Source organism: Streptomyces zhaozhouensis, from assembly GCF_900230195.1.
Taxonomy (GTDB): domain Bacteria; phylum Actinomycetota; class Actinomycetes; order Streptomycetales; family Streptomycetaceae; genus Streptomyces; species Streptomyces zhaozhouensis.
Window position 1 is genome coordinate 56,109 of sequence record NZ_OCNE01000018.1, and the last position, 57,343, is coordinate 113,451.

47 protein-coding genes (2 of these 47 only partly in view) are annotated in these 57,343 nt (G+C 74.0%); 29 read left to right on the forward strand and 18 right to left on the reverse strand.

The annotated features are described in order from the left end of the window. Together CRP51_RS22030 and CRP51_RS22035 are read right to left on the reverse strand one after the other, a co-directional pair. On the reverse strand, window positions 1-915 hold the 5' portion of the coding sequence (locus CRP51_RS22030) for a YifB family Mg chelatase-like AAA ATPase (protein ID WP_097233039.1). 693 nt of this gene lie to the left of the window's left edge; only the first 915 of its 1,608 coding nucleotides appear in the window; it begins with the start codon at window positions 913-915; its stop codon lies off the left edge, out of view. Next, complete coding sequence (locus tag CRP51_RS22035; protein ID WP_097233040.1) at window positions 915-1,295, reverse strand: YraN family protein; 381 nt, start codon at window positions 1,293-1,295, stop codon at window positions 915-917. The genes CRP51_RS22030 and CRP51_RS22035 overlap by 1 nt, the downstream gene beginning before the upstream one ends. A 495-nt stretch (window positions 1,296-1,790) precedes the next feature. On the opposite strand from CRP51_RS22035, the gene rpsB reads away from it, so the two are divergent. From rpsB to CRP51_RS22060, 5 genes are all read left to right on the forward strand, one after another. Further along, on the forward strand, window positions 1,791-2,693 hold the full coding sequence (rpsB, locus tag CRP51_RS22040) for a 30S ribosomal protein S2 (protein ID WP_097233041.1): 903 nt from the start codon (window positions 1,791-1,793) through the stop codon (window positions 2,691-2,693). Window positions 2,694-2,866: 173 nt separating this feature from the next. Continuing rightward, window positions 2,867-3,703 (forward strand): translation elongation factor Ts, encoded by an 837-nt coding sequence (tsf, locus tag CRP51_RS22045; protein WP_097233042.1) that lies wholly within the window; start codon window positions 2,867-2,869, stop codon window positions 3,701-3,703. 207 nt (window positions 3,704-3,910) lie between these two features. Beyond that, window positions 3,911-4,648, forward strand: coding sequence for a UMP kinase (gene pyrH, locus CRP51_RS22050; protein WP_097233043.1), 738 nt, complete (start codon window positions 3,911-3,913; stop codon window positions 4,646-4,648). Between the two features lie 37 nt (window positions 4,649-4,685). Then, a complete protein-coding gene (gene frr / locus CRP51_RS22055) occupies window positions 4,686-5,243 on the forward strand; it encodes a ribosome recycling factor (protein ID WP_097233102.1) in 558 nt (185 codons plus the stop codon). After that, complete coding sequence (locus CRP51_RS22060) at window positions 5,240-6,208, forward strand: phosphatidate cytidylyltransferase (RefSeq protein ID WP_097233044.1); 969 nt, start codon at window positions 5,240-5,242, stop codon at window positions 6,206-6,208. Before frr ends, CRP51_RS22060 begins: the two co-directional genes overlap by 4 nt. A 21-nt stretch (window positions 6,209-6,229) precedes the next feature. On the opposite strand, the gene CRP51_RS22065 is transcribed toward CRP51_RS22060, so the two are convergent. Continuing rightward, the gene (locus CRP51_RS22065; protein ID WP_097233103.1) at window positions 6,230-6,937 is read right to left on the reverse strand and encodes a response regulator; all 708 of its coding nucleotides are present in this window, start codon (window positions 6,935-6,937) and stop codon (window positions 6,230-6,232) included. Continuing rightward, on the reverse strand, window positions 6,934-8,142 hold the full coding sequence (locus CRP51_RS22070) for a sensor histidine kinase (RefSeq protein ID WP_212615970.1): 1,209 nt from the start codon (window positions 8,140-8,142) through the stop codon (window positions 6,934-6,936). The genes CRP51_RS22065 and CRP51_RS22070 overlap by 4 nt, the downstream gene beginning before the upstream one ends. A 156-nt stretch (window positions 8,143-8,298) precedes the next feature. Here CRP51_RS22070 and CRP51_RS22075 point away from each other — a divergent pair, with 156 nt between their 5' ends. The 6 genes from CRP51_RS22075 to CRP51_RS30035 all read left to right on the forward strand — a co-directional run bounded on the left by CRP51_RS22075 (window position 8,299) and on the right by CRP51_RS30035 (window position 16,782). Next, complete coding sequence (locus tag CRP51_RS22075; protein WP_245880740.1) at window positions 8,299-9,870, forward strand: alpha/beta hydrolase; 1,572 nt, start codon at window positions 8,299-8,301, stop codon at window positions 9,868-9,870. Window positions 9,871-9,954: 84 nt separating this feature from the next. Next, window positions 9,955-11,076 (forward strand): dual-specificity RNA methyltransferase RlmN, encoded by a 1,122-nt coding sequence (gene rlmN, locus CRP51_RS22080; RefSeq protein ID WP_097233045.1) that lies wholly within the window; start codon window positions 9,955-9,957, stop codon window positions 11,074-11,076. Between the two features lie 249 nt (window positions 11,077-11,325). Further along, window positions 11,326-12,408: a thiamine ABC transporter substrate-binding protein gene (locus tag CRP51_RS22085; protein WP_097233046.1), complete on the forward strand. Its 1,083-nt coding sequence runs from the start codon at window positions 11,326-11,328 to the stop codon at window positions 12,406-12,408. Then, window positions 12,384-14,045, forward strand: coding sequence for an ABC transporter permease (locus CRP51_RS22090; RefSeq protein ID WP_439333206.1), 1,662 nt, complete (start codon window positions 12,384-12,386; stop codon window positions 14,043-14,045). Before CRP51_RS22085 ends, CRP51_RS22090 begins: the two co-directional genes overlap by 25 nt. A 23-nt stretch (window positions 14,046-14,068) precedes the next feature. Then, window positions 14,069-15,109 carry an ABC transporter ATP-binding protein gene (locus tag CRP51_RS22095; RefSeq protein WP_097233047.1) on the forward strand — a complete coding sequence of 347 codons (1,041 nt, stop codon included), beginning with the start codon at window positions 14,069-14,071 and terminating at the stop codon, window positions 15,107-15,109. Window positions 15,110-15,195: 86 nt separating this feature from the next. Continuing rightward, a complete protein-coding gene (locus CRP51_RS30035; RefSeq protein WP_097233048.1) occupies window positions 15,196-16,782 on the forward strand; it encodes a family 10 glycosylhydrolase in 1,587 nt (528 codons plus the stop codon). A 76-nt stretch (window positions 16,783-16,858) separates the two neighbouring features. Here CRP51_RS30035 and CRP51_RS22105 read toward each other — a convergent pair whose 3' ends face one another. Together CRP51_RS22105 and CRP51_RS22110 are read right to left on the reverse strand one after the other, a co-directional pair. After that, window positions 16,859-17,986 carry a hypothetical protein gene (locus CRP51_RS22105; RefSeq protein ID WP_097233049.1) on the reverse strand — a complete coding sequence of 376 codons (1,128 nt, stop codon included), beginning with the start codon at window positions 17,984-17,986 and terminating at the stop codon, window positions 16,859-16,861. After that, the gene (locus CRP51_RS22110) at window positions 17,968-18,690 is read right to left on the reverse strand and encodes an ABC transporter ATP-binding protein (protein WP_097233050.1); all 723 of its coding nucleotides are present in this window, start codon (window positions 18,688-18,690) and stop codon (window positions 17,968-17,970) included. The genes CRP51_RS22105 and CRP51_RS22110 overlap by 19 nt, the downstream gene beginning before the upstream one ends. Window positions 18,691-19,058: 368 nt before the next feature. Between CRP51_RS22110 and CRP51_RS22115 the strand changes: the two genes are divergently transcribed. Further along, window positions 19,059-20,492, forward strand: a complete 1,434-nt coding sequence (locus CRP51_RS22115) for a gamma-aminobutyraldehyde dehydrogenase (RefSeq protein ID WP_097233051.1) — start codon at window positions 19,059-19,061, stop codon at window positions 20,490-20,492. 70 nt (window positions 20,493-20,562) lie between these two features. Here the strand turns inward: CRP51_RS22115 and CRP51_RS22120 are convergent, their stop codons facing one another. Next, window positions 20,563-21,264: a glycerophosphodiester phosphodiesterase gene (locus tag CRP51_RS22120; protein WP_097233052.1), complete on the reverse strand. Its 702-nt coding sequence runs from the start codon at window positions 21,262-21,264 to the stop codon at window positions 20,563-20,565. Beyond that, window positions 21,252-22,304: an adenosine deaminase gene (locus tag CRP51_RS22125; protein WP_097233053.1), complete on the reverse strand. Its 1,053-nt coding sequence runs from the start codon at window positions 22,302-22,304 to the stop codon at window positions 21,252-21,254. The genes CRP51_RS22120 and CRP51_RS22125 overlap by 13 nt, the downstream gene beginning before the upstream one ends. 118 nt (window positions 22,305-22,422) lie before the next feature. On the opposite strand from CRP51_RS22125, the gene CRP51_RS22130 reads away from it, so the two are divergent. Beyond that, window positions 22,423-23,454, forward strand: a complete 1,032-nt coding sequence (locus CRP51_RS22130) for a hypothetical protein (protein WP_097233054.1) — start codon at window positions 22,423-22,425, stop codon at window positions 23,452-23,454. Window positions 23,455-23,604: 150 nt separating this feature from the next. Beyond that, the gene (locus CRP51_RS22135; RefSeq protein ID WP_245880742.1) at window positions 23,605-24,144 is read left to right on the forward strand and encodes a hypothetical protein; all 540 of its coding nucleotides are present in this window, start codon (window positions 23,605-23,607) and stop codon (window positions 24,142-24,144) included. A 19-nt stretch (window positions 24,145-24,163) separates the two neighbouring features. Here CRP51_RS22135 and CRP51_RS22145 read toward each other — a convergent pair whose 3' ends face one another. The 4 genes from CRP51_RS22145 to CRP51_RS22160 all read right to left on the reverse strand — a co-directional run bounded on the left by CRP51_RS22145 (window position 24,164) and on the right by CRP51_RS22160 (window position 29,051). Beyond that, window positions 24,164-24,670 (reverse strand): hypothetical protein, encoded by a 507-nt coding sequence (locus CRP51_RS22145; RefSeq protein WP_097233055.1) that lies wholly within the window; start codon window positions 24,668-24,670, stop codon window positions 24,164-24,166. Between the two features lie 4 nt (window positions 24,671-24,674). Then, window positions 24,675-26,015 carry an AAA family ATPase gene (locus CRP51_RS22150; RefSeq protein WP_097233056.1) on the reverse strand — a complete coding sequence of 447 codons (1,341 nt, stop codon included), beginning with the start codon at window positions 26,013-26,015 and terminating at the stop codon, window positions 24,675-24,677. 182 nt (window positions 26,016-26,197) lie between these two features. After that, window positions 26,198-27,556, reverse strand: a complete 1,359-nt coding sequence (gene gabT, locus CRP51_RS22155; protein ID WP_097233057.1) for a 4-aminobutyrate--2-oxoglutarate transaminase — start codon at window positions 27,554-27,556, stop codon at window positions 26,198-26,200. 148 nt (window positions 27,557-27,704) lie between these two features. Then, window positions 27,705-29,051, reverse strand: a complete 1,347-nt coding sequence (locus CRP51_RS22160) for an ABC transporter ATP-binding protein (protein WP_097233058.1) — start codon at window positions 29,049-29,051, stop codon at window positions 27,705-27,707. A gap of 258 nt (window positions 29,052-29,309) precedes the next feature. On the opposite strand from CRP51_RS22160, the gene CRP51_RS22165 reads away from it, so the two are divergent. From CRP51_RS22165 to CRP51_RS22175, 3 genes are all read left to right on the forward strand, one after another. Continuing rightward, window positions 29,310-31,673, forward strand: a complete 2,364-nt coding sequence (locus tag CRP51_RS22165; RefSeq protein WP_245880743.1) for an ATP-binding protein — start codon at window positions 29,310-29,312, stop codon at window positions 31,671-31,673. An 85-nt stretch (window positions 31,674-31,758) separates the two neighbouring features. After that, window positions 31,759-33,333, forward strand: coding sequence for a PucR family transcriptional regulator (locus CRP51_RS22170; protein ID WP_097233060.1), 1,575 nt, complete (start codon window positions 31,759-31,761; stop codon window positions 33,331-33,333). Window positions 33,334-33,528: 195 nt separating this feature from the next. Next, window positions 33,529-34,983 carry an aldehyde dehydrogenase family protein gene (locus CRP51_RS22175; protein WP_097233061.1) on the forward strand — a complete coding sequence of 485 codons (1,455 nt, stop codon included), beginning with the start codon at window positions 33,529-33,531 and terminating at the stop codon, window positions 34,981-34,983. 206 nt (window positions 34,984-35,189) lie between these two features. Here CRP51_RS22175 and CRP51_RS22180 read toward each other — a convergent pair whose 3' ends face one another. Together CRP51_RS22180 and CRP51_RS22185 are read right to left on the reverse strand one after the other, a co-directional pair. Then, entirely contained in the window at window positions 35,190-36,239 is a 1,050-nt protein-coding gene (locus tag CRP51_RS22180; protein ID WP_097233062.1) for a TRM11 family SAM-dependent methyltransferase, read from the reverse strand. A gap of 29 nt (window positions 36,240-36,268) precedes the next feature. Further along, a complete protein-coding gene (locus CRP51_RS22185) occupies window positions 36,269-39,121 on the reverse strand; it encodes a glycoside hydrolase family 3 protein (RefSeq protein WP_097233063.1) in 2,853 nt (950 codons plus the stop codon). Between the two features lie 387 nt (window positions 39,122-39,508). On the opposite strand from CRP51_RS22185, the gene CRP51_RS22190 reads away from it, so the two are divergent. Genes CRP51_RS22190 through CRP51_RS22210 form a run of 5 tightly spaced genes read left to right on the forward strand, consistent with a single transcriptional unit; the run spans window position 39,509 to window position 45,984 of the window. After that, entirely contained in the window at window positions 39,509-41,179 is a 1,671-nt protein-coding gene (locus CRP51_RS22190) for an extracellular solute-binding protein (RefSeq protein ID WP_097233064.1), read from the forward strand. Window positions 41,180-41,212: 33 nt separating this feature from the next. Next, a complete protein-coding gene (locus tag CRP51_RS22195) occupies window positions 41,213-42,277 on the forward strand; it encodes an ABC transporter permease (RefSeq protein ID WP_097233065.1) in 1,065 nt (354 codons plus the stop codon). Beyond that, window positions 42,274-43,209, forward strand: a complete 936-nt coding sequence (locus tag CRP51_RS22200; RefSeq protein ID WP_097233066.1) for a carbohydrate ABC transporter permease — start codon at window positions 42,274-42,276, stop codon at window positions 43,207-43,209. The genes CRP51_RS22195 and CRP51_RS22200 overlap by 4 nt, the downstream gene beginning before the upstream one ends. 35 nt (window positions 43,210-43,244) lie before the next feature. Further along, window positions 43,245-45,242: a beta-galactosidase gene (locus CRP51_RS22205; protein WP_097233067.1), complete on the forward strand. Its 1,998-nt coding sequence runs from the start codon at window positions 43,245-43,247 to the stop codon at window positions 45,240-45,242. A 28-nt stretch (window positions 45,243-45,270) separates the two neighbouring features. Then, complete coding sequence (locus CRP51_RS22210) at window positions 45,271-45,984, forward strand: GH12 family glycosyl hydrolase domain-containing protein (protein ID WP_097233068.1); 714 nt, start codon at window positions 45,271-45,273, stop codon at window positions 45,982-45,984. Window positions 45,985-46,018: 34 nt separating this feature from the next. Here CRP51_RS22210 and CRP51_RS22215 read toward each other — a convergent pair whose 3' ends face one another. Further along, window positions 46,019-47,065 carry a LacI family DNA-binding transcriptional regulator gene (locus tag CRP51_RS22215; RefSeq protein WP_097233069.1) on the reverse strand — a complete coding sequence of 349 codons (1,047 nt, stop codon included), beginning with the start codon at window positions 47,063-47,065 and terminating at the stop codon, window positions 46,019-46,021. 442 nt (window positions 47,066-47,507) lie between these two features. Between CRP51_RS22215 and CRP51_RS22220 the strand changes: the two genes are divergently transcribed. From CRP51_RS22220 to CRP51_RS22245, 6 genes are all read left to right on the forward strand, one after another. Next, a complete protein-coding gene (locus CRP51_RS22220; RefSeq protein WP_097233107.1) occupies window positions 47,508-49,430 on the forward strand; it encodes an acyl-CoA dehydrogenase family protein in 1,923 nt (640 codons plus the stop codon). A gap of 93 nt (window positions 49,431-49,523) precedes the next feature. Then, window positions 49,524-50,801, forward strand: coding sequence for a 1-deoxy-D-xylulose-5-phosphate reductoisomerase (gene dxr / locus CRP51_RS22225; RefSeq protein ID WP_097233070.1), 1,278 nt, complete (start codon window positions 49,524-49,526; stop codon window positions 50,799-50,801). Then, complete coding sequence (locus CRP51_RS22230; protein ID WP_097233071.1) at window positions 50,798-52,102, forward strand: M50 family metallopeptidase; 1,305 nt, start codon at window positions 50,798-50,800, stop codon at window positions 52,100-52,102. The genes dxr and CRP51_RS22230 overlap by 4 nt, the downstream gene beginning before the upstream one ends. Before the next feature lie 70 nt (window positions 52,103-52,172). Continuing rightward, entirely contained in the window at window positions 52,173-53,327 is a 1,155-nt protein-coding gene (gene ispG / locus CRP51_RS22235; protein ID WP_097233072.1) for a flavodoxin-dependent (E)-4-hydroxy-3-methylbut-2-enyl-diphosphate synthase, read from the forward strand. Between the two features lie 83 nt (window positions 53,328-53,410). Beyond that, window positions 53,411-54,259 (forward strand): GNAT family N-acetyltransferase, encoded by an 849-nt coding sequence (locus tag CRP51_RS22240; protein WP_097233073.1) that lies wholly within the window; start codon window positions 53,411-53,413, stop codon window positions 54,257-54,259. A 68-nt stretch (window positions 54,260-54,327) separates the two neighbouring features. Then, window positions 54,328-54,900 carry a GNAT family N-acetyltransferase gene (locus CRP51_RS22245; protein ID WP_097233074.1) on the forward strand — a complete coding sequence of 191 codons (573 nt, stop codon included), beginning with the start codon at window positions 54,328-54,330 and terminating at the stop codon, window positions 54,898-54,900. 10 nt (window positions 54,901-54,910) lie between these two features. On the opposite strand, the gene CRP51_RS22250 is transcribed toward CRP51_RS22245, so the two are convergent. The 3 genes from CRP51_RS22250 to CRP51_RS22260 are packed head-to-tail and all read right to left on the reverse strand — an operon-like array spanning window position 54,911 to window position 56,785. Then, complete coding sequence (locus tag CRP51_RS22250) at window positions 54,911-55,825, reverse strand: aminoglycoside phosphotransferase family protein (protein ID WP_097233075.1); 915 nt, start codon at window positions 55,823-55,825, stop codon at window positions 54,911-54,913. Window positions 55,826-55,829: 4 nt separating this feature from the next. After that, on the reverse strand, window positions 55,830-56,303 hold the full coding sequence (locus CRP51_RS22255; RefSeq protein WP_097233076.1) for a ferritin-like domain-containing protein: 474 nt from the start codon (window positions 56,301-56,303) through the stop codon (window positions 55,830-55,832). Then, window positions 56,300-56,785, reverse strand: coding sequence for a hypothetical protein (locus CRP51_RS22260; RefSeq protein ID WP_097233077.1), 486 nt, complete (start codon window positions 56,783-56,785; stop codon window positions 56,300-56,302). Before CRP51_RS22260 ends, CRP51_RS22255 begins: the two co-directional genes overlap by 4 nt. A gap of 253 nt (window positions 56,786-57,038) precedes the next feature. Between CRP51_RS22260 and rimP the strand changes: the two genes are divergently transcribed. Further along, a protein-coding gene (gene rimP / locus CRP51_RS22265; RefSeq protein WP_097233078.1) for a ribosome maturation factor RimP crosses the window boundary here: on the forward strand, window positions 57,039-57,343 show its 5' portion. It continues 217 nt past the right edge of the window; the window shows 305 of its 522 coding nt (coding positions 1-305); the start codon lies at window positions 57,039-57,041; the stop codon falls past the right edge of the window.

Here is a 57,343-nt window from a genome sequence, read left to right on the forward strand (position 1 = left end):
GCCGCCCCCGACCAGGGCGGCCATGGAGGCCGAGTGGTGCGGGGCGCAGTACGGCGGGCGGTCGATCAGCGGGCGGCTGGCCGACAGCGCGCCGCTCACCGAGTGCACCGCGCTGACCTCCAACGACTCCTTCCTGCTCAGTGGCGGCAGCAGCCCGGGAAGCCGCTCGGCGAGCATCGTCTTCCCCGCGCCCGGCGCCCCCTTCAGCAGCAGATGGTGCCGCCCCGCGGCGGCGACCTCCAACGCCCTGCGGGCCAGCGACTGCCCCGAGACGTCCCCGAGGTCCGGCGGCGACTCCGCCACCGCCGGCGCGCCCACGCTCCCCGCCGTCAGGACTCCCCAGCCGTCGAAGCCGGGACCCGTGAGCGCCGGCTCCGGCTCCGCCGGCTCCTCCGGCACCGGCTCGTCGGCGAGGAGCGCGATCAACTGCCGCAGGCTGCGCACCCCGAGCACCGCCACGTCCGGTACGAGCGCCGCCTCGGCGACCGCGCCCTCGGGTACCACCACCTGGCGGTACCCGGCCTCGGCGGCCGTCAGCACCGCGGGCAGCACTCCGCGCACCGGCCGCACCCGCCCGTCCAGCGACAGCTCGCCGATCATCATCACGTCCGCGATCACACGCGGGTCGATCCGCTCGGCCGCGGCCAGCACCGCGCAGGCCACGGCGAGATCGAAGCCGCTGCCGAACTTCGGCACCGAGGCGGGGCTCAGCCCCACCGTCAGCTTCTTCTGCGGCCAGGCCGCCCCCGAGTTGACCACCGCGGCCCGCACCCGGTCGCGGCTCTCGGTGAGCGACTTGTCCGCGAGCCCGACCAGCGAGAACGCCGCCACCCCCGGCTCAAGCCCGGCCTGTACCTCCACGGGCACGCCCTCGACCCCGACCAGGGCCACGGCGCAGGTACGCGCGAACGTCATCACGCCACCCCCCGCACATGCTCGACGCGGGCGGAGCCCCGCCGGGGCAGCAGCACCCCGACCAGATCGATCCGCACCCCGCCCGGCGGCGGCTCCGGATGGACCGCCAGCCACCGCTCTCCCAGCCACCGCTCGGCCAACAGCCGCAGCCGCGCCGCCTGCGCGGGCGACAGCCCCGCCAGCGGAAGCTGGAACCCGCCGGCCCTGCGGGTCTTCACCTCGCAGACGACCAGCGCGGCCCCGGCCCTGTCCTCCGCCACGATGTCGATCTCCCCGGCGCGACAGCGCCAGTTCCTCTCCAGGACGGTCATCCCCGACCGTCGCAGCCTCCGCACGGCGACCTCCTCGCCGAAGCGGCCCAGCGCACCTCGCTCGTTCACGACCGCATCACCTCCGTGACTCACTGTGACGGAGAGGGCGAGACGGAGTGGATCTTGGTGGATAACCTGCCGGCTGTGGATAACCTCGCCACTCGTTCGAGTGGAGAAGCTGTTCGCCGCTCGTCACCGTGGGTAATATCCGAGGGGTGTGGGACGGCCTCCTCGGATCCGTCCGGGCCGCCGTCGCCGGGCGAGTGCGAGACCGCGTGGTCCGCGGGACGCGCGGGGCGTGCGGGCCGGGTTGGGGGCTTAGGTGGCTGTCGCCCGGGCCCGTCCGGTTCCCGTACACTTCTGGTGGCGACCCGGCACCCGGGTCGACCTCGCACGCCCCGCCGTCCGGGGCGCACCGGCCATCCGGTGCGTGTCGGCGGCCGCGCGTCTCGGTCCGTGGGCGGTCGTGACCTTCAGGCCCTCCCGGCTCCGCGCGACAGGGGCGTCAGGAGCACCGGCCTTCCGGCCGGCGCTGACAACCGAGTATGCACAAGGAGAACGGCCATGGCCGTCGTCACGATGCGGGAGCTGCTGGAGAGCGGCGTCCACTTCGGGCACCAGACCCGCCGCTGGAACCCGAAGATGAAGCGTTTCATCTTCACCGAGCGCAACGGCATCTACATCATCGACCTGCTCCAGTCGCTGTCGTACATCGACCGCGCCTACGAGTTCGTCAAGGAGACCGTCGCGCACGGCGGGACCGTCATGTTCGTCGGCACCAAGAAGCAGGCCCAGCAGGCGATCGCCGAGCAGGCGACCCGCGTGGGGATGCCCTATGTCAACCAGCGTTGGCTGGGCGGCATGTTGACCAACTTCTCCACCGTGCACAAGAGGCTCCAGCGCCTCAAGGAGCTGGAGCAGATCGACTTCGACGACGTGGCGGCCTCCGGCCTCACCAAGAAGGAGCTGCTGGTCCTCTCCCGCGAGAAGGCCAAGCTGGAGAAGACCCTCGGCGGTATCCGCGAGATGCAGAAGGTGCCCAGCGCCGTCTGGATCGTGGACACCAAGAAGGAGCACATCGCCGTCGGCGAGGCCCGCAAGCTGAACATCCCGGTGGTCGCGATCCTCGACACCAACTGCGACCCCGACGAGGTCGACTACAAGATCCCGGGCAACGACGACGCGATCCGCTCGGTCACCCTGCTGACCCGGGTGATCGCCGACGGCGTCGCCGAGGGTCTGATCGCCCGCTCCGGCGCCTCCCAGGCGAAGGACGGCGAGAAGCCGGCCGGCGAGCCGCTGCCCGAGTGGGAGCGCGAGCTGCTGACCGGTGCCGAGGAGAAGGCCGCCGAGGCCAAGGCCGAGGAGAAGCCGGCCGAGGAGAAGCCGGCCGAGCCCGCCGCCACCCCGGAGCCGGCGGCCGAGCCCGCCGCCGCCGAGGCGCAGCCGGCCGGCGAGAGCGCCTGACGATCGACGACCGGGCCCGCCAGGCGGGCCCGTCGGCAGACAGCTGAGAGAGCACGGGCGGTGCGGGAAGGCCGGAAAAGGCCCCCGCACCGCCGTCTCCGGTCGGTGCGGCCCACGCTCCGAGCGAGCCCAGCGACCCCAACGACGAGACCCGGGAAGAGAATCACGTAACCATGGCGAACTTCACCGCCGCCGACGTCAAGAAGCTCCGTGAGCTGTCCGGCGCCGGCATGATGGACTGCAAGAAGGCGCTGGACGAGGCCGAGGGCGACGTCACCAAGGCCGTGGAGATCCTGCGCGTCAAGGGCCAGAAGGGCGTGGCCAAGCGCGAGAGCCGCACCGCCGAGAACGGCGCCGTCGTGGCCGTCATCGCCGACGACAACGCCACCGGCGTGCTGGTCGAGCTGAAGTGCGAGACCGACTTCGTGGCCAAGGGCGACAAGTTCCAGGCCGTGGCCCAGCAGGTGGCCGACCACGTCTTCGCCACCGCGCCGGCCGACCTGGACACCCTGCTCGCCTCCGAGATCGAGCCGGGCAAGACCGTCCAGGTGTTCGTCGACGAGGCCAACGCCAACCTCGGCGAGAAGATCGTGCTGGACCGCTTCGCCCGCCTCACCGGCGGCTACGTGGGCAGCTACCTGCACCGCACCAGCCCCGACCTGCCGCCGCAGGTGGGCGTCCTGGTGCAGCTCGCCGACGCCAAGGCCGACGTCGCCAAGGACGTGGCGCAGCACATCGCCGCCTTCTCGCCCACCTACCTGGACCGCGACGAGGTCCCGGCCGAGGACGTGGAGAACGAGCGTCGCATCGCCGAGGCCACCGCCCGCGAGGAGGGCAAGCCCGAGGGCGCGCTGCCGAAGATCGTCGAGGGCCGGGTCAACGGCTTCTTCAAGGAGAAGGTCCTGGTTGACCAGCCCTTCGCCAAGGACAACAAGAAGTCCGTGCAGAAGGTCCTCACCGAGGCCGGCACCTCGATCCAGGGCTTCGCCCGCTTCCGCGTCGGCGCCTGATCCCGTTCGGTCGGCGGCCGTCTCCTGACGCGCCGCCGACCGCAGGGCGGTCATGTCCCGGCTATTGTCGGGCGGAAGGCCGTCGGGCCGCGCGAGCAGTCGCGGCGGCCGGGCGACCGCAGTTGTGACGAGGAGGCCATTGCCGTACAGGGGAACCGCAAGGTCCGCCGGCAGTGGCCTCCTTGGCGTGTGCACGAGGAGAGTGGCATGAACCAGGACGACAAACCCCGCCGTTTCCTGCTGAAGCTGTCGGGTGAGGCATTCGCGGGCGGCGGCGGGCTCGGTGTCGATCCCGATGTCGTGCACAAGATGGCCAGAGAGATCGCGGCCGTGGTGCGGGACGGCGCGCAGATCGCGGTGGTGATCGGCGGCGGCAACTTCTTCCGCGGCGCCGAGCTCCAGCAGCGCGGCATGGACCGCGCCCGCTCCGACTACATGGGCATGTTGGGCACGGTGATGAACTGCCTCGCGCTCCAGGACTTCCTGGAGAAGGAGGGCATCGACTCCCGGGTGCAGACCGCCATCACGATGGGCCAGGTCGCCGAGCCCTACATCCCGCTGCGCGCCGTGCGCCACCTGGAGAAGGGGCGCGTGGTCATCTTCGGCGCCGGCATGGGGATGCCCTACTTCTCCACCGACACCACCGCCGCGCAGCGGGCGTTGGAGATCCACGCCGAGGCGCTGCTCATGGGCAAGAACGGCGTGGACGGGGTCTACGACTCCGACCCGGCGCGGAACGCGGACGCCGTGAAGTACGACGCCCTGGACTACGCCGAGGTGATCACCAGGGACCTGAAGGTCGCCGACTCGACCGCGATCACCCTGTGCCGGGACAACCAGTTGCCCATCCTGGTCTTCGAGCTGCTCGCGGAGGGCAATATCGCCCGTGCGGTAAAGGGTGAGAAGATCGGCACACTCGTCAACAGCCAGGGCCGGCGGGCCTGACGGCCCGTCAGCGCACACATCGAACCAGGAGCACGTGGTGATCGAAGAAGCCCTCCTCGAAGCCGAGGAGAAGATGGAGAAGGCGGTCGTGGTCGCCAAGGAGGACCTGGCCGCGATCCGCACCGGCCGTGCCCACCCGGCGATGTTCAACAAGATCGTGGCCGAGTACTACGGGACGATGACCCCGATCAACCAGCTCGCCTCGTTCTCCGTTCCGGAGGCGCGGATGGCGGTGGTAACCCCGTTCGACAAGTCGTCGCTGCGCAACATCGAGCAGGCGATCCGGGACTCCGACCTGGGGGTCAACCCGACCAACGACGGTCATATCATCCGCGTGGTCTTCCCGGACCTGACCGAGGAGCGCCGCAAGGAGTTCATCAAGGTCGCCAAGACCAAGGGTGAGGACGCCAAGATCTCCATCCGCGGGGTCCGGCGGAAGGCCAAGGAGACGATCGACAAGGCGATCAAGGACGGCGACGTCGGCGAGGACGAGGGCCGGCGCGGCGAGAAGGAGTTGGACGACACCACCTCCAAGTACGTGGCGCAGGTCGACGAGTTGCTCAAGCACAAGGAGTCCGAGCTGCTGGAGGTCTGAGCGGTCGGGCACCGCGTGGCGATGTGACCGACCAGGATCGCGAAAGATCAGGACCGAGAGAGACTCTGTCATCCGTGAACGAATCAACCTGGGGGCCGACCCCGGCCACCGGGCGGGCACCGGCCGAACCCCCGGCCCCTCCGCGGAAGAAGCGCGCCGGGCGTGACCTGCGGGCCGCCGTGGGGGTCGGGGTGGGGCTCGGCGCCGTGGTCCTCGCCGCGCTCTTCGTCTACCGGCCCGCCTTCCTCGTCGTGATAGCGGCGGCCGTGGTCGTCGGCCTGTGGGAGCTGTCCACCCGACTCGTCGAACGCAAGGGCGTCCGGGTGCCTCTGGTGCCGCTGGCGCTGGGCGGCGTGGCCACCGTGGTGGCCGGCTACCTCGGGGGGACCGAGGGCGCCTGGTCGGCGATGGCGCTGACGGTGCTCGCCACCTGCCTGTGGCGGATGTTCTCCTCCCCGGAGAACTACCTGAGGGATGTCACCGCAGGCGTCTTCGCCGCGTTCTACGTGCCGTTCCTGGCCAGCTTCGTGGCGCTGATGCTGGCGGCCGACGACGGGCAGTGGCGGGTGGCGGTCTTCATACTGCTCACCGTCGTCAGCGACACCGGCGCGTACGCCGTCGGCTGGCGGTTCGGCCGCTCCAAGCTCGCGCCCCGGATCAGTCCCGGCAAGACCAGGGAGGGGCTGGCCGGCGCGGTGTTCTTCGCCGCTGTCGCCGGCGCCCTCTCGATGATGTGGCTGATCGACGACGGCACCTGGTGGCAGGGCGTGCTGCTGGGCCTCGGGGTGGCGATCAGCGCGACGCTGGGCGACCTCGGCGAGTCGATGATCAAGCGGGACCTGGGCATCAAGGACATGGGGTCGCTGCTGCCGGGACACGGCGGGATCATGGACCGGCTGGACTCGTTGCTGCCCACGGCCCCGGTGGTCTGGCTGCTGCTCGCGGTCTTCGTCGGCGTCGAGTAGCGCCCCCGCCCCCGCGCGCGTTCACCGCTGCGGGGTGAGCCCGGCGTCGTGGACGAGCAGGGCGATCTGCACGCGGTTCCTCAGGTCGAGCTTGGTGAGGATCGCCGAGACATGGGTCTTGACGGTGGCCAGGCCGAGGTGGTGGCGGGCGGCTATCTCGGCGTTGGAGTGTCCGGCACCGACGTCCAGGGCCACGGTGCGCTCGCGCGGCGCGAGGGAGTCGAGCCGCCGGCGTGCCGCGTCCGCGCGGGCGTCGTGCGGCGGCGGCGCGGACACGGCGCGGTCGATCAGCCGGCGGGTGACCTCGGGGGAGAGCACCGGCCTGCCGTCGGCGGCCTGGCGGATGGCGACGACGAGTTCTGCGGGCGGGGTGTCCTTCAGCAGGAACCCGGCCGCGCCCGCGCGCAGGGCCCGCAGCACGTGGCCGTCCGAGTCGAATGTGGTGAGCACGACGACCCGCGCCGCCGGGGCGCGGACGCGCAGGGCCTCGGTGGCGGAGATGCCGTCGACGCCCGGCATCCGGATGTCCATCAGGACGACGTGGGGGCGGTGCCGCACGGTCAACTCGACGGCGCGGGCGCCGTCCTCGGCCTCGGCGACCACCCGCAGATCGGCGGCGCCCCGCAGCATCACCGTCAGTCCGAAGCGCACGACCGGGTCGTCGTCGGCGACGAGCACGTCGACGGTCGCGTCGCCCGCCGGGTCGGCACCCGGTGCCTGACTGGTCATGTCGACCACGGTAGCCGGACGGCCAACCGCCATCCGCCGCCGCCCGTCGGGCCGTGCCGGAGGTCGCCGCCGACCAGCGCGACCCGTTCGGCCAGCCCGAGCAGCCCGGCCCCCGCGCCGGGCGGCGCCGTCGCGGGCCGCCCCGGGGGGCGCCCGTTGACGACCTCGGCGCTCAGTCCGGTGCCCGGTTCCGCGGTGCCCGGTTCCGCGGTGCCCGGTTCCGCGGTGATCGTGACGTCGACGGTCGCGGTGGGCGCGTGCTTGCGGGCGTTGGTCAACCCCTCCTGCACGAAGCGGTAGAGGGTGCGGCCGACCGCCGTGGGCACCGGGTGGGCGCCGGTGGAGACGCCGGCTTCGTCGCGCAGCCGGACGACGGCGCCGGCGCGGTCGGCCTCCTCGACGAGCTCGGCGATGTCGGTGGCCTCCGGGAGCGGCACGTCGCCCTCCGGGGCGCGCAGCACCGCGATGACCTCCCGCAGGTCCCGCAGCGCGCGGTGGGCGTTCTCCCGGATCAGCTCGGCGGCCCGCCGCGTCTCCTCGGCGGTGGCCTCGCGGTGGTAGGCCAACGCGCCCGCGTTGACGGTGAGCAGCGACAGCCGGTGGCCGAGGACGTCGTGCATCTCCCGTGCCAGAGCCTCGCGGGCCTCGTGGCGGGCGTGCTCGGTGCGCAGCCGCGCCTCGGTCTCGGCGGCGCGGGCCCGTGCGCGCAGCGCGGCGATGAGCCGGCGGTGGCTGCGCACCAGCAGCCCCCACCCGACGACGGCGACATGCACGGTCACGATCCAGGTCAGGAACATCCAGGCGGACAGCAGGGGGTTCGGCCGCAGCACCTGGTAGACGCCGTGCGCGAGGACGCTGGCCACGGCGAGCGGCAGGGTCTCGCGCGCCGTCCGGTGCACGGCCACGGTGAAGAGCACGGCCAGCGCGGCGGCCGAGGTGGTCTCGAAGACCGCGGTCGACGCGATCAGGACGACGCCGAGCACCAGCGGGGCGCGGCGCCGCCACCACAGCGCGAGAGCGCCGAACACCCCGGCGACGGCGTCGAGGTCCATCACCCAGCGGGGCTCCGTCGGCGCGATGTCCCGCCGCAGCACCGTCACCGCGACCCCGACCGCGACGGTCAGGACGAACAGCCCGCCGTCGGCCAGCCGGTCACGGGTCGCCCGGTGCGCGTTCTCATCCCCTCGCTCTTCCCCTCGGTCCACGACCGCGACCCTAGGCGGCGGCGACGCGCCGCCACCTCCCCCCGAAGTCGGAGCCCCGGCTCCGACTTCGGTCGGCGACCCGAGACCGCCGGCGGATCCGGGCCGGTGCCGCGCGGTCCTAGCGTCGGCGGGCACCACGACCCGAGTCACCCGTCGTTGAGGAGAACTCCGTGCTTCGTTCGCGTTCGAGACGGCGTCATCGCGGCCGCCACACTGCTGCTGGCGGGCGCCTGCGCGACGACGGACCAGGACGCCCCGCCCGGGGAGTCGCCGCCGGATCTGTCCGAGTTCCACGAGCAGTCCGTCGCGTTCGAGCCGTGCGCGCCCTACGCGACGACCGCCGCGGACGAGGAGCTGTTCGCCGACGAGCGCCTGGAGTGCGCCCGGGTGCGCGTGCCGTGGGACTACGACGACCCGGAGGGGGCGAGCGGCGAGATCGCCCTGCTGCGGATCCCGGCCAGCGGGGAGAAGATCGGCTCGCTGCTGGTCAACCCGGGCGGTCCCGGGGGTTCCGGGATGAACCTGGTCGCCGCGATGGCCGCCTCGAACCCCCTGTGGACGGAGGGGACGATCGGCCAGCGGTTCGACGTGGTCGGCTTCGATCCGAGGGGGGCGGGGGCCTCGCTGCCCCGGGTGGACTGCTTCACCGACGAGGAGCAGGACCGCGGCGAGGGCTTCGACGACGGTCTTGAGGTCGACACCGTGCCCGACGCGGAGACGGCGGCCGAGGTCGCGCGGCGGTGCGCGGAGGGCGCGGGCGGGGACGGGGCGCTGGCCGGCGTCAGCACCCGGGAGATCGCGCGGGACATGGACGTGCTGCGCGCGGCGCTGGGCGACGAGAAGCTGACCTACCTCGGCTACAGCTACGGAACGGAGCTGGGCGCGGTCTACGCGGAGGCGTTCCCCGAGCGGGTGCGGGCGATGGTGCTGGACGGCGCCGTCGACCCGGCGAAGAGCGCGGACGAGCTGTTGATCGCCCAGGCGGCCGCGGGGCAGGAGGGCTTCGACCGGCTGGTGGAGGAGTGCGCCGCCGAGGCGGACTGCCCGCTGGGCACCGATCCTGCCCGCGGGACCGAGGAGTTCCAGGCGCTGACGCGTCCGCTGCGCGAGGAGCCGGCGCCCACCGCCGACGGGCGCGGGCTGGGGTACGACCTGGCGATCACCGGCACGCTGGCCGGACTGCGGAGCGAGTCGCTGCGGGCCCAGCTCGTCGAGGCGCTCGCCGAGCTGGCCGAGGGGCGGGGCGACGGGCTGCTCGCGTTGAGTGACCTGATCAACGACCGGGGCCCGGACGGGCGTTACCGCGGCACGATGGGGGCCTTCACGGCCGTGCGGTGCATGGACTGGCCGCGCCGGACGCCGGAGGAGCTGGCCGAGCGGGGACGCCTGGTGCGGGAGGCCGCCCCGATGCTCGACGACGGCCGGCCGGTGGGGGAGCGCCACCACGTGTGCGAGGCGTGGCCGGCGCCGCCGACGCGGTCAGGACCCTATGTCTCGGGCGACGTCGACCTGCCGCCGACGCTGACCGTGTCGGTCACCGGGGACGTGGCCACCCCGCACCAGGGCGGGGTCAACCTGGCGCGGGCCCTGGGCGGGAGCCTGCTGACCGTGGAGGGCGCGCAGCACGGCGCGGCGCTGACCAGGCCCCACGCGTGCATCGACGCGATCGTCGTCGACTACCTGGTCGGTCTGGAGACCCCGCCCGACGGCGCGCGCTGCGCGCTGTAGCCGACGGGGTGCGGCACCGGCGGTGCCGCACCCCGTCCCGGGCGTGGCGCACGGGTGTCCGGCAGCGTGCCACAATCGACTGTTGTGTCTAGTCTTCCCCTTGTCTTCGATGCCCCCAAGCGCGGCCTCCCGCCGCGCCATCTGGCGGACCTGTCCTCGGACGAGCGCGCCGCGGCCGTCGCCGAGCTGGGGGAGAAGCCCTTCCGGGCCAAGCAGCTTTCCCACCACTACTTCTCCCGGCTGACCGTCGCCCCGGAGGAGATGACCGACATCCCGGCCGCCTCCCGGAAGCGGCTGGTGGACGCGCTGATGCCGCCGCTGCTCACCGAGGTCCGCGCGCTGGCGTGCGACGACGGCGCGACGCGCAAGACGCTGTGGCGCGCGCACGACGGCACGCTGCTGGAGAGCGTGCTGATGCGCTACCCGGACCGCGCCACGCTGTGCATCTCCAGCCAGGCGGGCTGCGGGATGGCGTGCCCGTTCTGCGCGACGGGCCAGGCGGGTCTGGACCGCAACCTCTCGACGGCCGAGATCGTCGACCAGGTGCGCTCGGCCGCCGCCGTGATGCGGGACGGGCTGATGGTCGACGAGGCGGGGGCCCCGAGCCCGGGGCGGCTGTCCAACATCGTCTTCATGGGCATGGGCGAACCGCTGGCGAACCTGGCCCGCGTGATACGCGCGGTGCGGCGGATCACCGACCCGGCGCCGGCGGGGCTCGGCATCTCGCAGCGGTCGGTGACGGTCTCCACGGTGGGTCTCGCGCCGGCGATCCGGAAGCTGGCGGACGAGCGGATGCAGGTGCGGCTCGCGGTGTCGCTGCACACCCCGGACGACGAGCTGCGGGACACCCTGGTCCCGGTCAACAACCGGTGGCCGGTGTCGGAGGTGCTGGACGCGGCGCGGTACTACGCGGACACCTCGGGCCGCCGGGTGTCGATCGAGTACGCGCTGATCCGGGACGTGAACGACCAGCCGTGGCGGGCCGAGCTGCTGGCGAAGCGGCTGCGGAAGCACCTGGGGCAGCTGGTCCACGTCAACGTGATCCCGTTGAACCCGACGCCCGGCTCCCAGTGGGACGCCTCCCCGAAGCCGGTGGAGCGGGAGTTCGTGCGGCTGGTCAACGCGGGCGGCGTGGCCTGCACGGTGCGCGACACCCGGGGGCAGGAGATCGCCGCCGCCTGCGGCCAGCTCGCCGCCGAGGGCTGAGCCCGCCGGGACCCGGTGCGCGCGCCGGTCCGCCGGGTCGGCGCGTGGCACGTGCTGTTATCGTGGGCGTTCGAACATGTGTGTATCGACCGCGCGCTCCGGCGCGCGGAATCCGACAGGGGAGCGCTCGCAGCGCTGAGAGTGCGGCACCGGCCGCAGACCCTCGAACCTCGCCCAGGTCATGCTGGGTAGGAAGTTCGGACCTCCTCTCGTGCTGCCCGCGTCCGCCCGCGCGTAGAAAGCGACGTCATGCAGCGCAGCAGCATCCACCGGGCCACGGCCGCCCTGCTCGTCCTCGGACTCGGCGCGCTCACCGCCTGCGGTTCCGACGGTGGCGGTGACGAGGGCGAGGGCTCGGGCGGCGACGAGGTGGTGCTGGTCACCCACGAGTCGTTCCTGGTCTCCGACGCCGTGCTGGAGCGGTTCACCGAGGAGACCGGCCACCGCGTGAAGCTGCTGCGCGCCGGCGACGCGGGCGTGGTCGTCAACCAGGCGGTGCTCTCCGCCGGCAACCCGCAGGGCGACGTGCTCTTCGGCGTGGACAACACCCTGCTCTCCCGCGCCCTGGAGGCCGGGATCTTCACCCCGCACGAGGCGGCGGGGCTGGAACACGTCCCGGCCGAGCTCCGGTTGGACGACGAGAAGCACCGGGTCACCCCGGTCGACACGGGCGACATCTGCGTCAACTACGACCGCGCCTGGTTCGAGGAGCACGACCTCGCCCCGCCGCGCACCCTTCAGGACCTGGCCGACCCGGCCTACGCCGACCTGCTGGTGGTGCAGAACGCGGCCACCTCCTCGCCGGGGCTCGGCTTCCTGCTCGCCACCGTCGCCGCCTTCGGCGAGGACGGCTGGGGCCCGTACTGGGAGTCGCTGCGGGAGAACGGCGTCGAGGTGGTCGAGGGCTGGGAGCAGGCGTACAACGAACGCTTCTCCGGCGCCGGCCAGGGCGGCGACCGGCCGCTGGTCGTCTCCTACGCCAGCAGCCCGCCGGCCGGCGTGGTCTACGGCGGCGACGAGCGGCCCGAGGAGGCGCCGACCGGGGTGGCGACGGAGACCTGCTTCCGGCAGGTCGAGTTCGCCGGGCTGCTGGAGGGCGCGGCCAACGAGGAGGGCGGCCGGGCGCTGCTGGACTTCCTGCTGGGGCTGCCGTTCCAGGAGGACATGCCGCTGAGCATGTTCGTGCGGCCGGCGCGTGAGGACGCGGCGCTGCCGGAGGAGTTCACCCGGTATGCCGAGCCCGTGGACGAGGTCCACGAGGTGGCGCCCGAGGAGATCGCCGCGCACCGGGACGAGTGGATCGACGAGTGGACCGACCTGGTCGTCAGGTGACGCGCTCCGCCCTGGTCAGGGGCGCGCTGCTGGCGGCGCCCCTGCTGTTCTTCGTCGTCTTCTTCGGCTATCCGGTGACCGCGATCGTCGGGCGTGGACTGCGGGAGGACGGCGGCTGGCAGTGGGACCGGCTGACGGAGGTGGTGGGGGACCCCGGCACGCTGCGGGTGCTGTGGTTCACCTGCTGGCAGGCGGCGGCCTCCACCGTGTTGACGCTGGTGCTGGCGCTGCCGGCCGCCTATGTCTTCGCGCGGCTGCGGTTCCCCGGCCGCCGGGTGCTGCACGCCGCCGTGACCGTGCCGTTCGTGCTGCCGACCGTGGTGACGGGTGCGGCGTTCCTGGCCCTGGTGGGGCGGGGCGGGGTGCTGGACGACGCGTTCGGCGTGCGGCTGGACGACGGGGTGTGGGCGATCCTGCTGGCGCACGTCTTCTTCAACTACGCGGTCGTGGTGCGCACGGTCGGCGGGCTGTGGGCGCAGTTGGACCCGCGGCAGGAGGAGGCGGCGCGGGTGCTGGGCGCCGGGCGGCTGGCCGCGTGGCGGCGGGTGACGCTGCCGGCGTTGACGCCCTCGGTGGCGGCGGCGGCGCTCATGGTCTTCCTCTTCACCTTCACCTCGTTCGGGGTGATCCAGATCCTGGGCACGCCGGACCGGGCGACGCTGGAGGTGGAGATCTACCGGCAGACGGCGCAGCTGCTGCGGCTGGACACGGCCGCCGTGCTCACGTTGGTCCAACTGACGGCCGTGGTCGCGCTGTTGGTGACACACCGGCTGGTGACGCGGCGGCGGGTTGGCGCGCTGCGGCTGGTCGACCCCGCGGGCACGGCGCGTCCGCCGCGCGGTTGGGCGCAGTGGACGGCGCTGGGCGGGGTGCTGGCGACCGTGGCGCTGCTGCTCGCGCTGCCGCTCGGCGTGCTGGTGGAACGGTCGTTGGCCGGCCCGGACGGCTACGGGCTGCACCACTACCGGGCGTTGGCGCACGCCGACGGGACGTTTCTGGTGGCGCCGGCGGAGGCGGTGGGGAACTCGCTGCGGTTCGCCGCCGCGGCGACGGCGATCGCGCTGCTGGTCGGCGGCTGCGCGGCCGTCGCGCTGACCCGGCGGGCCGGGCGGCTGACCAGGGGGTTCGACGCGCTGCTGATGCTGCCGCTCGGCACCTCCGCGGTGACCGTCGGCTTCGGCTTCCTGATCGCGCTGGACGAGCCGCCGCTGGATCTGCGGTCGTCGTGGGTCCTGGTGCCGTTGGCCCAGGCGCTGGTGGGCGTGCCGTTCGTGGTGCGGGTGCTGGTGCCGGTGCTGGGCGCGGTGGACGAGCGGCTGCGGGAGGCGGCGGCCGTGCTGGGGGCCTCGCCGTGGCGGGCCTGGCGCGCGGTGGACCTGCCGCTGGTGTGGCGATCCGCGCTGGTGGCCGGCGGCTTCGCGTTCGCCGTCTCGCTGGGCGAGTTCGGCGCCACCGTCTTTCTCGCGCGGCCCGACGAGCCGACGCTGCCGGTCGCGGTCGCCCGGCTGCTGGGGCGCGCGGGGGCGGAGAACTACGGGCAGGCGATGGCGCTGAGTGTGGTGCTGATGCTGGTCTGCACGGTGACCCTGCTGTCGCTGGAACGGCTGGCGCCGAGTCGTTCCGCCGGGACCTTCTGACGCGGTGGGAGACGGAGAACGGGATGAGCCTGCTGGAACTGGACGGGGTGCGCGTGCGCTACGGCGCGCGCGCCGCGTTGGACGGCGTGCGGCTGTCGGTGGCCGAGGGCGAGGTGGTGTGCGTGCTGGGGCCCAGTGGCAGCGGCAAGTCGACGCTGCTGCGGGCGGTCGCGGGGCTGACGCCGGTGGACGAGGGCGTGGTGCGGCTGTCCGGCCGCGACCAGCGCGGGGTGCCGGCGCACCGGCGTGGCCTGGGGCTGATGTTCCAGGACCACCAGCTGTTCCCGCAGCGCGACGTGGCCGGCAACATCGCCTTCGGCCTGCGGACGCGGCGGCGGTCACGGCGGGAGGCGGCCGGGCGGGTGGCCGAGCTGCTCGACCTCGTCGGGCTGCCGGGCGCCGAGCGCCGCGCCGTCGCCTCGCTCTCCGGCGGTGAGCAGCAACGGGTGGCGTTGGCACGGGCGTTGGCGCCCGATCCACGGCTGCTGATGCTGGACGAGCCGCTGGGGCAGCTCGACCGGGATCTGCGGGAGCGGTTGGTGGTGGAGCTGCGGCAGCTCTTCGGCCGGCTCGGCAGCACGGTGCTGGCCGTCACCCACGACCAGGGGGAGGCGTTCGCGCTGGCCGACCGGGTGGTGGTGATGCGCGACGGGCGGGTGGTGCAGGTCGGGGGCCCGGTCGAGGTGTGGCGGCGGCCGGCCGACGCGTTCGTGGCGCGTTTCCTCGGCTTCCGCAATGTGGCGCGGGCGCGCGTCGATGCGAAGGGGGCGCGCACGCCGTGGGGCGCGCTGCCGGCGCCCGCGGGCACCGCGCCGGGGGAGCGGACCCTGCTGGTGCGGCCCTCGGGGGTGCGGCTGACGCCGCCGGAGGACGCGTCGCTGACCGCGGAGGTGACGGCCCGCACCTTCCGGGGCGACCACGTGCTGCTGCTGCTCGAACCCGCCGGGGGCGCGCCGCCGTTGGAGGCGTCCTGCCCGCTGCGCGCGGCGCCGGGGGTGGGGGAGCGGGTCGGGGTGCGCTTCGAAGCGGAGGAGATCGTGGTGCTGCCCGATCAACTTCCATAAAGAGGTGAAAGTTTTCGTCTATGCGGGCTGCTTCTGGCGAAGTAAATTGTCGGCGCAGTCGTCAACTCCCCCCTGGAGAAACCCGCATGAGACGCACTCTGCTGACCCCCCTCGCCTGCGTCGGCGTCCTGCTGGGCGGCCTCGCCGCGGCCGGCCCCGCGGCGGCCGAGACGCCCCGGGCCGAGGAGCCCGCGCCGGAGCAGTGGCGCGGCTACTGGGTCGACGCGTTCAACGAGGGCATCTACACCCCCGAGCAGGTCAGCACGCTGATCGAGGACGCCGAGGCGATCAACGCCAACGCGCTGATCGTGCAGACCGCCCGCCGCTACGACTGCTTCTGCAACCGCGCGCTCTACCCGCGCACCGACGCGGCGATCGACCCCGCGCCCTACGACCCGCTGGACGAGGTGATCCGCCAGGCGCACGCCGCCGACCTGGAGGTGCACGCCTGGGTCAACGTCAACACCCTCTGGAACTCGGCGACCCCGCCCACCTCGCCCGACCACGTGTACCACCAGCACGGGCCGAGCGCCGAGGGCGCCGACCGCTGGCTGAACCGGCAGTTCGACGGCACCGAACTCGTCGGCGCCAACGCCTACATCGACCCGGGCCACCCGGACGCCGTCGACTACATCGAGTCCGCGATCCGCAGCATCGTCGCCGAGTACGACGTGGACGGCATCAACCTGGACTACGTCCGCTACCCCGACGGCAGCGCGGAGACCACCCACAGCGACTGGGGCTACAACGAGGTGTCGCTGGCCAGGTTCCAGGCCGCGACCGGCCGCGACGACGTGCCGGCCCCCGAGGACGCCGCCTGGAGCGACTGGCGCCGGGACCAGGTGACCAACCTGGTGCGCCGGATCTATCTGGGCGTCTGGGAGGAGAACCCGCGGGCGCGGCTGTCGATGGACGCCATCACCTACGGCAACGGGCCGAGCGCCGTGGGCGGGTTCGAGGAGACCCGCACCTACCGCGAGGTGCTCCAGGACTGGGCCGGCTGGCTCGACGAGGGGATCATGGACACGGTCGTGGCCATGAACTACAAGCGCAACTGGCAGCCCGACCAGGAGGCGATGTTCGCCGAGTGGTCCGAGTTCCTCGCCGACGTCCAGGGCGACCGGCAGGCCGTGAACGGGCCCGCGCTCTATCTCAACACCGTCGCCGACAGCCTCGAACAGGCCCGTCTCGCCCTCGCCCCCACGGCCGCCGGCAACACCGTCGCCGGCTGGAGCGGCTACGCCTACGCCAGCCCCTCGATGGACGTGCCCGACACCCCGGCCGCCGAGGAGCGTGCCGCGCTCGCCGAGGCGTTGACCACAGGCCCCGGCGCGCCGTTCGCCGGGGACGCCACGGTGCCGGAGATGGACTGGAAGACCGCGCCCGACGAGGGCCATCTGACCGGCGAACTGGCGCTGCGCGACGGCACCCCGCTGGACGGCGCCGAGGTCACCCTGGTGCCGCTGGGCGGCGGGGAGCGGCGCGCGGCGGTCGCCGACGGCTCGGGCTGGTTCGGCTTCGCCCACGTGCCGCCCGGCCGCTACCTGGTGCGGGTCGACCCGCCCGAGGGCACGGTCGGCGTCCCGGTGCTGCCGGCCAGGGTCGGCGCGGGCGGGATCGCCGACGTGGAGTTCCCGCCGTTCCTCTCGCTGCCCACCCGACCCGGGAGCTGACGTCACCCTCCCCTGACCGTTCCCGGAACCGTGAACGGCCCCCGAGCGCGCGCTCGGGGGCCGTTCGCCGCGTGTCTCAGGCGCCGGCCGCCAGCAGCAGCAGCTCGGCGGCGCACCAGCTCAGCGGCGCGAAGACCGCCGCGAGGGCGGCGCCCCGCAGCGCCGCCGCCGCGCGCAGCGTGCGGCGCGGGGTGCCGATCCGCTCCAGCGCCGCCAGCGCCTCGCTCCGCTCGCCCCGCAGCTGCTCGGCGACGGTCGCCACGCTGCCCACCGCGGCCACCAGCACCACCGCCGTGCCCAGGGCCCCGAAGAAGCCGAACTCGCCCAGCGCCCCCAACCGTTCGGCCGCCAGCACGGCGGCGACCGCCACCGTCAGCGCGCCCACCGGCCGGCCCAGCCGCCGCGCCTCGTCGGCCAGGCCCCGGCCGGCCAGCAGCCGCAGCGCCGACGGCTGGCCGAAGGCCAGCGCCCGCCCGCACAGATAGCTCAGCGCGGGCGCGGCCAGCACCACCCCGACCCCGATCAGCAGCCAGCCGCCCACCACCCCGAACGGCACCGTGTCCAGCGGCGCCGGCAGCGGCAGCCAGCCGCTCCCCGGCTCCGCCGCCGGCTCGCCGGCCAGCGTGCCGAGCGCCAGACCGCCGGCGATCATCGCCGTGCCCCACGGCAGCCCGGCCGGCGCCGGCATCGGCGCCCCCGCGCCGCGCACCGCGAGCGCCGAGGCGCCGGCCGCCGTCGCCGGCGCCACCGCCAGCAGCGTCAGGGCGGCGGCCATCGGCAGCGAACCACCCCCGTGCAACGGCCCGACGGCCGCCCCGTCGAACGGCAGCCGGGACAGGTCGCCCCGCAGCTGGAGGAAGACGAGCAGCGCCAGCACGCTGCCCGCCAGCCCCGCCACCGCCGTGGAGAGCGCCGCCAGCACCGGCAGCCTCGCGCGGCCGAGACCGGCCGCGTTCAGCCCGGAGCGCGGCAGCCCCGCCGGGTCGGCCCGCGCGACGGCGACCGCCAGTTGCGCGGTGAAGGCGAGCGGCACCGCGCACCACAGCAGCCGCAGCGCGGCCAGCCGGCCGTCGCCGGGCTGGGCCGCCGCGCCCGCCAGGGCGCCGAGCAGCAGAAAGCCGACGCCCGCCGTCGCGCTCGCCAGCAGCAGCCGGCGGGCCAACGTCGCGGGGTCCGCGCCTCGGGCTAGCCGGAGAGCGAGCATGGCACCCCGTCCTCCTCCACGGTCTCGGCGGCGGTCGCCCGCCCGTCCTCCAGCGCGACGCACCGGTCGGCGAGCGTCGCCACCTCGGGGTCGTGGCTGGCCAGCACCACCGTGATCGCGTGGGTGCGGCCCGCCGTGGTCAGGGTGCGCAGCACCTGCGCCCGGTCGGCCCGGTGCAGCGGCGCCGTCGGCTCGTCGGCGAAGAGCACGTCCGGCTTGTGCGCCAACGCCCGTGCGAGGGCGACCCGTTGGCGCTGCGCCTGGCGCAGCGCGCCGGGCCGCAGCCGGGCGCAGTCGGCGACGTCGAGCCGCTCCAACCACTCGGAGACCGTCCGGCGCGCCTCGCGCCCGCCGACGCCGGAGAGCAGCAGCGGCAGCGCCGCGTTCTCCCAGGCGGTCAGCTCGGGCACCAGCCGGGGGGTCTCGCCGACCCAGCCGAAGCGCTCGCGGCGCAGCCGGTCCACCGAGGCGGGGGCCAGCCGGTGGACGGGGACGCCGTTGAACCACACCTCGCCGGCGTCGGGCCGCAGCTGCCCCGAGAGGCAGTCCAGCAGGGTGGACTTGCCGGCGCCGCGCGGGCCGGTGACGGCCAGGATCTCGCCCTGCCGCACCCCGAGGGAGACGCCGAGCAGCGCGGGTGAGCCGCGGTGGGCGTGCTCCAGATCGCGCGCCCAGAGGACTTCTTCGTTGTCGGGTGGGGCCATCGTTCGGGGCACCTTCCGCTGGGTTCGCACGGCCGTCGCCCGCCCCGTCCGCCGGAACGAGGGCACGCCGGCCGTGTCCGACACCCCTGCACGCTGGCACAGCGCCCCCTCCGCCGATCATCCGACGCGTCGGATGATGCGAGGAATCCACCGGACGGTGGACACCGCGCGTCCGCGCCCGGGAGCGGGGACGGGTCTTCCCGGCCCCGAACGGAAGAAGTTTTCCTCCGGGGTGCCGCGACGCAAGGTTCTTCCGGCCGGAAGGCCCGTACGACGCCGGATCTCTCGATCGCGCGCTGTCGCGCGGCGGGCCCCTGGGGCTAGGGTGAACGTTCCACGGCAACGAGTCGGAAGGCAGGAGGGCCGGTGTGACCACCGAGACGCGTCGGGTCAGGAACCACATCGACGGGGAGTTCCGGGAGGCCGCCGACGGGCGGACCAGCGAGGTGATCGACCCGACGACGGGCACCCCGTACACCACGGCGCCGCTCTCCGGCGCGGCCGACGTGGACGCCGCGATGGCGGCGGCCGAGGCCGCCTTCCCGGCCTGGCGGGACGCCACCCCCGCCACCCGCCAGCTGGCGCTGCTGCGGATCGCCGACGCCTTCGAGCGGAACGCCGACGAGCTGCTGGCCGTCGAGTGCCGGGACACGGGCAAGCCGCTGGAGCTGACCCGCGCGGAGGAGCTGCCCCCGATGCTGGAGCAGATCCGCTTCTTCGCCGGCGCGGCCCGGATGCTGGAGGGCAAGAGCGCGGGCGAGTACATGGAGGGGCTGACCTCCTTCGTGCGCCGCGAGCCCGTCGGGGTCTGCGCCCAGGTCGTGCCGTGGAACTACCCGCTGATGATGGCGGTCTGGAAGTTCGCCCCCGCCCTGGCGGCCGGCAACACGGTCGTGATCAAGTCCTCCGACACCACCCCCGCCTCCCTCTCCTACGCCGCCGAGCTGATCTCCGAGATCCTGCCCAAGGGCGTCTTCAACGTGCTCAGCGGCGACCGCGAGACCGGCCGGCTGATGGTGGAGCACCCGACCCCGGCGATGGTCTCCATCACCGGCTCCGTCCGCGCCGGCACCGAGGTCGCCACCAGCGCGGCCGCGGAGCTCAAGCGCGTGCACCTGGAGCTGGGCGGCAAGGCGCCCTGCGTGGTCTTCGAGGACGCGGACCTGGCGGCGGCCGTCGAGGGCATCAGGGACGCCGGCTTCTTCAACGCCGGCCAGGACTGCACCGCCGCCAGCCGGGTGCTGGTGCACACCTCGCGCTACGACGAGTTCGTCGCCGCGCTGACCCAGGCCACCGCGGAGGTCCGCACCGGCGACGTCGCCGACCCCGACTGCTTCTACGGCCCGCTCAACAACGCCGACCATCTCGCCAAGGTCAGCGGCTTCGTGGAGCGGCTGCCCGCCCACGCCAAGATCGCCGCCGGCGGCCATCGGGTCGGCGAGCAGGGCTACTTCTACGCGCCGACCGTGGTGGTGGACTGCGAGCAGGACGACGAGATCGTCCAGCGCGAGGTCTTCGGCCCCGTGATCTCCGTCCAGCGCTTCGGCGACGAGGAGGAGGCCGTCGCCCTGGCCAACGGCGTGGAGTACGGCCTGGCGTCCTCGGTGTGGACGCGGGACCACGCGCGGGCCATGCGGATGTCCCGGGCGCTGGACTTCGGCTGCGTCTGGATCAACACCCACATCCCGCTGGTCGGCGAGATGCCGCACGGCGGCTTCAAGAAGTCCGGCTACGGCAAGGACCTCTCCGCCTACGGCCTGGAGGACTACACGCGCGTCAAGCACGTGATGACCGCGCTCTGAGCCGGTCGCCAGGATCCGGGGGGGCGCGGGGCACGGGCCCCGCGCCCCCCGGGGCGCGCCGGAGGCGCGCTCAGCCGTCGCGCCGCTCCTCGTCCAGCACGGCGCGCAGCGTGCCGATCCGGTTGCTCATGATCATCGTGACGCCCAGGTCGCGCAGCCGTCGCATCGCGCGCCGGCTGTCGACGGTCCACGCGGCCACCTGGTAGCCGGCGTCCGCCGCGCGCGCCACCGTCTCCCGATCGACCAGACCCAGACGGTAGTTGAGCCAGCGCGGCCGGACCTCGGCCAGCAGCGAGGGCCGTGGCGGCCCGGTGCGCTTCCAGGTCAGCGCGATCTCCACGTCCTGGTCGACCCGCCGCACCGCGCGCAGCGCGCCCGGGTCGCCGCAGTACCAGACGCGCGAGCCGTGACCGGCCGCCCGCACCGTCTCGGCGACCAGACGCGCGTGGGTGGCGGACCGTTCCGGCAGGTCGAGCACCGCCCGCACGCCCAGCTCGGCGCAGTGCGCCAACGCCGCCCGCAGCGTCGGCACCCCGCCGCCGGTCAGCTCCCGCACCCGCGCCGCGCTCACCCCCGCCACCGGCGTCGGGTGGCCCCACAGCCGCTCCAGGGTGGCGTCGTGCACCACGACCGGGACCTCGTCCGAGGTCAGCCGCACGTCGAACTCCACGGCCTCCGCCCCGGCCTCGGCCGCGGAGGTGAACGAGGGCAGGGTGTTCTCCCGGACGCGGTAGGGGTCGCCCCGGTGGGCGACCGCGATCACGCCACCCATGCGGCGAGGTGGGCGTCGATCTCGGCGAGCAGCGTCGCCTGGCCGGCCGGGTCGAGGAACGACGCGGTCACCGCGTTCCGCGCCAGGTCGGCGACCCCGGCGGCGTCCAGCCCCAACAGCCGGGCGGCGACCAGGTACTCGGTGTTCAGGTCGGTGCCGAACATCGGCGGATCGTCGGTGTTGATCGTCACCCGCACCCCGGCCTCCACCATCGCCGGCAGCGGGTGCGCGGCCAGCGAGGGCACCGCCCCGGTCGCCACGTTCGACGTCGGGCAGACCTCCAACGGCACGCCGGTGCGCGCCAGATGGGCCAGCAGCTCCGGGTCCTGGGCCGAGCTGGTGCCGTGGCCGATCCGCTCGGCGCGCAGCGAGCCGAGCGCGTCCCAGACGGTCTCGGGACCGGTGGTCTCCCCGGCGTGCGGCACGCTGTGCAGCCCGGCGGCGATGGCCTGGTCGAAGTGCGGCTTGAACAGCGAGCGCGGCCAGCCCTGCTCGGGACCGCCGAGCCCGAACGAGACCAGCCCGGCCGGCTGTTGGTCCAGCGCCAACCGCAACGTGCCGTCGGCCGCCGGGATGCCCAGCTCGCCGGGGATGTCGAAGCACCAGCGCAGCACCACACCCAGCTCGCGCTCCGCGCCCGCCCTGGCGTCCTCGATCGCCTCGACGATCGCCTCGTCCGGGATGCCGCGCAGACCGAACGAGTAGGGGGTGACGGTGAGTTCGGCATAGCGGATGGACTGCCTGGCCATGTCCCTGGCGACCTCGTAGGTCAGCATCCGGACGTCGTCCTGGGTCTGGATCAGCTTGACGACCGAGACATAGACCTCGATGAAGTGCGCGAAGTCCCGGAAGGTGAAGTAGTCGACCAGCCGCTCCGGGTCCTTGGGCACCGGCGAGTCGGGGTGTCGGGCGGCCAGCTCGGCGACGATCCGGGGCGAGGCGGAGCCCACGTGGTGCACGTGCAGCTCGGCCTTGGGCAACCCGGCGACGAAGCCGGCCAGATCACCGCCGGCGGCGGCGGCTTCCGGTGCTTGTGACACAACACCCTCCAGGGAGACGGACGTGATCACATCGTAGGCCGGGGCAGGTAGGGAGGCGGGGCGGGGACGGCGGGGCCCGGCTGGCCGTAGGCTGAGCGCAGGCGAACGTGGAGGTGCCGTGACCGCTGACCAGCAGCCCGATCCGAGCCGGCAGAACGCCGAGGAGGCGCCCAGGACGCCGCCGCCGTCGTCGCTGCCGCCCGAGGGCCGGGGCACCCCGCCGCCGGGCTCGCTGCCACCTCCGCCTCCGCAGGGGCCGCCGCCGTCCGTTCCCGTCGGGGCGCCGGCGGGGCCCCCGTTCCCGGGGCCGCCCGCGGCGCGGGCGTTCGCCCCGCCGCCGCCACCGGGCCCGCAGGGGTTCGCCCCACCCGGCTTCCCTTCGCCCGGCTTCCCCCCGCCCGGCTTCCCTCAGCCGGGGTTCGCGCCCTGGCCCCCGGCGCCGCCACGTAAGCCGCGGAACGCGACGGGCGCCTTCGCGCTGGCGCTCGGCGTCGGCGCGGCGGCGCTGTGCTGGACGTTCTACCTCAGCCCCGTCGGCCTGCTGCTCGGGCTGCTCGCCGTCGGCTGCGGCCTGATCGGCTCGGGACGCGCCAAGCGCGGCGCCGCCACCAACCGGCGGGTCGCGCTGGGCGGCATGTGGGTCGGCGCGGGCGCCGCCGTGGTGGCCGCTGTGCTCTCCGTGCTGCTGGTGGTCGAACTGTCCCAGTACATCGAGGTGGAGAGCCGCGTCGGCTCCGACTACCTCGCCGCGCCCGGCGACGACGTGGTCTACGCCGACGGGCTGGTCGTGCGCCTCGCGCCGCTCGGCGGCGAGGGGCTCCAGGGGCGGGTCACCGTCACCCTGACCAACGAGTCCGACGGGGACATATCCCTCGCCGACGACGCGCTGCGGGCGTTCACCGGGGACGGCCTGCGGCTGCGCGACGTCCAGCGCGCGGACGACGGGCCGGAGTCGGTCTCCTCCGGGCAGTCGGTGGAGGTGGTCTACCACGTGGCGCTGGGGACGGACACGGGCGGAGTCGCCGTCGACTACCGACCCGCCGACGACTACGACTGGGCGTTCTGGCTCCTCGACCGAAGTGGCGGTCTCGACCGCGGGCCGGCCGACCCCGACGAGGACGGGCCGCCGGGGGAGAGCCTGGACGTCTGACCGTTCGGCTTCCGAACTCGTGGCGCTTTGACGACAGTTGCGCCCGAGTTCGGCGAAGTCGCGTAAGGATCGCGCCCTTTCCCCCTCTCAGCCGCGAAGGAACCACAGGGCCCCGACGGACGCCGGGGCCGGCGGCAGAAGGGACGCGGGATGAGCGGCGAGGCACGGTCGGCACTGGAGTGGTTGGCGCTGGCGGCACCGAGGCCGGCGATCTGCCGGTGGGAGTGGGAGCACAGCCGGCAGGGGGTGGCGCTGCTGCCCGCCGGGCGGCGGTGGGACGTCCTGATCCTGCCGGGCGTGCTGGGGATGACCACGTTGGACGTGCTGGCCCGCGTCATCGACCGCCCGGGGCCGGTCCTCGCCGACCAGGAGCGGCGCCGCGTCGGCTACTTCGTGCCGCCCGGCACCGCCGCCCGCTGGCTCGGAACGGGGGTGCGGGCGGCGGGCCCCGGCAGCTGGATCGTGGTGCCGCACCCGGAACGCTCCGTCCCGGCCGCCCACTGGCTGGTCCGCCCGGACGGCTCGGGGACGCTCAACGACCCCGCCGTCCTGGAGCTGGCCATGCACGAGGCCGCCGCCCTCGTCGCCGCCCCCGCCCCCGCCCCCGCCCACGACGACCCGGACCCGACCCACGCCCACGCCCTCGCCCCGGAGGACCCCCCGCCCGGCACCCGGGGGGCCGAGCGCTGACCCCGCGCCGGGGCCCTTATCAGGGCAGTCGCGCCCAGGTCGCCATGGTCGCCTCCAGCGTCCAGATGCGGACGTCGGCCCGCGCCCGCGAGGCGTACAGATCACGCTCCGCCACGATGCTCAGGTCGCCGGTGCCGAGCTGCTTCTTGACGGCGTGCTCGGCGAGGTCCATCCCGGTGGCCCCGCCGTCGCAGATCGAGGTGAGGAAGCCCGCGTCCCAGGTGCGTTCGTGGAGTACCCAGGGGGCCTCGCCGCGCGCGGTCTTCAGCAGCAACGACCCGAGGCGGACGGCGCGGTCCCGGCGGGCCGCGCCGTCCTTGATCTGGAAGACGTGATTCCCCGTCTCCACGATCGTCGCGGTCGGCAGGATGAACCGCACCCCGGCCCTCAACCTGGCTTCCATCTCGCCGAGAACCTCGGCGCGGCGCGCGTTCCTGTGGGGCACGTCCAGGAACTCGACGAGTACGGAGGTGTCGAGGAACTCGACGACCGGCAGCGGAAGCGCGGCGCGACGCTGTCTGCTCACGGGCTCACAGGCTCCTCAGGAAGTCCTCGACGCTGGGCACGCCGGTGTCTCGGGGAGTGGCGGCCTCGGACAGGCGGCCTCGGGTGACCGCGTCCCCGAGGTCACCCGCCGCCAGCAGCTCGACGTAGCGGGGGAGTTCGGTCAGCCGGGTCAACACGCTCTCCCCCGAGTCCGGGGCCCGTGTGCAGACGACGACCCCGCCGTGGTCCTGGGCATGGAGGGAGTTGAGCAGCGCGGGGCTGTGCGTGGTGAGGAGCACGTCGACATCGCGCTGTTGGGACTCCTCCTTCATCAGGTCCAACACCCGTGCCGCCTGGGTGGGGTAGAGACCGTTCTCGATCTCCTCGATCACCAGGTGACGTTGTGGTGATGCCCCGGCGGACCCGGCGTCGGAGACCGGCGCGGTGAGCAGCGCCGTGCCGAAGGCCAGAAAACGCAGCATCCCGTCGCTGAGGAGCCGCGCCGGCACCTCGTGCTCCCGGCCGTGGTACCCCGCCTCGCGCAGTACCAGCTGAACGTCGCCGAGGGAGGTGCCCACCCGGCTGATCCCGCGCACCGGGTACTCGGGCATCCCCGCGACCAGGTCGGTCAGCCGGTCGAACGCGACCGGGTCCTCGGTGCGCAGTGCGTCGACCGCCGCACTGAGGTTGTCGGCGCTGCGGCGGAGCGCCGCGTCGCGCGCGTTGACGTAGCGCCTCATCAGGTGGGGTACCGGGTCGAGCGGAAAGACCGAGCGGAGCACGTCCTGGACGATCTGCGCGGCCCGGTGCACCAGCCTGGTCGCCTCGGTGGTCGCCGGGAGCCGCACGGGTACCTGGCCGGTGAGCAGGCGGTCGGCCGGGAACGGGACGCTCGGATCGGCCCCGCGCTGCCCGTTGAAGTAGCGCCCCCTGAGGTCGCCGCCGCTCCGGTCCGGCGGGGCGCTGGCAAGGAGCGAACGGCCGGCGGTCAGACGGCGACCGCCGTAGCGCACGCCCTCGACGGCCGTCAGCTGCTCACTCAGGACGCGCACCTCGGGCCGCACCATGATCTCCACGTCGAGGTCGAAGACCTCCTCGCCGGAGCGCACCCGGCAACCGAGCCGAAAGCGGTCGCGGCCCCACGGGGCGCATCCCTCGGCTCCGCCCCGGACCGGCTCGTCGCCCTCGCTCCGGGGGCCGTCCAGCGCGTCGCGCACCGGGTCGCCCAGGGCCAGTCGGGAGAGGACCATCAGCCCGTCCAGCGCGTTGGACTTGCCGCTGCCGTTGCGCCCGATGAGCACGGTGAGGTCGTTCAGCGGCAGGCACTGGTCGGTGAAGCTCTTGAAGGAGGTCAGGCGCACCTCCTCCAGCCGGGGCGTCTCCACGGGCACCTCTCTCGTCGTCGCTCCGTGCCCGCCGGGCGGAGTCTCGCGACGTCTCGTCACGTGACGAGACCGGGCGTGGCCAGTCTAGGTACGGCCATCGCGACATCGCGCCTTCCCCGCCAGGGAAGACGCGACGTCGGGACGGCGGTCCGACCGGTGCCCGGGTGCCGTGGGGGGAGGGGTCACAGCGCGCCGAAGGCGTCCTCCAGGATGTCCAGGCCCTCGGTCAGCAGCTGCTCGTCGATCACCAGCGGGGGCAGGAAGCGGGCCACGTTGCCGTAGGTGCCGGTGGTCAGCAGCAGCAGGCCGGCCTGGTGGCAGCGGGCGGCCAGGGCGGCCGTGGCGGCCGGGTCGGGGTCCTTGCCGCCGGGCTTGACCAGTTCGACGGCGAGCATCGCGCCCCGGCCGCGCACGTCGCCGATGGCCGGGAAGCGCTCGGCCATCGCGCGCAGCCTCGGCAGCATGATCTCCTCGATCCGCCGCGCCCTGGCCGGCAGGTCCAGCTCCCGCATGGTCTCGATCGAGCCGAGCGCCGCCGCGCAGGCGACCGGGTTGCCCCCGTAGGTGCCGCCGAGGCCGCCGACGTGCGCCGCGTCCATGATCTCGGCGCGGCCGGTCACCGCGGCCAGCGGCAGCCCGCCGGCGATGCCCTTGGCCGTGGTGATCAGGTCGGGGACCAGGCCCTCGTCCTCGGAGGCGAACCACTGGCCGGTGCGGCAGAACCCCGACTGGATCTCGTCGGCCACCAGCACGATCCCGTGCTCCCTGGCGAACTCCGCGATCCGCGGCAGGAATCCGCGCGCCGGCACGATGAAGCCGCCCTCGCCGAGGATCGGCTCGACGACGATCGCGGCGGTGTTCTCCGCACCGACCTGCTTGGTGATCTGCTCGATCACCTGCGCCGCCGCCTCCTCCGCGCACCGCTCGGGGCCGGTCAGCCAGCGGTACGGGTAGGCCATCGGCACCCGGTAGATCTCCGGCGCGAACGGGCCGAAGCCGTGCTTGTAGGGCATGTCCTTGGCGGTGAGCGCCATGGTGAGGTTGGTGCGGCCGTGGTAGCCGTGGTCGAAGACCACCACCGCCTGCCGCCCGGTGTGGTAGCGGGCGATCTTGACCGCGTTCTCCACCGCCTCGGCGCCCGAGTTGAGCAGCACCGACTTCTTGGCGTGGTCGCCGGGCGTCAGCCGCGCCAGCTCCTCGCAGACCTCCACGTACCCCTCGTAGGGGGCGACCATCGCGCAGGTGTGGGTGAACCGCGTCAGCTGCTCGGTGGCGCGGCGCACCACGGCCTCCGCGCTGTTGCCCACCGACGTGACGGCGATGCCGGAACCGAAGTCGATCAGCGCGTTGCCGTCGACGTCCTCGACGATCCCGCCGCCGGCGCGCTGGACGAAGACCGGCATCACGGTGCCGATGCCGTCGGCCACGGTCGCCCGCTTCCGCGCCATCAGCTCCTTGGAGCGCGGTCCCGGGATCTCGGTGACCAGCCGGCGCTTCTGCGGGAGTGCGGGTCCTCCGGTCAGTTCGGTCGGGTCGCTCATGAGTGGACTCCTCGTCGCGAAGGGGCTACATCGGGCACTCCCCGGCAGGCTAGGTTCTCCCCGGCGCCCTGGGCACGCACCACCACGGAGTCAACGCGTCGCCGTTTTGGCCACTTCGTCGTGCCCCCCTCGCGCGGTCGCCCGGCCCTCACCCCGCCGCGCGTCCGCCCGGCGTCCGGGGCGGGGCGGGGCAGACGCGGCGGCCCTCGCTGTCGAAGACGTACATCCGGTCGAGGTCGATCAGCAGCGGAACGCGTTCGCCCAGCCTGGGCCGCAGGTCGGGGTCGCAGCGCACCACCAGCCCGTCGTTGATCCGGCCCGCGGCCGTGGGCGGCGGCGCCTCGGGGGGCGGCGGCTCGTCGTGGCCGGGTGCCCGCCCGGCGCCCGGGTCCCGGGCGAGATAGCGGCCGACCAGCCGCCGCAGCGGCGAGCCGCGACGGGGGCGCGCGTCGCGCCTGGCCGGCGGGCGCGGCGCCTCCAACCCGTCGACGCGCGCCGGGTGCGCCCCCGTGGAGACATGCACCAGCGACTCGTGGCCCTGGAACTCCACGTGCTGCACCACCCCGTTGAGCAGCGCCTCCGTCGGGGACATCTCCTGCGGGCTGGCGATCCGCGCCGCCTCGGAGCGCAGCCCCACCGTGATCTCCTTCCCCGTCTGCACCCGCAGCATCTGGTGGTCGGGGGAGAGCGGCTGCGGCAACTGGATGCGCTGGGTACCGAAGTCGATGTTGAGCCGCCCGTCCAACGGCGCGTGCACGGCGGCCCGCAGCAGGTTGATCCGGGGGGTGCCGACGAACGCGGCGACGAACACGTTCTCCGGCCGCTGGTAGACCTCCCGCGCGTTCCCGACCTGCTGGAGCACCCCGTCCCGCATCACCGCGACGCGGTCGCCCAGCGACATCGCCTCCGACTGGTCGTGCGTCACATAGACGGTGGTGACCCCGAGATGACGGGTCAACGTGGCGATCTCGGCTCGCAGCCGGGTGCGGAGCTTCGCGTCGAGGTTGGACAGCGGCTCGTCCAGCAGGAACGCCGACGGGCGCCGCACGATGGCGCGCCCCATCGCGACGCGTTGCCGCTCGCCGCCCGAGAGCTGCCCCGGGTAGCGTTCCAACAGGTCCTCGATGCCCAGCAGCCGGGCCGCCTCCCGCACCTGGTGGGTGGTGTCGCGCCGGGGGGACTCGATCTTCAACGGGAAGCCGATGTTCTGCGCGCCCGTCATGTTCGGGTAGAGCGCGTAGTGCTGGAAGACCATCGCCAGATGGCGTTCACCGGGCGGCAGCGCGTTGGCCGTCTCGCCGTCGAGCCGCAGTTCCCCCGAGCTGATCTCCTCAAGACCGGCGATCATCCGCAGCACCGTCGACTTGCCGCAGCCCGAGGGACCGAGGAGGACCAGGAACTCGCCGGGCGCGATGTCGAGCGACAGCCGGTTCACGGCCACGACGTCCCGCGGGTAGACCTTGGTCACGTCTCGCAGGGAGATGGCGCGCGTCATGCCGTTCCGCCCGTTGCTGTCCGTGTGTTCGAGGTGGGGCAGGAACGTAGCGCACCGGGTGCCCCAGCGGAACGGTTTCGCACAAGTTGCCCCTTCGCATATGCGTCGACCCGTGTCCGCGCCTGGTCGCGATGCCGGGCCGCTGCACTAGATTGGTCGGGGAGCGGGGTCCCGCGGCGGCCGTCCCGGCGCGGCGGTCGTCTTCCGTCGTGACGTCAACCCGACGGCGCGGCACGGCGCTTGGCATCATGGGGGACTGTGAACAGCGACGGCACACGGGAACCACGGCTCACGCCAGGACAGACGCCGGGCGCCGCCCCGGTGGTTCCGCCACCGCCGGGCGCGCCGCCCGCGCCCCGGCGGTCGCCGGAGGAGGCCGACCTCGCCCCGCTCCAGCGGTGGCTGCGCCTCCCGCGCCCGGCCGCCCGCCCCGGGGTGTGGCGCACCGGGCACGTGCCGAGGCCGCCCGAGGACCCGGACCGCCTCAGCGACCGGGAGCTGCACGGCGGCGCGCTGCTGGCGGCGCTGACGGCGTGGCTGGTCTGGTCGCTCTACGTCAACACCGGCCTGTTCTCCTGGGTCCTCGCGCCGCTCGACTGGCTGGGCGCGCGCGGCACGTTCCTCGGCCCCTACCTCTACGAGCAACTGCTCTTCTGCGGGCTGCTCTACGCCTTCGGCCGGCTGGGCAACGCGCCCCGGCTGTGGCGCCGTTGGCGTCCGACCGTGCTGCGCCTGTGGTCGGGGCGGCCCGACATCGAGCGCCAGGACCCCGGGCTCACGCTGCGCGCCGTCGCGGCGCTCGCCGCGGCCTGGGTCGTCTGGGAGCTGAGCTACGCCGGCATCTGGCTGTTCTGGCTGGACCCGTTCTACGGGATGGTGCCGGAGAGCTGGTGGCGGCCGGAGGACAGCACGGCCTACACCGTCGCCTACAACGTCTACTACCTGCTCTACGCGCTGCTGCTGCTGGCGCTGTGCGGCGCGCTCGGCGGCTGGCGCGCCGTGCTGCGGCGTTTCCCGCCGGCCCGGTTCACCGGCGCGGAGGTGGCGGGCAGCGAGCGGGAACGCGCCGAGGTGGCGCGGCTGACGGAGTTCACCGAGCTGCGCGAGGGCGGGGCGGGACCGGCCGCGGAGCGGCTGCTCGCTGAGGTGGCGGCCGGCACGATGAGCGACCTGGACTACGCCCGCATCCAGCGGGCCTGGCGCACCGTGGTGGCCAGGCCGACGGAGCTGCCCGCCTTCAACGACGCGGTGGCCGAGAGCGGCGCGGGCGCGTTCGTCCACCCCTCGGGCGACCGCGACCTGCCGGTGCGGGCCGCCCGGCACGACCTGCTCACCCGGCAGGTGCGGATCGGCACCGCCGTCGACGAGGAGCGCAACGCCTACGAGTACCGGGGCGTCGACGTCGCCCTCGACCCCGCGCTGCTGGGGACCTCGCTGCTGGCCGTCGGGCCGCCCGGCTCCGGCAAGACCGGCCGGGTGGTGCGGCCCGTGGTGGAGTCGCTCTGCCTCCAGGCGCTCACCGGCCAGGCCGCCGTGGTCGCCGTCGGCAGCGCGGCCAGCGGCCTCGGCCCGGACGCGGCGTTCGACATCGTGGTGCGGGTCGGCGACCCGGCCGGCACCCACCAACTGGCGCTCTACGGCGCGGCGACCGACACCGACGAGGCGGCGACGCTGCTGGCCGAGGCGCTGCTGGGCGGCACCCCCGCCGAGACCAGGGACGCCTCCGCCGCGCTGGTCCAGCTGATCGGCCCCTACCACGCCGCCTACGGCCGGCTGCCCGGCGTGCCCGAGCTGCGGGCCATGCTGGACGGCGCCCCGGCGCTGCTGGCCACGCTGCGGGAGGACCTGGCGCTGGCGGGCGCCCACGACCAGCAGCGCGAACTCGACGCCAGGGAACGGGCGTCCACCCGCCTCGACGACCCGGGCAAGCCGCTCGCCGACCGGCTGGCGGTGCTGGACCGGGCCGGGTTCTCTGCGGGCTCGGGGACGCGGACGTTCTCCATGGCCACGCTGACGCATCCGCTGCGGGTGCGGGTCGACCTGCCGGCCACCGGCCACGCGGAGGCGGGGCGCATCATCACCAGGCTGCTACTGGCGCAGTTCACCACGGCCGTGGTCAACCGTCCCGACCGATCGCTCTTCGCCACGCTGGTGCTCGACGACGCGACCGCCGCCGTCACCGCCGGCACCGTGCGGGGGCTGGCGCAGTTGCGCGCCGCCAACGCGGGCGCGGTGCTGGCGCTGCGGACGCTGGACGACGTGCCGTCCGAGCTGCGCGCCGGGCTGCTGGGGGCGGTCGGCTGCCGGATGGTGTTCGCCGGCGTCACCACCTGGGACGCCGAGCACTTCGCGCACGTCTGGGGCACCGCGTGGACCGAGGACCAGGACATCACCAGGACGCCGGACCGCACCGGCGGCATCGTCCGCAAGACGGTGCGCGGGGTCCGCAGGCTCTTCACCGGCCGGGACACCACCACCGACTCCGTGACGGTGCGCAAGGTCGAACGGCAGCGCTGGTCGGCCTCGGAGCTGGCCCACCGGGTGCCGCCCCGGCACGCGGTGCTCTCCACCACCTCGGCCGCGGGCGAGCCCGGCCCGCCCGTGCTCGTGCGGCTCGGCTGAGCGTGCGGGGCCGCCGCCCCCGAACGGCCCTGACCGGCCACGATACGGTTCCAGTGACGCGCCCCCGGCTGCCCCAAGGTGATACATGCGACCGACTCTCGCCGCCCTTGTACACCACTCCGCGCTCCGCCTGCGCGTGCTGGCCGGCGAGGACCGGCTGGACACCGAGGTGCGCTGGGCGCACACCAGCGAGCTGCCCGACCCGACGCCCTATCTGGACGGGGGCGAGCTGCTGCTGACGATCGGCCTCAAGCTGTCCGTGGACGACGCGGGGGAGATGCGCCGCTACGTGGAACGGCTGGCCGGGGCGGGCGTGGTCGGGCTCGGCTTCGGGATCGGCGTCAACCACCCGGCGGTGACACCGGAGTTGCTGGACGCCGTGCGCGAGGTCGGGCTGCCGCTCCTCGAGGTGCCCCGGCCGACGCCGTTCATCGCGATCTCCAAGGCGGTCTCGGCCGCCATCGCCGCCGAGCAGTACCGCACGGTCACCGCCGGCTTCGCCGCGCAGCGCGAGCTGACCAGGGCCGCGCTGGCGCCCGACGGCCCCGAGGCGCTGTTGACCCGGCTGTCCACGCAGGTCAACGGCTGGACCGCGCTCTACGACCGGGCCGGCGCCGTGACCGCCGTCGCCCCCGGCTGGGCGGCCAGAAGGGCCGGACTGCTGGCCGACGAGGTCCGCAGGCTGGGGGACCGGCCGGCGCCGGCCAGCACCGTCTGCGCGGCGCCGGAGGAGGAACGGGACGGCGGCGACCGGGTCGAGCTGCAACTGGTCGGCACGGGGCAGCGCGGCCGCGCCGTGCTGGCCATCGGCACGGAGGCGCCCCTGGGCGACTCGGGCCGGTACGCGGTGCAGGCCGCCGTCGCGCTGCTGACGCTGGTGACCGAACGCTCCGGTGCCTACCAGCAGGCCGAGTCCCGGCTGGGCGGTGCGGTGCTGCGGATGCTGCTCAGCGGCGAGCCGGACCACGCCAGGGCGGTCGCCGGGCAGCTCTACGGCGGGCTGCTGGACGCGCCCCTGCGGGTGCTGGCCGCCGAGGCGGACGAGCCGGAACGGCTGGTCGCCTTCGGACAGCGGCTGGAGGCGGCGGCCGCGCGGGCCGGCGAGGCGGTGCTGGCCGCGCCCGACGGCGAGGGGTTCGTGCTGCTGCTGGCCGATGGCGGCGGCACCCAGGACGCCTGCGCCAAGCACGCCGAGGCGTCGGAGGGGGTGGTGCTCGGGCTCTCCGCCCCCACCGGGCTCGCCCACGCCGCGGCGGCCTACCAGCAGGCCAGGGAGGCGCTGCTGGTGGCCAGGCGGCGCGGCAGGGCGCTGGTGGAGCACGACGACGTGGCGACCGGTTCGCTGCTGCCGCTGCTGGGTGACGAGGCGGTGCGGGCGTTCGCCGACGGGATGCTGCGCGCGCTGCGCGACCACGACCGGTCAGGGCGCGGCGACCTGCTGGCCTCGCTGCGGGCCTGGCTCTCCCGGCACGGCCAGTGGGACGCCGCCGCCGCGGAGCTCGGCGTCCACCGGCACACCCTGCGCTACCGGATGCGGCGGGTCGAGGAGATCCTCGACCGTTCGCTGGACGACCCCGACCTGCGGATGGAGCTGTGGCTCGCGCTCAAGGCCAGCGGCCTGGCCGCCCCGCCGGGCCCCCGCCACCGGCCCGGCGCGTAACGGGGCGCGCGGCGCTCCCCGTTGGCGCGCGCGGTGGTCGGCGCACCGCTACCAAATGGCGTGTCGGCCCGCCGCGCCGCTACGAAGCGGACAAGGTTCCGCGCGGCGCCGAACCCCTACGGTGGGTGCGGGCGGGCGGCCCGCCGTGGCCCTCGTCCGCCTGGAAGTCCCCGGAGCTGGGAAGGACGGACCGCGATGACGAAAGCCACATCCCCACAGGCGTTCTGGCTGGCGGGCCGCGCGGCGCGCGGCGAGCACACCCTGGAGGTCACCTCCCCCTGGGACGGTCGCACGGTGGGCGTGGTCTCGGTGCCCACCGCCGAGCAGACCGAGGAGGCGGTGGCCGCGGCGGCGCGGGTCGCGCCGGAGTTCGCCGCGAGCCCGGCCCATGTGCGGGCCGGCGCGCTTGACCACGCGCGGGAGCGGCTGGCCGCGCGCGCCGAGGAGTTGGCCGAGCTGATCTCGGCGGAGAACGGCAAGCCCATGAAGTGGGCCACGGTCGAGGTGGCGCGCTGTCTGTCCGTCTTCCGCTGGGCGGCCGACGAGGCGCGGCGTTTCAACGGCGGCACCGCGCAGCGGCTGGACGCCGACGCGGGCGGCACCGGCCGGCTGGCGCTGACCCGCCGGGTGCCCTACGGCCCGGTGCTGGGCATCGCGCCGTTCAACTTCCCGCTCAACCTCTGCGCCCACAAGGTCGCTCCCGCGCTGGCCGCAGGCGCCCCCATCCTGCTCAAGCCGGCGCCCGCGACCCCGCTGTCGGCGCTGTTGCTCGGCGAGGTGCTGGCCGAGACGGAGCTGCCGGCCGGCGCGTTCAGCGTGCTGCCGGTGCCCAACGACGCGATGCCGGCGCTGGTCCAGGACGAGCGGCTGCCGATCATCTCGTTCACGGGCTCGGTCCCGGTCGGCTGGTCCATCAGGGACTCGGTGCCGCGCAAGCGGGTCACGCTGGAGCTGGGCGGCAACGGCGCCGCCGTCGTGCTCGGCGACTACGGCTCGGACGCCGACCTGGACTGGGCGGCCGGGCGCATCGCGACCTTCGCCAACTACCAGGCGGGGCAGTCCTGCATCGCGGTCCAGCGGGTGATCGCGGACGCGGCGGTGCACGACCGGCTGGTCGAGCGGCTGGTCGCCGCCGTCGAGGCGCTGGTCACCGGCGACCCCTCGGACCCGGCGACCGACGTCGGCCCGCTGGTGAGCGAGGACGCGGCGCGGCGGGTGGAGAGCTGGGTCGAGGAGGCGGTCGCCGGCGGCGCGCGGGTCCTGACCGGCGGCACCAGGGACGGCGCGAGCTACGCGCCGACGGTGCTGGCGAACGTGCCGGCGGACGCGAGGATCGCCTGCGACGAGGTGTTCGGGCCCGTCGTGTCGGTGACCAGCGTCCCCGACGAGGCCGCCGCGTTCGCCGCCGCCAACGACTCCACGTTCGGCCTCCAGGCCGGGGTCTTCACCCACGACCTCCAGGCCGCGTTCCGCGCCCACCGGGCGCTGGAGGTCGGCGGCGTGGTCGTCGGCGACGTGCCGTCCTACCGCGCGGACCAGATGCCCTACGGCGGCGTCAAGCAGTCGGGCGTGGGGCGGGAGGGGGTGCGGTTCGCGATGGAGGACTACACCTACGAGCGGGTGATGGTCCTGACCGGCCTCGACCTCTAGCCGCCGGGGCCTTGCCGGCCTGGGTGGGGTGTCGTCCTCGCCCCGGTGGTGGGTTGCTCGCGCCGTTCCCCGCGCCCCTTTGACGCCGGTGGGCGGCTTGGGGGCGCGGGGAACGGCGCGGTGCATGGGTGGCGGGGATGAGACGACTACGGTGTCGCACCGGCCGGGTGGGTGGTCGTCCGGGAAGGAGGGAAACCCGTCGGGGGCTACTTCACCGCCACCACGAGATCCCGGGTGATGGCCTGGTCGACGCGGTGGGCGAAGCCCAGATACGGCTCCGAGTCCCGCACCCGGAAGCCGGACTCGGCCAGCAGCGCGGTCAGTTCGGAACGCTTCGCGACATGCGTGTTCCAGGAGATGCCGACCGCCCCGCCAGGCCGCAGCAGCCGCGCCCAGACCGGCAGCGCCTCGGCCAGCAGCGGCAGCGGGCTGCGGCTCAGCGCCGGCCCGCCCGCGTCCCGCCCCCGGCTGCCGTGCTGCACCCCGTAGGGCGCGTCCGTCACGACCAGGTCGAACGAGCCGGCGGAGAAGAAGTCGCCCGCCGCCGTGGTGTCCGCCTGGACGGCGGTGACGTCGATGGTCTCGCCCGCGCGGTAGCGCTCCTTGTCGACGCCGAGCGTGACGGCCATCCGCCGGCCCACCGTGCGGTGGTGGCGCCGGACCGGCCCCACGTCGGCGCGGTGCTTGATCCGGCTGTTCTTCAGCCACTGCCGGAAGAAGTTCTGGTAGGCGTCGAAGCTCTTCGCGTCCCGTTCCACCCCCGCCGCGTCCAGCCCGTACATCACCGCCTGGTTGAGCGTGGTGCCCCGGCCGCAGAGCGGGTCGAGCACCCGCAGCCCGCCGGTGAGCAGCCGCTCGGGGCGGGAGCAGGAGAACGCGGTCACGTTGAGGAGCAGCTTGGTGAAGTCCTCGTTGGTCTTGCCCACGTACTTCTGGATGGTGATCAGGTCGTCGGGGAACCGGTCGAGCCGCTCCACGGTCACCGGCGTCAGCGTCTCGCCGTTCCGCTCGAAGAGGGCGTAGAGCCCGGAGAGATTGGCGAGTTGGGCGAGCGCCTCACCCTCCAGGCGGGGCGCGCGGAAGGTCAGATAGCGCACGCCGCCCAGCGTGCGCTCCTCGACCTCCTCGATCCGCCCGCCGAGCACCGCCTCGTCGAGGACCAGCAGCTCGGCGCGGGTCAGCCGCGCGGACTCCTGGGCGTAGACCCGGTTGTGCGAGGGGAGAAGGAGAAAGGCGTACTCGTGCGTGGCGTCCATCGCCGCGCACTCTATCCGGACCCGCCCGGTCAGCCGAACTCCAGCCTGCCCACCCGCACCGGGCCCGCCAGCGTGAGGCGCAGCCCGGTCACCCCGGCCACCGGCCGGGGCAGCCTCAGGAGCACCGGCCGGTAGGCGTAGCGGTCGGTGCCGGCGGGCACCTCGGCCGTGGCCTCGACACCGCCCAGCTCAGCCGTCACCGCGCTGCCCGCGCCGGTGGCGGCCGCGTGGACGGTCAGCACGGCGACGCCGTCGCCCAGGTCGCAGCCGTGGTAGCGGAGTTCGGCGGTGCCACCGCCGCCGCGCGGCGCGACCGCGTCCCCCTCGCGCGGGGTGAGGTCGACCAGCTCAGCGCCCGCCACCTCGTCGAAGTCGGCGGCGCGCAGCCCGCGCCTGAGGACCGGGCGCGGCCCGGCCGGTTCGCCGGCGACCCGCCACCGGGTCGTGCAGCGGATGTCCCGGCTGGAGGCCCCGGCCTCGAACCGGTAGTCGCCCGGCGCGGTCGTCCACCGCGCGTGCGCCACGTCCCAGTGCCCGAGCGCCTGGTCGAGCGGGGCGCGCAGGGTGACGGTCCGCCGTTCGCCCGGTGCCAGGGCCACCCGTGTGAAGGCCACCAACCAGCGGTGCGGCCGCGGGAGCCGGGGGTCGACGGCGGACGCGTACAACTGCACCACCTCGTCGCCCGCGCGCTCGCCCACGTTGGTCACCGTCAGCCGCGCGACGAACGCCCCCGGCTCCTCCTCGGCCACGGTCAGCCCGGTCTGCTCGAAGCGGGTGTAGGACAGGCCGTGCCCGAACGGGTAGAGCGGTTCGCCGTCGAAGTACAGATAGGTGGAGCGCGCGGTGATCAGGTCGTGGTCGCGGATGTCCGGCAGGTCGGCGTCGTGCGCGTACCAGGTCTGCGGCAGCCGCCCGGCCGGCGAGACGTCGCCGGTCAGCACCCGCGCCAGCGCGGTGCCCGCGGCCTGCCCGCCGTGCGCGGTCCACAGCAGCGCCGGCAGCGCGGCGTCCGCCTCGGGGACGGCGTAGGGGTAGGAGGAGACCAGCGCGAGGACGGTGCGCGGGTTGGCCGCGTGCGCCGCGCGCCACAGCGCCTCCTGCGCGGGCGGCAGGGTCAGCGTGGCGCGGTCCTCGGTCTCCCGGCCGTTGATGTGCGGGTCGTTGCCCAGCACCAGCACCGCCACGTCGGACCCGGCCGCCGCCTCGGCGACCGCGAGGACGCCGTCGGACACCGTCTCCACCCGGAACTCCGTGCCGGGTTCCCCGGGCGCGGCAACCTTCAGGCCCTCGGCGGCGACCACCACCGGCTGACCGCTCGCTCGATGGACCAGGAGGTGGCCTTCGCCGTGGGGCACCGGAGTGAAGACCTCCCGCACCACCCAGCCGCCCGGCTGGTCCGCCGAGGCGCGCACCCACCCGTCCTCGGCCACGGACAGATACCTTCCGTCCGGGGCCGCGAGCGTCCACGCCCCGCCGCCCCAGTCGGTCAGCCGCAGCTCGGTGGCGGCGGCCAGGGGCCCGACGGTCAGCGGCGGCAGGTCGGTGCGGCCTGGCAGCAGCGCCGGGTCGAGCGCGCCGGCGGACGCCGGGCTCGCGACCGCCGGCGCGTGCGCCTGAGGCACGCTCACCCAGGAGTCGCCGGCGCGCAGCCGCACCAGGTCGGCACCGTCCTCCCAGGTCACCCGGTCGATCGCCGGGTGGTCGCGCAGCCCGTCCAGCGGGCTGGCCCGGTGCAGCGGCTCGCCGCTGTACCAGTCGAGCTTCATCTCGTCGGCCAGCGGCCCGAGCACCGCCACCGTGCTGCCGGGCGCCAGCGGCAGCAGCCCGTCGTTGCGCAGCAGCACCACGGCCTGCTCGGCGGCCCGCAGCGCCAACTCCCGGTGTGCGGCGGTGTCGTGGGCCGCCTCGGCGGGGAACGGGTCGAGCTCCGGGTCGAACTCGCCCAGCCGGAACCGCGTCGCCAGCAGCCGGCCGGCCGCGCGGTCGACGTCCGCCTCGTCGATCAACCCCCGCTCCAGCGCCTCGGTCAGCCGCGCCACCGTCGGCCCCGAGTCCTCGCCGTGGTCGGTGAAGCTGTCCACGCCGGCCCGCAGCGCGGCGGCCAACCCGGCGGCGTGGTCGGGGAGATACCCCTGGGTGCCGGCGATGTTGGAGGGCGCCCCCGCGTCCGAGCAGACCAGCAGCGGCGCCGCGCTCCAGCCGCGCGCCTCGTCCAGCAGCGGGGAGAGGTGGTTGGGGCGGCCGTTGACCAGGTTGTACGCGGGCATCAGCCCCACCGCGCCGCCCGCGCGCAGCGGTTCGGCGAACGCGGGCATCTCGTACTCGCGCAGCACCCGCGCCCGCACGGAGGTGCTGGCGGTGTCCCGGTCGACCTCGTGGTTGTGGGCGATCCAGTGCTTGAGCACGGGCGCGGTGCGCAGATAGGTCGGGTGGTCGCCGGCCAGTCCCCGGGTGTAGGCGGTGGCCAGCCCTGCGGTGAGCAGCGGGTCCTCCGCGTACCCCTCCTCGTTGCGGCCCCACAGCGGGTGGCGCAGCAGGTTGACGGTGGGGGACCACACGTTGAGCCCCACCCGGGGGTCGGCCGCGCGCATCGCCCTGACCTCGCGGCCGACGGCCTCGCCGACCCGGTGGACCAGCTCCGCGTTCCAGCTCGCGCCGAGGCCGACGGCCTGCGGGAAGACCGTGGCGCCGCCCATCCAGGCGACGCCGTGCAGCGCCTCCTGCCCGGTGCGGAACGCGGCGAGCCCGAGCCGCTCGACGGCCGGCGCGTACTGGTGCAGCAGCGCGACCCGCTCGGGCAGCGTGAGACGGCCCAGCAGGTCGGCGACGCGCCGCTCGACGGAGAGCGCGGGGTCCCGGAACGGCGGTCGCTGGGCAGTCACAGAGGCGTCCTTCGGCAGGGGCGGCAGGGGCGGCAGGGGCGGCAGGGGCGGCCGCCGACCGGCGCGCGCGCCCCCGCGCACGGCCGGTCGGCGCGTGGCGGAAGGGCGGGCGAGGGCGTGGCGCGGGCAGGGCGACGGCAGGGCGCGGGTGCGGAATTCGAAGCGCTTCGATGCTCGGTTTGCCGTCCGCCTCGTGTCAAGACCCGTGCTTCGAGCGTCGGTTGCGGAGGGGACTTTCTTCAGTACTGAAGCCACGGGAGCGGTCCCACAACTTTCTCGGAAGCGGGGGTTGTGCGCCCCGCTGACGGGTCTTAACCTCCTCGCAACATCGAAGCGCTTCGACCCGTGCGTGTCAGCGTGGCGCCGAACCCCTGGAGGGTTTCCGCAATGTCGAACTCCCCCTCTGCACCCAGCAGGAGACGTTTCCTCGCCTCGACGGCGGCGGCAGCGGCGGTCACCGCCGGCGGCATCCCCCTGCTCACCGCCTGCGGCTCGGACGGCGGCGGCGGTGGCGGTGGCGAGGGCGGCGCGGTCTCCGAGGGCGACCTGGAGAGCATCCTGCCGACCTACCGCGCCTCCGACGTGGCCGTGGAGCCCGACATCGCGGGGGAGCACGGCGCGAGCCCCGGCTACACCTCGTTCATCCCCACCGACGAGATGGGCGTGACCGTGCCGGAACCGCGGGGCTCTGGCGGCGAGTTCCGCGTGATGAGCCCGCTGTGGGGCACCCCGCCCGAGTCGGGCAACGCCTACTGGACCGCGATGGACGAGGCCATCGGCGTCCGGATCAACTGGCAGACCCAGGACGGCAACACCTACGGCGAGAAGCTGGGCGCCGTACTCGCCGGCAGCGACATCCCCGACCTGGTGTGCGTCCCCGGCTGGGAGTTGCAGGGCCAGATACCGAGGGCCATCGCCAGCCGCTTCGCCGACCTCGGCCCGTTCCTCTCCGGCGACCGGGTGCTCGACTACCCCAACCTGGCCGCCATCCCCACCGCCGCCTGGGAGCCGGCGATCTTCGGCGGCGCGCTGCGCGGCCTGCCCATGCCGGCCCCGCCGATCGGCGGCGTGATCCCGTTCTACCGACAGGACATCTTCGAGGAGAACGGCTGGCAGGTCCCCACCGACGCCGAGGAGTTCCTCTCCTTCTGCCGGGACGTCACCTCGGCCCGGAACCGGGTCTGGGCCTGCGAGGACATGAAGTGGTCGGCGTTCATCATCCACGGCGTGCTCCCCGACAAGCCGCAGTACTGGGAGGAGGTCGACGGCCGGCTGGTCAACCGCTTCGAGACGGACGCCTACCTGGAGGCGCTGGACTGGACCCGGCGGCTCTTCGACGCCGGCGTCGTCCACCCCGACGGGGTCGCCAACCAGGGGGACGCGCTGGTCCGCTTCACCTCGGGCGAGTCGCTGATGTTCAACCAGGGGCAGGGCGTGTGGCACAGCACCCTCACCGAACAGCGCACCTCCAACCCGGACTTCCGGATGAACGCCTTCGACTTCTTCGGCGCCGGCGGCGAGGACCCCGTGCTCTACGCGGGCAACGGCTCCAGCCTGTGGACGTTCGTCAACAAGGACCTCCCGGAGGACCGGGTCCGCGAGGCGCTGGAGATCGCCAACTACTGCGCCGCCCCCTACGGCACCCGGGAGAACCTGCTGCGCACCTACGGCGTGGAGGGCGTCCACCACACCGTCGAGGACGAGCAGCGCGTCCGCACCCCGCAGGGGGAGACCGAGGTGGTCCCCGACACCTATGTCTTCATCGCCTCCCCCGGCCATGTGGTCGCCGCCTCCGACGTGCCCCAGCTGGTCGAGGACTGGACCGGCTGGATGCGGCGGCAGATGCCGCTGGTGCGGGAGTCGATCTTCTTCGGACGGCAGATCCAGGAGCCGGACCGGTTCACCAACCTCAACGACCAGTTCGAGGACCTGGAGGACGACGTGGTGCGCGGGCGCCGCTCGATCGGCGACGTGCAGGACGCGGTCGCCGAGTGGCGCCGCAACGGCGGCGACGAGCTGCGCGACTGGTACCAGCGGCTGCGCGACGACCAGTCCTGAGGCCGGGAGACGAGACCACCCGAGGAGCCCCCCGTGTCACCCAGCACGGTCCCCCGTTCCGCGCCCCCGCGGCGGCCCGACCGCCCCGACCGTTCGCGCCGGCCCGCGCCCCGCGCCCGTCGCCGCCCGCGCGCCCCCCGCGGCGAGCGACACCTGCCCGAGGGCGGCGTGCGGCTGCGCCACCGGCTGCGCCGGGACCGGACGCTGATCCTGATGACGCTGCCCTGCGTGGCGCTGCTGCTGGTCTTCGCCTACCTCCCGATCGCCGGCAACGTCATCGCGTTCCAGTACTTCAGCCCCTACGCAGGCGACGGCTTCTTCGAGTCGATGGCCAACAGCGCCTGGGTCGGTCTTGAGCAGTTCGAACGGATGGTCAACGACAGCTACTTCTGGGACGCGGTCCAGAACACGCTGGTCTTCTCCGCCCTCCAACTGATCTTCTTCTTTCCCGTCCCGATCGCGCTGGCGATCCTGATCAACAGCATCCTGCACAGCAAGGTCAGGGCGTGGGCCCAGGCCGTGCTCTACCTGCCGCACTTCTTCTCCTGGGTGCTGGTGATCACCGTCTTCCAACAGGTGCTCGGCGGCGCCGGCATGGTCGCCCAGACGCTCCGGGAGAACGGCTGGGACGACGGCTTCGACCTGATGACCGACCCCGGTTTCTTCAAGTTCCTCATCACCTTCCAGGTCATCTGGAAGGACGCCGGCTGGGGCATCATCGTCTTCCTCGCCGCGCTCTCCACCGTCAACCAGGAGCTGTACGAGTCGGCCGCCGTCGACGGCGCCGGCCGGTGGCGCCGGATCTGGCACGTGACGCTGCCCGCGCTGCGCCCGGTGATCGCCCTGCTGCTGGTGCTCCAGGTGGGCAACATGCTGACCGTCGGCATGGAGCAGTTCATGATCCAGCGCACCGCCGTCGGACCCGGTGCCGCCGAGGTGCTGGACACCTACGTCTGGAACACCGGTATCGAGAACGGCCAGTTCAGCTACGCGGCGGCCATCGGCATCGTCAAGGGCGTCTTCAGCCTCGCCCTGGTGCTCGCCGCCAACCGAGTCGCCCACGCGATGGGCGAGCAGGGGGTGTACCGGCGGACATGAGCGAGACCAGCGTCCTGGTCGAGGACGACGAGGAGACCGGGCGGCGGCGCAGGCCGTCCTGGGAGGAGCCGCCCACCCGGGTCGGGCTCGCCGCCAAGGGCGTCATCCTGGCGATCGCGCTGCTGGCGGTGCTCTTCCCGCTGTGGATCGTGGTCGTCACCAGCCTCTCCGACGCCGAGGCCATCTCCCGCGCCGGCGGGCTGGTCGTCTGGCCCGAGGGCCTCAGCCTCGCCGCCTACCGCGAGCTGCTCAGCGGCGGCCAGGTGGCCAGGTCCATGGTGATCGCGGTCGGCATCACCCTGGTCGGCACCCTCTTCAGCATGGCCGTCTCGGTGCTCGCCGCCTACGGCCTCTCCCGGATCGGCTCGCTCTGGCACCGGCCGCTGCTGATGACCCTGCTGGCCACCATGTTCTTCGGCGGCGCCGGGCTGATCCCCACCTATCTGCTGATCCAGACCCTCGGCCTGATGAACAGCTACGCCGCGCTGATCCTGCCGATGGTGGTCAACGTCTTCAACATCCTGGTGCTCCGCGCGTTCTTCATGAACGTCGGCCAGGAGATCGTGGACAGCGCGCGCATCGACGGGGCGGGGGAGTGGCGCATCCTGTGGACCATCGTGCTGCCCCTGTCCCGCGCGGTGCTCGCGGTGATCTCGCTCTTCTACGCCGTCGGCTACTGGAGCAACTGGTTCAACGGCTTCATCTACATCCAGGACCAGGAGAAGCTGCCGCTCCAGAACGTCCTCCAGCAGATCGTCATCGAGGGCGAACGCCCCGCCGGCATGGCCCAGGTGATCGGCACCGGGCAGATCCCCAGCCTCGCCGTCCAGACCGCCGTGATGGTGCTGGCGCTGCTGCCGGTCGCCGTGCTCTCCCCGTTCGTCCAACGCCACTTCAAGAAGGGCATGTTGATCGGCGCCGTCAAGGGCTGACCCACCGCGACACGACAGCAGGAGGTGCACGCCACGTGCCAGGACTCGACGACGCCCTCCGAGGCCGCCTGCTCTTCGGCGGCGACTACAACCCCGAGCAGTGGCCCGAGGACGTCCTCGACGAGGACGTCCGGCTGATGCGCGAGGCCGGCGTCAACCTCGCCACCGTCGGCGTCTTCTCCTGGGCGACCCTGGAACCCCGGCCCGGCGCTCGGGAGTTCGGCTGGCTCGACCGGGTCATGGACGCCCTCGACGCCGCCGGCATCGGGGTCTGCCTCGCCACCCCCACCGCCTCCCCGCCCCCCTGGCTCGGGGCCCGCCACCCCGAGACCCTGCCGCGCGACGAGCACGGCGGGGTGGTCTGGTACGGCTCGCGCAACCACTTCTGCGCCTCCTCGGCGGCCTACCGGGAGCACGCCGCCCGGATCACCACCGACCTCGCCCGCCGCTACGGCGACCACCCCGCGCTGCGGCTCTGGCACGTCAACAACGAGTACGGCACCGCCTGCTGGTGCGACGAGACGGCCGCCCACTTCCGCCGCTGGCTGCGCGCCAGACACCACGACCTCGCCGGGCTCAACGCCGCCTGGGGCACCGCCTTCTGGAGCCAGCGCTACGACTCCTGGGACGAGATCCTCCCGCCGCGCCGCGCCCAGTACCTCGGCAACCCGACGCAGGCGCTGGACTTCCGCCGCTTCACCAGCGACGCGCTGCTGGAGTGCTACCAGGCCGAACGCGACATCGTCGCCGCGCACAGCCCCGGCGTCCCGGTGACCTCCAACCAGATGCCGCTCTTCCCCGGCCTCGACGGCTGGCGCTGGGCGGAGGAACAGGACGTGGTCTCCGTCGACGTCTACCCCGATCCCGCCGTCGACTGGCGCGACCCGGCCGGGCCGGCCCACGGCGCTCTGGTCGCCGACCTCACCAGGTCCCAGGCCGGCGGCCGCTGGCTGCTGATGGAACAGGCCGCCTCCGCCGTCAACTTCCGCCCCGTCAACGTGCCCAAGCCGCCCGGGGTGCTGCGCCAGTGGTCGCTCCAGGCCGTGGCCAGGGGAGCCGACGGCGTCTGCTTCTTCCAGTGGCGCGCCTCCCGCCAGGGCAGCGAGAAGTACCACTCGGCGATGCTCCCGCACGCCGGTCCCGCCTCCCGCGGCTTCGCCCGTGTCCGGGAACTGGGCGCCGACCTGGAACGGCTCTCCGGCCTGGTCGGCACCCCGGTCGCCGACGCCGGGATCGCCGTGCTGCACGACTGGCCCGCCTGGTGGGCCGGCCAGCAGCCGGGCCGCCCCTCGGCCTCGGTCGACTACCGGGAGCTGCTCTCCGGCTGGCACCACGCCCTCTGGCGCCGCAACCTGCCCACCGACCTCGCCCGTCCCGACGCCGACCTCGGCCGCTACCGGATGGTGGTCGCCCCCCACCTGCCGCTGCTGGACGACGCGGCGCTCGCCCGCCTCGTCGACTTCGTGCACGGCGGCGGCACCCTGGTCTGCGGCTTCTTCACCGGCGTCACCGACGCGGACGACCGGGTGCGGCCCGGCGGCCTCGCGCCGGCGCTCCGCTCGCTGCTCGGCCTCGCGACCGTCCACGAGTGGTGGCCGCTGCCCGACGGCGCCGCACTCACCCTCGACGACGGCACCCGCGCCGGCCTGTGGAGCGAGGACGTCGACGTCGCCGACGCCGAGGTGCTCGCCCGCTACGCCGACGGCGAGCTGGCCGGGGGCCCCGCGGTCACCCGCGCCCGGCGCGGCGCCGGCTCCGCCTGGTACCTCACCACCCTGCCCCGGCCCGAGGCGCTCGCCGCCCTGCTGGCCCGCGCCGCCGAGGCCGCGGGCGTCGCGCCGACGCTGCCGGGACTGCCCGACGGTGTCGAGGCGGTCCGCCGCGGCCCCGCGCTCTTCCTGCTCAACCACACCACCGAGCCGGTCACCGTTCTCCTTCCGTCCCCCCGCACCGACCTGCTCACCGGCCGCGTCCACCAGGACGGGATCACCCTCGCCCGGCGCGGCGCGGCCGTTCTCACCCCCACGAAGTGAACCCCCACGAGATGAAGGAGCCTCACCCGTGAAACGCCGCATCCCCAGGGCCCGCACCCTGGTGCTCGCCCCCGCCGTCGCGCTGACCACCGTGGTCGGCATCTCCGCCGGCACCGCCAACGCCGCCGCGTTCGAGTCCTGCGAGCAGTGGGGCAACTGGACCGACCCGGACGGCTACATCGTCTACAACAACATCTGGGGCTCCGGCGCCGGCACGCAGTGCGTCGCCGCCGACTCCGGCTCCAGCTGGAGCGTCACCGCCGACCACCCGGACACCGGCGGCATCAAGTCCTACCCCAACGCCAAGTACATCGTCGGCGAGCCGATCCAGGACATCGGCTCGCTCAGCACCACCTTCGACGTGACCGTCCCCAGCGCCGGCGCCTACAACACGGCCTACGACGTCTGGGACGAGAACTACGACCACGAGATCATGCTCTGGATGAACTGGTACGGCCCCGTCGGCCCGCTGGGCGACCCGGTCGGCGAGGCCACGCTCGGCGGCCACACCTGGGACGTCTACAACGGCAGCAACGGCAGCAACAACGTCTACTCGTTCCTCCGCCAGGGCCACACCTCCTCCGGCGAGGTCGACATCCTGCCGATCCTGGACTGGATCACCGAGCAGGGCTGGATGGACCAGGGAGAGGTCATCGGCGACGTGCAGTTCGGCTACGAGATCACCTCGTCGGCCGGCGGCCTGGACTTCACCACCCACGAGTTCTCCGTGCGGGAGGGCTGACGCCAGGACGGCCCCGCCGCCCCGGCGGGGCCGTTCACCCGGCCCGACGCGCGGCCGGCGCGGGGCCGGTGCTCGCCCGCACCGTGAGTGCGGGCGGCAGCAACTCGACGCGCGGCTCCACCGGTTCCGCGTCCCCGCCGGCCGCAGAGGCCCTGGCCATCGCCATCACCGACTCGACGGCCAGCCGGCCCATCTGCTGCGCCGGTATCGCCACCGACGTCAGCGCCACCGAGGTGCCGGCCGCCACCTGCTCCGGGCAGACCGCCACCACCGACACGTCCTCGGGCACCGCGCGCCCCTGCTGCCGCAGCAGGCTCAGCAACGGCTCGATCGCCGCCTCGTTCTGCACCACCAGGCCCGTGGTCCCCGGGCGCTCGTCGAAGATCCTGGCCAACGTGCCGGCCACCGACTCGTAAGAGCCGTCGCACGGGCGGTGCAGCACCCGCAACCCCAACTCGTCGGCGCGCTCCCGCACCCCGCGCACCGTGCGCTCGGCGAAGCCGGTCCGCCGCTCGTAGACCGCCGCCGCCTCGCCCACCACCGCGAGGTCGCGGTGGCCCAGCCGCGCCAGATGGTCGACGCACAGCCGCCCGGTCGCCGCGAAGTCCAGGTCCACGCAGGTCAGTCCCGTGGTGTCCGAGGGCAGCCCGATCAGCACCGACGGCCGGGAGGTCTCCCGCACCAGCGGCAGCCGCTGGTCCTCCAGCTCCACGTCCATCAGGATCATCGCGTCGGCCAGCCCGCTGCCCACCACCCGGCGGGCCGCCTCCGGCCCCTCCTGCCCGGTCAGCAGCAGCACGTCGTGCGCGTGCTCGCGGGCGGTGGTCGCCACCGCGATGGCGATCTCCATCATCACCGGCAGATACATCTCGGTGCGCAGCGGCATCATCAGCGCGATGATGTGCGACCTGCTGCTGGCCAACGCCCGCGCGCCCGCGTTCGGGTGGTACCCCAACTCCCGGATGCTGCGCTCGACCCGCTCCCTGGTCGGCGTGGAGATGGTCCGCTTGCCGCTGAGGACGTAGCTCACCGTGCTGGCGGAGACGCCGGCGTGCCGGGCGACCTCGGCGAGGGTGACCATGAAGCTCTCCCGTTCTCTCCCGGTACACGGTAGGCGGCGTGCCGGGGCCGGGACTCCGCGGGTGAGGCGCCGTACGTGAAGCGCTTCGACAACGGTGGCGGCGACCCGCCGCAGGCGGTGCCGTTGACCATAGACCCGGTTGCGGGGGGTGTCCAGACGCCTACGTCGAAGCGCTTCACCTCTCTCCGTCCCGGCGGTCACCCACCCGGTCGGTGCCGTCTCGTCGCCGTCCGCGCCCCGCCACCCACGCACCGCGCGGGTCACCCACCACCGGGGTGAGGCCGACCGTCCACCGGTACCGCTCCGAACAGGTGTCGGTCGAGGTGCGATCACCGCGTGCGACGGGTACATAGGCAATCAGTAGCCCCCACCCGTACCCCTCCACCCGGACGTGCTCCCGTGGCTCCGCACGCCGTTCCGGCCCGACGGTGAGGTGACCGAGATGACCAGCGAGGACGAGGCGAGACGGACCGCCGAGGCGGCCCGTGACGGCGAGCGCACCCGGCCCAGCTTCGCCGGGGAGCTGTTCCTGGGGCGGCTGCGGCTGGACCTGGTCCACCCGCGCCCCGTGCCGGACGACGTGTGCACCGCCGACGAGGAACGTTTCCTCGCCCGGCTCGCCGCGTTCACCGAGGAGCACATCGACGCCCCCGCCGTCGAACGCGACGCCAGGATCCCGGACGAGGTGGTCAACGGCCTGCGGGAGCTGGGCGCCTTCGGGATGCGCATCGCGCCCGAGTACGGCGGACTCGGCCTGAGCCACCTCGCCTACGGCCGCGCGCTCGCCGTGGTCGGCACGGCCAGTCCGGCCGTCGGCGCGATGCTCTCCGCCCACCAGTCGATCGGCGTGCCCCAGCCGCTGGCGCTCTTCGGCACCGAGGAGCAGCGCCGCGCCTATCTGCCGCGCTGCGCGGCGGGCGCCGTCTCCGCGTTCCTGCTCACCGAGCCCGACGTGGGCTCCGACCCGGCGCGGCTCGGCGCGACCGCCACCCCCGAAGGCGACGACTACCTGCTGGACGGCACCAAGCTGTGGACGACCAACGGCCCCGTCGCCGAGCTGCTGGTGGTGATGGCGAGAGTGCCCGATCTGCCGGGCCACCCCGGCGGGATCACCGCCTTCGTCGTCGAGGCCGACTCGCCCGGCATCACCGTCGAGCACCGCAACGCGTTCATGGGCCTGCGCGGCATCGAGAACGGTGTCACCCGTCTGCACCGCGTCCGGGTTCCGGGGGCGCAGCGGATCGGTGAGGAGGGGCAGGGGCTGCGCATCGCCCTGACCACGCTGAACACCGGCAGGCTCGCCCTGCCCGCCATGTGCGTGGGCGCCGCCAAGTGGAGCCTGTCCGTGGCCCGCCAGTGGTCGACGGAGCGCGTCCAGTGGGGCCGGCCCCTGGCCGAGCACGAGGCGATCGCCTCCAAGCTCGCCTTCGTCGCCGCCACCACCTTCGCGTTGGAGGCGATGGTCGAGCTCTCCGGCGAGCTGGCGGACGAGGGACGCAACGACATCCGCGTCGAGGCCGCCGTCGCCAAGCTCTGGGGCAGCGAGATGGCCTGGCGGATCGCCGACGAACTGGTCCAGATCAGGGGCGGCCGGGGCTACGAGACCGCCGCCTCGCTCGCCGCCAGGGGGGAGCGCGGCGTGCCGGCCGAGCAGCTCCTGCGGGACCTGCGGATCAACCGGATCTTCGAGGGTTCGAGCGAGATCATGCGGCTGCTGATCGCCAGGGAGGCGGTGGACGCCCACCTGCGGGTCGCCGGCGCCCTCGTCGACCCGGACGCCAACCACACCCGCAAGCGCAGGGCGGCCGTCGCTGCCGGCGGCTTCTATGTCCGCTGGCTCCCCAGCCTCGCCACCGGACGGGGTCAACTCCCCCTCGCCTACGGAGACTTCCGCGTCTCCGGCCACCCCGACCTCTCCCACCACCTGCGCTACGCCGAGCGCGCGGCCCGCCGGCTCGCCCGCGCCGTCTTCTACGGGATGACCCGCTGGCAGGCCAGGCTGGAGCGGCGCCAGGGCTTCCTCGGCCGGGTCGTCGACATCGGCGCGGAGCTGTTCGCCGTCACCGCCGCCTGCGTGCACGCCGAACGCGTCCGCGCCGGCGGGGAGAACGGGCTGGAGGCGTACCGGCTGGCCGACGCGTTCTGCCGCCAGGCGCACCTGCGGATCGAGGAGATGTTCCCCCGCCTGTGGCACAACACCGACGGCACCGACGGCAGGCTGGCCGCCGCCGTCGCCGAGGGGAGCCACCGCTGGCTGGAGGCCGGCGTGCCGGACGTCTCCACCCCGGGACCGTGGATCGCCGCGCACCCGCCCGGCCCCTCGTCCCACCCCGATCTGCGCCGCCCCGTCCCCCCGGCTCCCTGAGCCCGGGCGCCGCCCGCGGAAACCCGTCCGGAAGGGGCGGTGAATTCCCCGACCCGCCAGCGGGCGACCCGGCGGTGTGGGGACAATGGGGAGATGACCGAGAGCCCCGCCTGTCTCGCCGATCCGCATCTGAGGTACCCGGCCCAGCCGCCGCCCGAGGGTCCACGCGAGGTGGTGATCCTCGGCTCGACCGGCTCGATCGGCACCCAGGCCATCGACGTGGTGCTGCGCAACCCCCGCCTCTTCCGCGTCACCGGGCTCTCCGCCGGCGGCGACCGCCTGGAGCTGCTGGCCGGGCAGGCCCACCGGCTGCGGGTCTCGGCCGTCGCCGTCGCCAGGCCCGAGGCGGCCGACGCGCTGCGCCAGGCGCTGCGCGCCCAGTACGGCGTGGGCGCCGCGCTCCCCGAGGTGCTCGCCGGCCCGGACGCCGCCGCCCAGCTGGCCTCCCGCCCCTGCCACACGGTGCTCAACGGCATCACCGGCTCCATCGGCCTGGCCCCGACGCTGGCCGCCCTGGCCGCCGGCCATCTGCTGGCGCTGGCCAACAAGGAGTCCCTGATCGTCGGCGGCCCGCTGGTCACCGAGCTGGCCAAGCCCGGCCAGATCATCCCGGTCGACTCCGAGCACTCCGCGCTCTTCCAGGCGCTGCTCGGCGGCTCGCGCGCCGAGGTCGACCGGCTGGTCGTCACGGCCAGCGGCGGCCCGTTCCGGGGCCGGAGCCGCACCCAGCTGGCCGACGTCACCCCCGAGGACGCGCTGGCCCACCCCACCTGGCAGATGGGCCCGGTCATCACCGTCAACTCGGCGACCCTCGTCAACAAGGGTTTGGAGGTGATCGAGGCGCACCTCCTCTACGGCATCCCGTTCGACCGGATCGAGGTCGTCGTCCACCCCCAGTCCTATGTTCACTCGATGGTGGAGTTCGTGGACGGCTCGGCGCTGCTCCAGGCGAGCCCGCCCGACATGCGGCTGCCCATCGCGCTCGCGCTCGGCTGGCCCGACCGGGTGGCGGGCGCCGCTCCCTCCTGCGACTGGACCACCGCGCACACCTGGGAGTTCCTGCCGCTGGACACCGATGCCTTCCCCTCGGTGCCCCTCGCCCGCCGGGTCGGTAGCCTCGGCGGTACCGCGCCCGCGGTGTTCAACGCGGCCAACGAGGAGTGCGTGGACGCCTTCCTCGCCGGCCGGCTGCCGTTCCTCGGCATCGTGGACACCGTGGAGCGGGTGGTGGACGAGCTGGCGCGGGGCGGTGCGGGAACCTCGCTGACCCTCCCGGACGTCCTGGAAGCGGAACGCGTGGCGCGGCGACGCACCCGCGAGCTGGTCGGCGGCCATCCGGCCGGGGCCACGAGGCAGGAGATGACGCCATGACGGCACTGATGTTCGTCCTCGGCATACTCGTGTTCGTCTTCGGGTTGCTCTTCTCCATCGCCTGGCACGAGCTGGGCCACTTCTCGACCGCGCGGATGTTCGGCGTCCGGGTGCCGCAGTTCATGGTGGGCTTCGGCCCGACGATCTTCTCCCGGCGGCGCGGCGAGACGGAGTACGGCGTCAAGGCGGTGCCGCTGGGCGGCTACATCCGCATGATCGGCATGTTCCCGCCCGGCGAGGACGGGAACCTCCGCAAGCGCTCCACCTCCCCGTTCCGCGGCATGATCGAGGACGCGCGGGCCGCCGCCTTCGAGGAGCTGCAACCGGGCGACGAGAAGCGGCTGTTCTACACGCGCAAGCCGTGGAAGCGCGTGATCGTGATGTTCGCCGGCCCGGGGATGAACCTGATCCTCGCCGTGGTGATCTTCCTCGGCGTGCTGATGGGCTTCGGCATCAACACCCAGACCACCACCGTCGCCACCGTCTCCGAGTGCGTCATCGCCCAGAGCGAGGAGCAGCGGGACTGCCGCGCCGACGACACCCCGGCGCCCGCCGCCGAGGCGGGGCTGCGCGCCGGCGACGAGATCGTCGCGTTCGACGGCGCGCCCGTCGACGAGTGGGGCGACCTCCAGCAGCGCATCAGGGACACGGTCGGCGTCGCCACCGTCACCGTCGTCCGGGACGGCGAGCGGCTGGAGCTGACGGCCGACCTCATCGAGAACCAGGTGGGCAAGACCGACGGCAACGGCAACGTGGTCAGGGGCGAGTTCGTCACCGCGGGCTTCCTCGGGTTCTCGCCCGCCAGCGGGATCGTGAAGCAGGACTTCCCGCAGGCCGTCGACCGCATGGGCGAGATCATGAGCACCGGTTTGGACGCCATGCTCAACCTGCCGTCCAAGATCCCCAACCTCTGGCACTCCATCACCGGCGAGGAGGAGCGCGACCAGGACGGCCCGATGGGCGTGGTGGGCGCGGCGCGGGTCGGCGGCGAGATCTTCACCCTGGACATTCCGGCCAGTCAGCAACTCGCCACGGCGCTTTTCCTGGTCGCCGGATTCAATCTCTCGCTCTTCCTGTTCAACATGCTGCCGCTGCTCCCGCTCGACGGCGGCCACATCGCCGGCGCCCTGTGGGAGTCCCTGCGCAGAAACGCCGCGAAGCTCACCAGAAGGCCCGACCCCGGGCCGTTCGACGTCGCCAGGCTGATGCCGTTGGCCTATGTGGTGGCGGGCGTTTTCATCTGCTTCACGCTTCTGGTGCTGGCGGCCGATATCGTCAGTCCGGTGCGGCTGGCCGGGTGAGGTGCCGTAGGCTTTTCGGGGCGGAGACCGCCCATGTTCCGGACCCGAGACCACTGGGGTTGCACGTTCCATGACAGCCATCTCGCTGGGAATTCCGTCGGTACCGACCCGGCTCGCCGAGCGCCGGGCCAGCCGGCAGATCCACGTCGGTTCCGTGCCGGTCGGCGGTGACGCCCCCGTCTCGGTCCAGTCGATGACCACCACCCGCACCTCGGATATCGGTGCGACCCTGCAGCAGATCGCCGAACTGACCGCCTCCGGCTGCCAGATCGTGCGGGTCGCCGTGCCGACGCAGGACGACGCCGAGGCGCTCTCCGTGATCGCGCGCAAGTCGCAGATCCCGGTGATCGCCGACATCCACTTCCAGCCCAAGTACGTCTTCGCCGCGATCGACGCCGGCTGCGCCGCGGTCCGGGTCAACCCGGGCAACATCAAGCAGTTCGACGACAAGGTCAGGGAGATCGCCAAGGCGGCGGGCGAGACCGGCACCCCCATCAGGATCGGGGTCAACGCGGGCTCGCTGGACAAGCGGCTGCTGGCCAAGTACGGCAAGGCGACGCCCGAGGCGCTCGTCGAGTCCGCGCTGTGGGAGTGCTCGCTCTTCGAGGAGCACGGCTTCCGCGACATCAAGATCTCGGTCAAGCACAACGACCCGGTCGTGATGGTCAACGCCTACCGCCAGCTGGCCGCCCAGTGCGACTACCCGCTGCACCTGGGCGTCACCGAGGCCGGGCCCGCGTTCCAGGGCACCATCAAGTCGGCCGTCGCCTTCGGCGCCCTGCTCAGCGAGGGCATCGGCGACACCATCCGGGTCTCGCTCTCCGCGCCCCCGGTCGAGGAGGTCAAGGTCGGCATCCAGATCCTGGAGTCCCTCAACCTCCGCCAGCGCGGTCTTGAGATCGTCTCCTGCCCCTCCTGCGGCCGGGCCCAGGTCGACGTCTACAAGCTGGCCGAGGAGGTCACCGCCGGCCTGACCGGCATGGAGGTCCCGCTGCGGGTCGCCGTCATGGGCTGCGTGGTGAACGGCCCCGGCGAGGCGCGCGAGGCCGACCTCGGCGTCGCCTCGGGCAACGGCAAGGGCCAGATCTTCGTGAAGGGCGAGGTCATCAAGACCGTCCCCGAATCGAAGATCGTGGAGACCCTCATCGAGGAGGCGATGAAGATCGCCGAGCAGATGGAGCTGGAGGGCGAGCCCTCCGGCGAGCCCCAGGTCAGCGTCAGCTGAAGCCGCCGCCCCGGGTCCCGCACCGCGGGCGCCCGGGGTACAGTGCGGGCACCCACGTCGTCCGTGACCCCGAGGCCGTCACCGTGCTGACCACCCCTTCCGTCCGGGTCCTCGGACCCGAGGAGCTCGGCGCGGTGCTCGCCCTGCTCAACGAGGACCCGGTGGCCAACGCCTTCGTCACCGCGAGGGTCCTCGACTCACACCTCGAACCGCCGTACCTCGGCGGCGAGATGTGGGGTCACTACCGCGAGGACCGGCTGGCCGCCCTCTGCTACTCCGGGGCCAACCTGGTGCCCGTCCAGGCCGAGGACGACTCCGTCGCCGCGTTCGCCGCCCGCGCCCGCCGGCAGGGCCGCCGCTGCTCCTCCATCGTCGGCCCCGTGGACGCCACGGCCCGGCTGTGGGCCCTGCTGGAGCCGCACTGGGGGCCGGCCAGGGAGGTCCGCGCCCGCCAGCCGCTGATGGTCACCCGCTCGGTGCCGGACGAGGTGCCCCCCGACCCCCTGGTGCGCCGGATGCGCAGGGACGAGATGCCGCTGGTGCTGCCGGCGGCCGTCGACATGTTCACCGAGGAGGTCGGCATCTCCCCGCTGGACGCCGACGACGGGGGCCTCACCTACCAGGCCAGGGTCGCCGAGATCGTCGGCGCCGGCCGCTGCTTCGCACGGGTGGAGGAGGGCCGGGTCGTCTTCAAGGCGGAGATCGGCGCCGTCACCCCGCAGACCTGCCAGCTCCAGGGCGTGTGGACCGCGCCCGACCGCAGGGGCGAGGGTCTGGCCACCCGCGGTCTGGCCACCGTGCTGCGCCACGCGCTCGACGAGACCGCCCCGCTGGTCAGCCTCTACGCCAACGACTTCAACGCCCCGGCGCTCGCCGTCTACCGACGCCTCGGCTTCACCGAGAGCGGCGCCCTGATGAGCGTGCTCTTCTGACCCCGCCCGGGACGGCCGGAGCCGGAGCCGGGCGCGACGCCGCGGACGCGGCGCGTTAGCCTCCCCGCATGACACCTTCTCCCGGCAGGGCGGCCCCGCGGGCCCAGGACGTGGTCATCGGTCCCCTGGACCTCGCGGCCCGGGTGGACGAGGCGCTGGCCGTGCAGGCCGAGGCGTTCGGGCTCGGCCAGGACGAGGTGAACGTCCGCCGCCACATCGTGCTGCGCCATCTGGCGACCCCAGGCGCCCGCGCGCTCGGCGCCACCGTGCGCTCCACCGGGCGGCTGGTCGGCTTCGTCTACGGAATGCCCAACGACACCGCGCAGTGGTGGTCCACCGTGGTCGAACCGTACCTGCGGGCGGAGGGCAACCAGTCCTGGCTCGAGGGCTCCTTCACCATCACCGAGCTGCACGTGCTGCCCGAGTGCCAACAGCGGGGGATAGGGCGGCGGTTGATCACCGAGCTGACCGACGCCGCCGAGCAGGAGACGTCGATCCTCTCCGCCATCGACACCGAGTCCCCGGCCAGGGCCCTCTACCGCCGCCTCGGCTACCGCGACCTCGCCCGCCGGGTCGTCTTCCCCGCCGCGCCCCGCCCCTACGCCGTGATGGGCGCCCCGCTGCCGCTGCTGCGGCCCTGAGCGCACCCCCTCACAGCCAGCTGGCGAACTCCAGCAACGCCTCCCCGTCCGCCCTGCGCCCCGCCGACAGCTGCCGCACCCCGGAGGCCACACCCCGGTAGAGGGCCCAGTCCCGCACCCGGTCCGGGTCGGCCTCCACGGCACCGGCGAGCTTGGCCACCCGCCGTCGGACGATGGCCGCGGCGCCCGGCGAGGCCATCAGGTCGTGCAGCCGGTCCCGCACCAGCCTGGCCAGGTCGAACGCCCGCTCACCCACGGCCGGTTCCGGCCCCACCGCCAGCCAGGGCGCCCGTTCCCCGTCGGAGGCCAGCACCGCGCCCTGCCGGAAGTCGCCGTGCAGCAGCACCTCGTCGGGCGGCGCTGCCAGCAGCTCCGCGCGGACCTCGAGCGCCCGCTCCACCAGCGGCCCCGCCTCCCCGCCCGCCGCCGCGCGCAGCGCGCCGAGAGCCGCTTCGGTCCGTTCGGCCACCGAGGGGAACGGATGCCCCTCGCCCGGCGCGACCCACAGCCTGCGCAACGTGGAGACCGCCTCCAGCGTGGCCTTGGCGTCCGGCAGCGAACGCAGCGAGGTCTCCCCCCGCAGCCGCTCCAGCAGCAGCGCGCCCTCCTCCGGCGCCGCGTCCAGCACCCGCACGGCCCCCAGACCGTCCCAGCGGCGCAGCGCCGCCCACTCCAGCTCGGCGGGCGGCGGCTGGCCGGCCTCCCCGGGCGCGAGCAGCTTGAGCGCGGCACGGGAGCCGTCCGCGCGCCGCACCAGCAGCGTCACGCTGGCCCTGCCGCCCGGCTCGACCAGCCGCTCCACCGTCAGCCCGAAACGTTCCACCAGCCGCTCGGCCAGCACCGGCAGCCCGTCGAGCCAGCCGGCCGCCGTCGGCGGCTGCGCCGCCCGCAACCGCTCCGGCGCCAGTCCCCGTGCCGCCTCCATGAACTCAGCCGCCCCCTTCGGTCTCCTCTTCGGCCTCGGCCCCGTACTCCGACAGGCCGGGGAAGGGCTCCACCCGCCCCCGCCAGGTGGCCGCCCGCAGCGCGGCGTCGCGCAGCGCGCGCGCCGCCTCCGCCCTGGCGCCCCCCTCCGCCGCCCGCACCAGGTCCGCGTAGGCGCCGGTCAGCCCGCTCTCCAGCTCGGCCGCCAGCCGCGCGGCGCCGTCCGCGTCCTCCACCCGGAACGGCAGCGCGTACCCGGCGGCCGAGGCCACCGGAGTGCCGCCCAGCTCCCGCACCTCGCCCTGGAGCGCGTCCCGCCGCGCGCGGTGGGCGTCGTACGCCTCCCGCGCCCAGACGGCGCGCTCGTCCCCGTCCAGCCGCGCGCCGACCACACCGTAGCCGTAGACCGCCGCGTGCTCGGCGGCCAGCGCCGCCTGCGTCGCCTCCAGCGACGCCGGCTGCTCCTCGGCCCGCCTCATGCCCGCACCTCCTCCAGAAGCTGCGCCTGCGCGGCCCCGGCCGCCGCCAACGAGGCCAGCAGCCTGGCCAGTTCCGGCGGCGCCTCGGTCACGGCGGCCAGCCGGTCCTCCGCGATCCGCCGCTCCGCCTCGATCAGCGCGCCCACCGCGTCCGCCGGCGCCTGAGGCACCTCGGGCGGCTGCCCGGAGGGGCCGGGCGGGCCGCCGTCGCGCAGCGCCCGCAGATGCGCGAGCGCCACCGCCCGGAACGGCGCCAGCGGCTCGACCAGCGCGGGATGCGCCCGCTCTGTCGCCTCGTACCTGGCGACCAGCGTCGTGCTGTCCCTGGCGGTCCTGCGCCGCAGGCCCTGCACGCTGACCGCCGAGACCGGGCCGCCGCCCGGCCTGGCCCCCGCGTCGTTCGAGCAGCCGGTCGACAGAACGGCCAGCGGAAGGGCGACACCGGCGGACAGGAGGGTACGTCTGGAGGGGCCGAGAGGCATGGTTCTTCCCCGCAGTTTCCGTGTCGGAGCGCGTCGTTGGGGCGGGCCGGCGCCCCCCGGGGAGAGCCGGGAAGATCACCGCCCCGTGAGCGTACCCGTGCCCCCGGCCCGACCCGGTGCCGCCCCGCCTCCCGGCGTGCCAGCGCCCAGGCCAGGGCGGTCGGCGTTCCACGCGGGGGACGATAGGCTTCCCGCACGGGGCAGCGAGCGAGCGCCGTCCCACAACAGCAGACGCGGCCGAGGAGTCACCCGGATGAGCACCCAGATCGACAGGCTGCGGGAGTTGGTCCAGCCGCTGGCCACCGAGCACGCGATGGATCTTGAGGAAGTGAAGATCACCACGGCCGGGCGGCGCCGGGTCCTCCAGGTCGTGGTGGACACGGACGAGGGCGTGGGCCTGGACGCCTGCGCCGAGCTGAGCCGCCAGATCTCCGAGGCGCTGGACGCCGACGACCTGATGGGCGGCGACACCTACGTCCTGGAGGTCACCTCCCCGGGCGCCGAACGCCCCCTCACCGAACCCCGGCACTACCGCCGTTCCGTCGGCCGGCTGCTGTG

What these genes read in the sequence shown, in the direction of transcription:
- rpsB (WP_097233041.1), top strand. Translation starts at nt 1,791, where the DNA reads ATGGCCGTCGTCACGATGCGGGAGCTGCTGGAGAGCGGCGTCCACTTC.
- tsf (WP_097233042.1), top strand. Translation starts at nt 2,867, where the DNA reads ATGGCGAACTTCACCGCCGCCGACGTCAAGAAGCTCCGTGAGCTGTCC.
- pyrH (WP_097233043.1), top strand. Translation starts at nt 3,911, where the DNA reads ATGAACCAGGACGACAAACCCCGCCGTTTCCTGCTGAAGCTGTCGGGT.
- CRP51_RS22065 (WP_097233103.1), bottom strand. Translation starts at nt 6,937, where the DNA reads ATGACCAGTCAGGCACCGGGTGCCGACCCGGCGGGCGACGCGACCGTC.
- CRP51_RS22085 (WP_097233046.1), top strand. Translation starts at nt 11,326, where the DNA reads ATGCAGCGCAGCAGCATCCACCGGGCCACGGCCGCCCTGCTCGTCCTC.
- CRP51_RS22095 (WP_097233047.1), top strand. Translation starts at nt 14,069, where the DNA reads ATGAGCCTGCTGGAACTGGACGGGGTGCGCGTGCGCTACGGCGCGCGC.
- CRP51_RS30035 (WP_097233048.1), top strand. Translation starts at nt 15,196, where the DNA reads ATGAGACGCACTCTGCTGACCCCCCTCGCCTGCGTCGGCGTCCTGCTG.
- CRP51_RS22105 (WP_097233049.1), bottom strand. Translation starts at nt 17,986, where the DNA reads ATGCTCGCTCTCCGGCTAGCCCGAGGCGCGGACCCCGCGACGTTGGCC.
- CRP51_RS22110 (WP_097233050.1), bottom strand. Translation starts at nt 18,690, where the DNA reads ATGGCCCCACCCGACAACGAAGAAGTCCTCTGGGCGCGCGATCTGGAG.
- CRP51_RS22120 (WP_097233052.1), bottom strand. Translation starts at nt 21,264, where the DNA reads ATGGGTGGCGTGATCGCGGTCGCCCACCGGGGCGACCCCTACCGCGTC.
- CRP51_RS22135 (WP_245880742.1), top strand. Translation starts at nt 23,605, where the DNA reads ATGAGCGGCGAGGCACGGTCGGCACTGGAGTGGTTGGCGCTGGCGGCA.
- gabT (WP_097233057.1), bottom strand. Translation starts at nt 27,556, where the DNA reads ATGAGCGACCCGACCGAACTGACCGGAGGACCCGCACTCCCGCAGAAG.
- CRP51_RS22160 (WP_097233058.1), bottom strand. Translation starts at nt 29,051, where the DNA reads ATGACGCGCGCCATCTCCCTGCGAGACGTGACCAAGGTCTACCCGCGG.
- CRP51_RS22170 (WP_097233060.1), top strand. Translation starts at nt 31,759, where the DNA reads ATGCGACCGACTCTCGCCGCCCTTGTACACCACTCCGCGCTCCGCCTG.
- CRP51_RS22175 (WP_097233061.1), top strand. Translation starts at nt 33,529, where the DNA reads ATGACGAAAGCCACATCCCCACAGGCGTTCTGGCTGGCGGGCCGCGCG.
- CRP51_RS22180 (WP_097233062.1), bottom strand. Translation starts at nt 36,239, where the DNA reads ATGGACGCCACGCACGAGTACGCCTTTCTCCTTCTCCCCTCGCACAAC.
- CRP51_RS22190 (WP_097233064.1), top strand. Translation starts at nt 39,509, where the DNA reads ATGTCGAACTCCCCCTCTGCACCCAGCAGGAGACGTTTCCTCGCCTCG.
- CRP51_RS22200 (WP_097233066.1), top strand. Translation starts at nt 42,274, where the DNA reads ATGAGCGAGACCAGCGTCCTGGTCGAGGACGACGAGGAGACCGGGCGG.
- CRP51_RS22215 (WP_097233069.1), bottom strand. Translation starts at nt 47,065, where the DNA reads ATGGTCACCCTCGCCGAGGTCGCCCGGCACGCCGGCGTCTCCGCCAGC.
- CRP51_RS22220 (WP_097233107.1), top strand. Translation starts at nt 47,508, where the DNA reads ATGACCAGCGAGGACGAGGCGAGACGGACCGCCGAGGCGGCCCGTGAC.
- dxr (WP_097233070.1), top strand. Translation starts at nt 49,524, where the DNA reads ATGACCGAGAGCCCCGCCTGTCTCGCCGATCCGCATCTGAGGTACCCG.
- CRP51_RS22230 (WP_097233071.1), top strand. Translation starts at nt 50,798, where the DNA reads ATGACGGCACTGATGTTCGTCCTCGGCATACTCGTGTTCGTCTTCGGG.
- ispG (WP_097233072.1), top strand. Translation starts at nt 52,173, where the DNA reads ATGACAGCCATCTCGCTGGGAATTCCGTCGGTACCGACCCGGCTCGCC.
- CRP51_RS22245 (WP_097233074.1), top strand. Translation starts at nt 54,328, where the DNA reads ATGACACCTTCTCCCGGCAGGGCGGCCCCGCGGGCCCAGGACGTGGTC.
- CRP51_RS22250 (WP_097233075.1), bottom strand. Translation starts at nt 55,825, where the DNA reads ATGGAGGCGGCACGGGGACTGGCGCCGGAGCGGTTGCGGGCGGCGCAG.
- CRP51_RS22255 (WP_097233076.1), bottom strand. Translation starts at nt 56,303, where the DNA reads ATGAGGCGGGCCGAGGAGCAGCCGGCGTCGCTGGAGGCGACGCAGGCG.
- CRP51_RS22260 (WP_097233077.1), bottom strand. Translation starts at nt 56,785, where the DNA reads ATGCCTCTCGGCCCCTCCAGACGTACCCTCCTGTCCGCCGGTGTCGCC.